Raw genomic sequence first — 54,947 nt, 5'->3', positions numbered from 1 at the left:
GTCCCGCGATTCCCTCAGGCGGCGCGCCGCCAACTGCATGCGTAACCCGGCCAGGTAACGCATGGGTGGCGCACCGACCAGCTCGGTGAAGCGTTCGGCGAAAGCCGAGCGCGACAGACCCACCTCTCGTGCCAGTACCTCGGTGGTCCAGTGACGGGACGGTTGGTCGTGCAGCAGACCCAACGCTCGGCTGACGAAGGGATTGCGAAGCCCGCCCAGCCAGTTGCGCTGTTCCGCCGGCAGGCTTGCGAAGTAGCACTGGACGGCCTCGATGAAGAGCAGCTCCGCCAGGCGTGACAGCAGCGCCGGAGAACGCACTTCGCCCGTCGCCAGCTCGCTGGCCGCCAAGCGGAAGGAGCTCTCGATCCACGGCCCCGCAACGCCCTGCGCCACATCCAGCGTCATCACGCTGGGCAGCATGCCGATGAGCGGATCGGTCGTCGTATCGCTGAGCAGGAAGCCGCACCAGACTCGCGTCGCCTCCCCTTCCCCGCCATGCACGATCCGGGCGACACCGCTCTCGACCGTGGCCTGCATGAGGCCTTCGGCACTCACGGGAGGACAATCCAGGCTGCTGCCCAGCACGTGCGGATCGTTACGCGGCAGCACCACCAGGTGCCCTGCCGTGACCGCCACCGGCACCCCGTCGCCCACGCGCAGCAGCAATTGGCCAGCGCTGACGTAATGGTAGGCAATGATCCCCTTGGGCAGCGGCGAGAACGGGTGGCAGTCTTCCGGGGCGACCCTCGCGGCGACGCACCACGGGGCAGTGAATTCCGCATCGAGGAAGATGCCCCCTGTCAGGCGGATCGTGCGCAGCACGTCAAGAGAAGCCTCCATCGGCCATTGCTCCGGTGATGGCGGCGGTTCGGACAAGAAGTCCGGCGCCTCGCCCATTATCCTCCGCCGCGCCTGCCAGTAGTTTAGCAGCATGGCGCCGGGCAAACGGCCGGCGCCATTCCCCCGACGAAACGCTGGAATGTGGAGCAACAACGACAATGCTGACCGACCGCCAAGGCAATACCCTGTCCGGTGCCAACGCAGAAGCCCTGAACCTCTACTCTCGTGCTGTCGAGGCCTTCAACCTCTACCGCGGCGACCCCGTGACACCGCTGGACCAGGCCATCGAGGCGGCCCCCGATTTCGCCATGGCGCGGATCTTCCGGGCCTATCTGTTCACGCTGGCCACCGAGCCCGAGGCCGCCGCAGCGGCCAGGGCCGACGTGACGGCCGTCGCGTCATGCCGCCTGAACGACCGGGAAGCCTCCCTCGTCGCCGCCCTCGCCCCCCTGCTGGCCGGCGAGTGGAGTGCCGGCGCGATCGCCCTGGACCGGCACAACATGCGCTACCCGCGGGATCTGCTGGCGCTGCAGGCCGGCCACCTTGTCGACTTCTACCGGGCCAACGCCCGTAACCTGCGCGATCGCATCGCCCGAGTGCTGCCCCACTGGTCGCCCGAGATTCCAGGCTACTCCATCGTGCTGGGCCTGTATGCCTTCGGGCTGGAGGAGACCGGCGCCTATGCCCAGGCCGAGGTGACCGGCCGTGACGCCCTGGCCAGGCAGCCGCTGGACTGCTGGGCGCACCATGCCGTCGCCCATGTCATGGAGATGCAGGGCCGCGCCGAGGATGGCATCGGCTGGATGCTCGCCCGTGAGCCTCACTGGGCGGGCGACGACAACTTCTTCCAGGTTCACAACTGGTGGCACCTGGCCCTGTGCCATCTCGACCTGGGCCAGACCGAGCAGGCGCTGGCACTCTACGACGGCCCCATCCGCCAAGGTACCAGCACCATGGCGCTGGATATGGTGGATGCCTCGGCCTTGCTCTGGCGTTTGCAACTGACCGGCCAGGAGGTCGGCTCGCGCTGGCAGGAACTGGCCGCCTGCTGGGACCTGCACGCCGACGGACGCCTCTATCCGTTCAACGACTGGCACGCGGTCATGGCCTATCTCGGAGCGGGCCGCCACGATCAGGTGGAGCGTCTGCTGACTGCCCTCAAGGCCGATGAGACACGCCGGGAGGCAAGCGTCTGGGCCAGGCAGATCGGCCTGCCGCTGGTGGAGGGATTCACGGCTTTCTGGCGCGGCGACTACGGCACGGCCTTGGAGCGCCTGTACCCGGCGCGCTTCATCGCCAACGGCTTCGGCGGCAGCCACGCCCAGCGTGACATCATCGACTGGACCCTGACCGAAGCCGCCCTGCGCGGCGGTTATCGCGACGTGGCCCAGGGGCTGGCGCAGGAGCGCCTCGCCATCAAGCCATTCAGCCCCCTGAACCGCGCCTTCCTGAGCCGGGCGACTGCCCTGGGTGACAAAGCGCGGCAGGTCGCCTGATCGATCGCCGGGCGCCTCGAGGGGGCGCCCGGCATCTCGCCCCGCGCCTCGACGCCTACGCCTTCTTGACGAACTCCGACTTCAGCTTCATCGGCCCGAAGCCGTCGATCTTGCAGTCGATGTCGTGGTCGCCCTCCACCAGGCGAATGCCCTTCACCTTGGTGCCCACCTTGACCACCGAGGAGGTGCCCTTGACCTTGAGGTCCTTGACCACGGTGACGCTGTCGCCATCCTGCAACTCGTTGCCGTTGGCATCGCGCACCACCTTCTCGCCGCCGGCCTCGCCGGCTTCCGCCAGGCCCGACCACTCATGGCCGCACTCGGGGCAGGCGTACATGTCGGCCATTTCGTAGGTGTACTCGGATTGGCAGGCGGGGCAGTTCGGCAAGGCGCTCATGGGCTTCTCTTGGGCGGATTTCGAAGGCGCGAAGCATGCCAGAGCGCCCCGAGTGTGTCCAACCAGGCACCTAGCCCTTCAAGCCCTTGGCATAGAACGCCATGCTCTCACTGCAGCGGAAGCCGAGACCCTGGTAGAACTCCGCCGCGGGAATCTCCCGCCCCGTGGCGAGATAGACCGCCCTGACGTCACGCGTGGCCAACTCCTGTTCCAGGGCACGGTAGAGCGCCGAGCCGATACCCTGGCCCTGCCGATGCGAGGCGACACACATCTCCCTCAGGTAGAACAGATGGCACTCCAGGTAGGGCTCGAGGTTACCCAGCACGAAACCCATGGCCTCGCCCAGGTCGTTCAGCGTCAGCATACCCATGAAGCCGGGAGATTCATGAAAATGCGCCAGTCGTGCCAGCGCACCATCGACACCCCAGGGTTCACTCCAGGGCTCCGCGGAGAACACCTGCGCGAACAGTGCCGCACAGGCTTCCAGATCCCGAGGCTCCAACCGCCTTGGCGCTATGACCGTCACCTAGCGCTTGTCCTGCGTCTGCGTCTCGAAGTCGCTGGCGTCGTGGCGCTCGTGCAGCTGCATCTCCTGGGGGCCGAAGGTGCGGTTGACCATGCGCCCGCGCTGCACCGCCGGGCGAGCGTCGATCTCCCTGGCCCAGCGCTGCACGTTCTCGTACTCCTGCACCTGCAGGAATTCGCCGGCATCGTAGACGCGATCCAGCGCCAGTTGCCCGTACCAGGCCCAGTTGGCGATATCGGCGATGGTATAGTCGTCGCCACCCAGGTAGCGGCTCTCGGCCAGGCGCCGGTCCAGCACGTCGAGCTGTCGCTTGGCCTCCATGGCGAAGCGGTCGATGGCGTACTCGATCTTGGTCGGCGCGTAGGCGTAGAAGTGGCCGAAGCCGCCGCCCAGGTAGGGTGCGCTGCCCATCTGCCAGAACAGCCAGTTCAGCGTCTCGGTTCGCCCGGCATGATCGCGGGGCAGCAACTCGCCGAACTTCTCGGCCAGGTAGAGCAGGATCGAACCCGACTCGAACACCCGGGTGGGCGGCGTGGTGCTGTGGTCCATCAGCGCCGGGATCTTGGAGTTCGGATTGACCTCGACGAAGCCACTGCCGAACTGTTCGCCCTCACCGATCCGGATCAGCCAGGCATCGTATTCGGCGCCCGTGTGGCCCAGCGCCAGCAGTTCCTCGAGCATGATGCCGGCCTTGACCCCATTGGGCGTGGCCAGCGAGTAGAGCTGCTGAGGATGCTTGCCGACCGGCAGCGCCTTGTCGTGGGTGGGGCCGGCGATGGGCCGGTTGATATTGGCGAACTGGCCACCGCTTTCCTTCTCCCATTTCCACACCTTCGGCGGCACGTACTCGTTTTCCTGGCTCATGACGACTCCTGTCGGGGGGAGGTATGGCACGGCACTCCACCAGAAGATGGAATGCCCCCATACCAGTCCGACAAAAGATAGCCTGTTAAGGTTCGAGCTTCGAGTCGGACTCGCGCCAATTGGGCGCCACCAGGCCATGGCGGCGCATGCGCCGATAGATGGTGGGTCGTGAAACGCCGAGCCGCCGCGCGGCGAGGCTGACGTTCCAGCCGCTGGCACGCAGCAGTTCATGCAGCGCCTCGCCCTCGTCCGCCGCCCCCTTCTGCGTCACCGCGATCGTCTGCGCTGCGGCGACGAGGTGCCCCTGGCACTCTTCCGGCAGGTCGTGAAGCGTGATCTCGCCACCCTCGACCGTGGCCAGGGCGAAGTCCAGTGCGTTCTTGAGCTGACGGATGTTGCCCGGCCAGGCGTGGGCCAGCAGTGCGCTCATGGCATCGGCACGCAGGCGCACCTCCCGTTCGCGCTCGGCAAGCAGTGCCTGGTAGACGCTGCGAATCACATAGTGCTTGTCGGCCCGCTCGCGCAGCGCCGGCAGCCGCAGTTGGGCGCCGTTCAGCCGATAATAGAGATCTTCACGGAAACCGCCCCGGGCAATCAGTTCGCTCATGTCGCGGTGGGTGGCAGTGATCACGCGGATATCGACGCGCAGCGCCTTCTCGGCCCCCAGCGGCATCACCTCTCGCTCGGCCAGCACGCGCAGCAGCCGGGTCTGCAGCGTCAGCGGCATGTCGCCGATCTCGTCCAGGAACAGGGTACCGCCGTCGGCCTGCTGGATCAGCCCGCGCATGCCCTTGCTGCGCCCACCGGTGAAGGCGCCGGGCAGGTAGCCGAACAGTTCGCTCTCGATCAGCGACTCGGGAATCGCCGCGCAGTTCACCGCCACGAAAGGTCCCTTGGCGCGCGTACCGCTATCGTGCAGCGCCCGGGCCAGCACCTCCTTGCCGGTACCGGTCTCGCCGGTGATCAATACGCTGACCTCCTCGTTGCGCAGCCGCCGCGCCAGCTTGAGCACGCGGTGCATGGCGGGGTCGTCCGAGGCGAGCCGGTCCAGCGCCGGCACAGGCGTAAGCGTAGAGGAAGGCGGCAAGCCATGCGGGGATTGGCGCCGGCCCCGCGGCTCGACCAGGGTGATGAAGCAGGTGGTGTCGTTGGCGCGCGCCCGAAAGGCGCGAATGCCATCGTCGCTGGCCGCCGTTATGCCCAGCAGCTCACCGAGCTCGCCGTCGAACAGCTGGGTGATCGAAGGCTGCCAGCCCGGCGACCACGGCGGCCAGCGCCGCAGGTGGGCGTCGATCAGTGCGCGGCCGGCGCCATTGGCGGCGATCACGCTGCCGTCCTCCTCGATGGCGATCAGCCCGCGGCCATTGAGATGAACGAACTCGCGCGCGGTATCGAAGCGCAGCATCAGGCAGTGGCGGTAGCGGTGCAGGAAATAGGCATCCTCGATCATGCGGGCGTAGAGCGAGACCAGCGGCAGGCCGAAGTTCTGGCTTTCCTGGGCGCGCGGCGACTGCAGCGCGGAGATGTCCAGCACCGCGATGACCTGCCCCTGCGGGTCGGTGATCGGCGCCGCCGTGCAGGTCAGGCTGATATGGGTGGCGTCGAAGTGCTCGCTCTGGTGGCAGGTAATCGCCTGGGCGTCGTGCACGCAGGTGCCGACCGCACAGGTACCCGCGTAGCGCTCGTCCCAGTCGGCGCCGAGATAGAGGCCCGCCCGGCGCAGGTCCGGCTCCCTGTCGCGCTGGCCGCGAAAATCGACGGTGATGCCCTGCCGATCGGTGAGCAGCAGTACATAGCCCAGCGGGGCGATCTGGGTGAAGAGCTGGTCGACACCCGCCCGGGCGACGTGCAGCAGCTCATCCACCGGCTCACGGTGCTCCTTGAGCGCCTGCTGGGTCAGCACCCGCACGGGACGGGGGCGGCCGGGGTCGAGCCGGTACTCGCCGACGCAGCGCTCCCAGGAGCGCCGAATCACTTCCCGGCAGCCGCCCAGGTCGGCCGGCTGGCCTTCGCTGAGCCGGATCAGGGTCTCGATGTGCTGGCGTTGCTCGTTACGCAGTAGCATCGCTGCCTCCGGTGCCATCCTGCCACGCTCCTGTGGCAGAGGCCCTTGTTGTTGTGTGGCAGTGTTGTGTAGCAGAGCTGACTTCAAGCCTATGCCGTACCGAGCAGGAGTCAATCGGCTCTGCCTGCGCCCTTGGTCGGGGTTTACAGGTGTAACGCCAGGCCAACCCTGCTACGTGACAGCTGTCATGCGCGTTACAGGTCGGCAGAACAGCGCATTGCGCTACCGCCGTTAATGTCCCGCTAGAAAACCCAATATTTTCAATTGACTGAAAGAGTTCCTTGCGCAATCTCCGCGGCTGGCACGGTTTCTGCCAGAACACAGGGCGTCCCCCAACAACAAGCGGAGAACAACGATGACGACACCCACGCCAACTCAACGTGTTCAGCAGTGGCTGCACGACTTCGAGAACGCACTGGAGCAACGCGATATCCAGCGGGTCATGGCCCTGTTCGATGACGAGTGCTACTGGCGCGACCTGGTCGCCTTCACCTGGAACCTCAAGACGCTGGAAGGCAAGGACGAGATCCAGTCGATGCTCAACGCCACCCTGGGCGAAGCGCGCCCCGCAAACTGGCAGCTCGATGGTGAGGCCACCGAGGCCAACGGCGTAACCGAAGCCTGGTTCACCTTCGAGACCGGTGTGGCCCAGGGCAAGGGCCTCTTGCGTCTCAAGGACGACAAGTGCTGGACCCTGCTGACCACCATGCAGGAACTCAAGGACTACCCCGAACCGCGCGGCGCCAGGCGGCCCATGGGAGCCGAACACGGTGCCAGCAAGACCCGAGAGACCTGGCTCGAGTCGCGCCAGCGGGAAGCACAGGAACTCGGCTACACGCGCCAGCCCTACTGCGTGATCATCGGCGGTGGCCAGGGCGGCATCGGGCTCGCCGCGCGGCTGCGTCAGCTCGACGTGCCCACCATTGTGCTCGACAAGCACCCTCGTCCCGGCGACGCCTGGCGCAACCGCTACAAGTCGCTGTGCCTGCACGACCCGGTATGGTACGACCACCTGCCCTACATCCCCTTCCCCGAGAACTGGCCGGTATTCGCGCCCAAGGACAAGATCGGCGACTGGCTGGAGATGTACACCAAGGTGATGGAACTCAACTACTGGAGCGCCACCGAATGCGAAGGCGCCAGCTTCGACGAGGCCAGCGGCGAGTGGACGGTGCGCGTCAACCGCGACGGCGAGCAGGTCACGCTCAGGCCCAAGCAGCTGATCCTGGCCACCGGCATGTCGGGCGTGCCCAACGTGCCGCACTTCCCCGGCGCCGAGACCTTCGAGGGCGAGCAGCAGCACTCCAGCCAGCACCCCGGGCCGGACGCCTATCGCGGCAAGAAAGTGGTCGTGGTGGGTTCCAACAACTCGGCCCACGACATCTGTGCCGCGCTGTGGGAGAACGATGCCGACGTGACCATGCTCCAGCGCTCCTCGACCCATGTGGTGAAATCCGACTCGCTGATGGAGCACGCCCTCGGCCCGCTCTACTCGGAGGAGGCGGTGAAGAACGGCATCACCCACGACAAGGCCGACCTGATCTTCGCCTCGATCCCCTACAAGCTGCTACCCGACTTCCAAAGGCCCGCCTTCGACCGGATCCGCGAACGCGATGCCGAGTTCTACAAGAAGCTGGAGGATGCCGGTTTCCTGCTCGACTTCGGCGACGACGACTCCGGGCTGTTCCTCAAGTACCTGCGGCGCGGCTCCGGTTACTACATCGATGTCGGTGCCTGCGACCTGGTGGCCAACGGTGACATCAAGCTGCGCAGCGGCGTGGGTATCGAGCGCATCAACTCGCGCTCGGTGACGCTCACCGACGGCTCCGAGCTGCCCGCCGACCTGATCGTCTACGCCACCGGCTACGGCTCCATGAACGGCTGGGCGGCACGCATCATCTCCCAGGAGGTGGCCGACAAGGTCGGCAAGTGCTGGGGCCTCGGCTCCGACACGACCAAGGACCCCGGCCCCTGGGAGGGCGAGCTGCGCAACATGTGGAAGCCCACCCAGCAGCAGGCGCTGTGGTTCCACGGCGGCAACCTGCACCAGTCACGCCACTACTCCCACTACCTGGCACTGCAGCTCAAGGCGCGCAAGGAAGGCATCCCGACACCGGTTTACGGCCAGCAGGAAGTGCACCACCTCGCCTGATTTCCGCCTGACACAGCGGGCCGGCGCACGCCGGCCTGCCTCACGAGACAACGAGGCCATTCCATGAACGACGACAAGCACACCATGCAGGCGGCCGTCTGGTATCGCGCCCGCGATTTGCGCGTGGAGAGGGTGGCAACACCTCGAATCGAGGACCCGCATCAGGTCAAGGTGAAGGTCGCCGCCTGCGGCATCTGCGGCAGCGACCTGCACGAGTACAGCGCCGGCCCGATCTTCATTCCGGTGGACGAACCACACCCGCTCAGCCAGCAGTGCGCGCCCATCATCATGGGCCACGAGTTCGCTGGTGAAGTGGTCGAGGTGGGCGAGCGCGTTACCCGGGTCAAGCCAGGGGATCGCGTCGCCATCGAGCCGATCCTGTCGCCCCATCGAGACGGCAGCTACCTGATGGAGCGCTACAACCTCACGCCCTTGCTGGGCTTCCACGGGCTCTCGGGGGGCGGCGGTGGCTTCTCGGAGTACACCGTGGTTGGCGAGCACATGGTTCACCGCATGCCCGATGCGCTCTCCTACGAACAGGGTGCGCTGGTGGAACCCGCCGCCGTGGGCCTGCACGCCGTGCGCCAGAGCTCGCTGAAAGCCGGCGACAGCGCCGTGGTGCTCGGCGCAGGCCCCATCGGCCTGATGGTGATCGAATCCCTCAAGGCCGCCGGCGCCGCCGAGATCTACGCCGTCGAGCTCTCCGAAGTGCGGCGGCAGAAAGCCAGCGACCTGGGCACGTCTATCCCGCCGTCATGGCGTTGATGGAACAGGGCTACTACCGCGCGGAGGATCTGATTACCGCGCGCATCGCCCTTGCGGACGTTGTCGAGAAAGGCTTCGAAACGCTACTCAACGACAAGTCGCAGGTGAAGATCATCGTGGAGCCGTAGCTCCCAGTCGAAAGCGGCGCAGCCATGATGGTTGCGCCGCTGTTTACAGCTCATCTAGTGGCGCTCACCTATTGTCGCTCGAGGCAATCAAGGTGCCTCCCGCTCCCAGGAAAAGCCCGCCGGTGGTGCGATGAAAGGCGCGCATCCTGCCGGGGCTATCGAACCAGCGGCCCAGGCCCGAGCCCAGGGTGGCGTAGAGTGTCATCAGGGTGGTGTCGATGACCAGCCAGGTCAGCGCCAGGATGACGAACTGGATCAACTGCGGCTCGCCGATGGCGATGAAGTTGGGGAACAGGGCGGCGAAGAACAGCAGGTCCTTGGGGTTGCCGATTCCCACCAGGAAACCCTGACGGAACAGGGCAGGTGCGGATTGCCGATTGGCCGGCCCCGCTGCGGGCGCCTCTTCCATCGGCGAACGGGGCACGGTCAGCCAAGCCTGCAAACCCAGATAAACAAGATAAGCACCGCCGACCAGCTTGAGCACGAAGAAGGCCGTTTCCGAGGTGGCCAGAACAGCGCCGAGGCCCAAGGCGGAGAGCGCCATCAGAACCAAAGACGCCATGCCACCGCCCAGCACGGTCGCAAAGGCCCTGTGTCGCCCGAAGCGCAAGCCATGGCTGGTGCACAACAGCGCCACCGGCCCGGGAAAGATGATCAGGGCCGTAATCACGCCCACGTAGGTTATCCAGGTCCACCACTCCACGGTCCATCTCCTTGTAGCTCACCATGTCGCCTGCTGCAGGCGGCCGAAAGCAAAGCTCGAGCTTACCGCAAAGGTTATTGCTGCGCCTGAGTCGACAGAAGCTCCCGGGACGTTCTCTGCAGGTAGGCGAGGTGGAGAAAGGGCACCAGCAGCGGGCTGGCAAAGACGCCCAAGGCAATGATGATCCCCCACTCCGGCAGCTCCCAGCCGAAGGCGACCAGGCAGAACAGCACCAGGGAAACGTTTACCAACCCGGCACCCATGCAGGCGGCTCGCCACCACCAGAGGAACCGCGCTCGCTGTGCCAGGTACGTGATTGCGGCACACCATAGCCCAACGATACCCAGGAACCCGACGAACACAAAGAGCATGATCGCCAATTCTTCCAGCCCCCAGGAAAATCCCACCGTCATTAACAGGCCCAAGCCGAAAACCAGGCAGAACATGCTGACCGGTAGTGCCAGCAAGACCATCTCGGCGCAAAGTAGGATACGGTGGAATAGTTCCCGATTCACGGCCCTTCCTGCCATGAGTTCACTCGATCCATATCATAGGTAATGCCTCAGCGCCTCGGAGCCCCTAACCCTTGGCAATCAGGAAGGTGCCGGCAGCGGCCATCAGGGTGCCTGCAGAACGGTTGGCGCCTTTCATGGCCCGCTTGGTCTGCAGGAAACGTCGTGCGCTCGAGGCGCCGGAGGCTACCAGCATCAGCCCCGCCATCAGACTGACGAAGGTGAGCCCGACCACCAGCACCATATCGTGGGAAGCCAGGGCAGTGAGGTCGATAAAGGTGGGAAGGAAGGCGATGTAGAAGAGGATCACCTTGGGGTTGGAGGCGGAGATCAGAAAGCCTTGCAGGAAATTCTTCACGGCATCCCCCCGCTGCTGCTCGGGCGCCAGCGGCTCGGCCTCGACCGGGGCGGTCCACATCTTCCAGCCCAGATAGAGCAGGTAAGCGGCACCAAGGTAGCGAATTACCGTGAAGGCCTCGCTCCAGTTCTCGGCGATGGCCGCCAGGCCGTAGAATGCCAACAGCAGGTAGAGCAGGTCGCTGAGGGTCATGCCCAGCGCCAGCGGCACGCAGACCCGCGCGCCGGAGGCCATGCCTCGTGCTAGAAGGGCAAACACCCCAGGCCCGGGGGTGACGGCGAAGACAAAAATGGCCACGACATAGAGCAACGCGCTTTCCAAGGGCATGGGTTTCCTGCCTGAGTCGAGGAGGGACGAATGCCATCATGCAACAGCGGCGACCGGCATGCCATCGTCACTCGTTTGACACCTGTCTCCGCTAGCGTCGGCCAGAACCCTCTTCGGCAGGAGCCCCTGGATGACGCGACCCAAGCGCGAACCGCTCAGTGAGGCGGAGCTCGAGTTCCTGGTCCAGCTGGCCAACGGCAACGCCCTGGCCCGTCAGCGCCGCCGCGAGCGCGAACGCCAGCGCGCTATCCGTCTACGCCGGTACGATACACGGCGGTGAAGCATCTAGGCCGGCAGTGCCTCGACAAGCGGAGCATGCCACCACTGCCTTCTGCTACGTTGAACGAAGCCCTCTTGGGGCGAAGAGACTCGCAATGCCCACTCTGGATGATCGCCATGCCTGACGGTCGTGAAGATCTCGAGCCCGAACATCGCCCCGAGGCAGTGAAGGAACGCCTTTCCCGTCCAGCACAAGCGAACTCCATTCCCGATGCGATACTGGGCGGTATCGATGGTTGCGTAACGACCTTCGCCGTCGTTTCAGGTGCATTCGGCGCCGGCTTTTCCCCTACGGTCGCCCTGGTACTCGGTTTCGCCAATCTCCTTGCCGACGGCTTCAGCATGGCCGTCAGTAACTACGAGGCTTCACAAGCGCAGCAGGAGCATATCGACAGCGTCACTCGTCGCGAATATCGCCATATTCAGCTCATCCCCGAAGGAGAGCGAGAAGAGATACGTCAGATTTTCCGTGCAAAAGGCTTCGAAGGGGAATTACTGGAAAGCGTAGTGGACACCCTGACCGACGATCGCGATATCTGGGTGGATACCATGCTCAAGGAGGAGCATTCCCTGCAGCCCGTCGGCTTGAATCCCCTGCGCGCCGCGCTGACCACCTTCTTCGCTTTCATCATCGTAGGCGCCATGCCCCTGTTACCCTATGCGTTGCCGGGCCTAGATGCTGCCACACAGTTCCTGGCAAGCCTGCTTATCGCCGGTGCGATGTTCTTCGGTATCGGCATGCTCAAGAGCCTTGTCTACCACCGTCCAATGCTGCGTTCCGGGTTTCGCACCCTGTTGATGGGCGGCGCTGCCGCCGGCCTCGCCTTCCTCAGCGGGCATCTGGCCCATGCGCTGTTCGGCCTGGGTTAGCTACCGCTCCATCTCCCCGAGCAGCTCCAACTCCGCATCGTGCATGGAGACGAGCAGCGGCTCGCCGCGTTCGTTGATACGGAACTGCCCGTAGCGGGCGGGTTCGTAGCGCTCGGCATGGCCCTCCTGGAAGAAGAAGGCGTCGGTGGCAAACCGGACCTGGCCGTTGCGCATCCGGTAGCGCAGGCGCCTCTCGTCGGTGGCGAGGGAATCGTTGCTCGCGCCCAGGCGCTGGAAATGCGCCACCCGGTCTTCGTCCAGGCGGACGACGACATGCCCATCGGCGGCATGCAGCTCGTCGCCCTGCCGGTGCCCTTCATGCAGCGCCTGCTGGATCTGGTTGCCGATCTCGAAGTTCAGCGCCATGTAGTCGCCCTGCATCAGCGAGCGCGGGTCCACCGGCGCCAGCTCCAGGAAAACTGCTTCGCCTTCGGCCAGGTGGCGCTCCTTGGCCCAGATGCTCCAGTTGACCAGCGCCAGGATCAGTACGGTGGCGATGACCACCACGACCCTGTCGAGCTTGGCTGTCGCGATCATTGGCTCAGCCCCTCCCCCGCATCGGCCCTGCCATCGTCCTTTCCTTCGATTGGCCACCCGCGGCGCAGCGCCCAGCGAACCGCCAGCAGCAGTCCACCCAGGGCAAACAGGGTCAAGGCCTTGCTCAGCAGGGTCGCCTCGAGCCAGTAGTAATAATTCGAGATGGAGAGCAGCAACAGCAGCACGCCGCTCCCCAACACCAGTCGGTGGCCAATGGCAAAGCCCAACATCACCACCACGGCGCCCTGGATCAAGCCATGGGCCTGGAGTGTGAGCAGCATCAGCCCGGCCACGGCGCCATAGGCGGCCAAGCGTTGGCCCGTCCCGACGCCGCCGACGTGGTGCAGAAGGACGTGCCGAAGCAACAACACCAGCGCGAGCATGCCCAGAGCCTCCCCCGCCCAGGGTTCCAGCCACGCCAGGCCGGTAACGTCACCGCCACGCCAGTTGAGCAGCGGCTGGCCGGAGTTGGCCAGGGCCTGGATGGCCAGCAAACCCAGCAGCAGGCCATAGCCCAGCGCCTGCAGCGTGCGCAGCCGTGACGGCCAGCGAAACTCGTTGAGCCAGAGCGCGGTCAGCGCCAGCAGCACCAGACCGCCGGCCAAGGAAGGAACAGCAATACCCTCGGCCAAGGCCAGGTAGAGCGCCAGGCTGGCGGCAAAGGCGGAAAAACTACGGTGGGTCAGGCTCGGCATCGCCAGCGCAAGGGCAACCTGCAATACCAGCAACGACCACCACAGACCGGCGTTCGCGCCTTCCAGCAGCGAGGCGACGGCCCAGGCCACCAGCAGTTGCCCCGCCAGGCTCGCGGCCAGCGCCAGGTGTTCGAGGAAATCACCCCTGGCCTTCTGCAGCGCCATGAAGGCGCCGGCGATCATGACCAGTCCCAGGGTGGCGGCGGCAGCGCTGCTGTCGAGCACGAACACCGCCCCCATGGCGAGGAAGCCGAGCAGGAACAGGGCGGCCAGCCAACCCGAGAACGCCTGCAGCGCGCGCACGAACCAGGGCGCCTCGAGGGCTGGCGAGCCTTCGCCTTCCGTCACCGTAATACCGGCTCGGCCAAGTCGCTCTTTGAGGGGCGTGATGGAACGACTCATGAAGATGTCTCCGTGTGCGTGGCCCGAGTCGTATCGATATCACGATCCCAGGGCGCCACATCGCCGCCGAGCCGTTCGGCCAAAAAGTCTATCATCGCCCGCAGCAGCAATGGCTGATAGTGGCGCGACAGGTAGACGGCATGAATCCCCAGCAGATCAGGCTCCCAGGCCGGCAATACGGGCACCAGGCGGTTCTGACGCAAGTCGTCGGCGACGAAATAGGTCGGCAGCAGTGCGATGCCGGCGCCGGCCAGCGCAGCCACTCGCACCACGCCGGCCTCATTGCTGGACAGCCTCCCCGCCACCGGCACGGTCATGCTACGGCCTTCCCGGCGCAGGGTAATCTTGCTGCGGCTCACATAGGCGTGTCCCACATTGGCGTGTTCAGCCAGTTGCTCGGGTGTTGTCGGCACACCGTACCGCTTCGCATAGTCGGGTGACGCACACAATACCGAGCGGCAGGAACACAACCTTCTCGCCACAAGCGCCTCGTCAAGCTGATTGGTAATGCGTACCGCCAGGTCCACTCGCTCCTCCACCAGGTTGACGGCCCGCTCCAGCACCAGCAACTCGACCTGCGCCTGCGGGTGACCTTCGAGAAACTCCGCCACCGCCTCCGCTAGCCAGGCCTGGGCGAACGATTGGCTGGTAGCGATGCGCAGCCGGCCTTTTGGCTCGATACCGCGCGCACCGGCCGCAAGCTGCACTTCATCAGCGAGGTCCAGCATCTGGCGGCAGCGGGTAAGTGCCTCGTGGCCGGCGTCGGTCAGCGCTATGCGGCGCGTCGTGCGGTGAAGCAGCCGCACGCCCAGCCAGCGCTCCAGGCTCTCGAGATAGCGGCTGGCCATTGCCCGCGACATATCCAGTGCCTCGGCGGCCGCGGTCACGCTGCCGCGCTCGGTCACCGCAACGAACACCTGCATGGCAGTGAAACGATCCATCTATTTGCTCGATCTGGTTGACAAACTGTCGTCAAGAATAGCGTATATCCCGCCATTACGAACCAATATCCTGTGCCGACCCAACCACTCGTTTTACTCACCTTGCAGGATAATGCGATGAAAAACTCCCTCTCTCTGAGCCGCTGGTTCATCCTCGCCATTACATCGCTGGGCTTCGTGTCCGCCAACGCCGCCGCACAGGCCGACGAGGCCGCCACGGCACCGCTGACGCTGCAGGTCTATAACGCCGATGCCGGCAGCTTCCATGTCAATGCCGTACTGGTGTCCGGCGAGAGCGACGCCGTGCTGCTGGATACCGGCTTTACCCGTGCCGATGCACTGCGCATCGCGGCCATGGTGTTGGACAGCGGGAAAAACCTGCACACCATCTACATCAGCCAGGCCGACCCGGATTACTACTTCGGCATCGACGTCCTCAAGCAGTTTTTCCCCAACGCGGAGGTGGTAGCCACCGAGCCGACGGTGAAGAAGATCGAGGCCACCCTGCCGACCAAGTTGCAGGTCTGGGGCCCGCGGATGGGTGCCAACGCACCGCAGCAGGTGCCACTACCCGAGGTGCTGCCCGGCAACACGATCATGCTCGAGGACCAGGTACTGGAAATCCGCGGCCTGGACGACAGCCTGCCGCACCGGAGCTATGTGTGGATTCCGTCGATCGAAGCGGTGGCCGGTGGCGTGAACGTATACGCCGGTCTGCATGCATGGACCGCCGATGCCCAAACAGCGGCGGAGCGCGCAGCCTGGGTAGGGAAACTGGACGACATCACCGCGCTGAATCCGGCCATCGTGGTACCGGGCTACTCGCTTCCCGGACTGCCGCAGGATGCTTCGCAGCTGGCTTACACCAAGGACTACCTGCAGCGCTTCGACACGGAATTGGCCCAAGCGGAGGACAGTGCAGCGCTCATCGAGGCGATGCAGGACGCCTATCCGCAAGCGGGCCTGGACATCGCGCTCGAGATCGGTGCCCAGGTCAACACGGGTGAGATGGAGTGGTAATTCCCATGAGCGAACAGACAACCTCTTCCCGCCCCGGCACCTCCGGGGCGGTAACCCTGCACTACATTCTCGACCCGCTGTGCGGCTGGTGCTACGCCGTTGCACCGCTGGTCCAGGTGGCTCATCAAGTGCTGCCGATGCAGCTACACGCCGGCGGCATGATGGCCGGCCCCAACCGTCGTCCCGTGACGCCACAGCTGCGCCAGATGGTGGAACCGCACGACCGGCGGATTGCCCAGCTCAGCGGCCAGCCATTTGGAGACGCCTATCGCAACGGCCTGCTCTGCGACCCAAGCGCCGTCTTCGACTCCGAGCCGCCGATTACCGCCATTCTGGCGGCCGATGAGCTCGCCGGCCGTGGGCTGGATCTGTTGGCACGCATTCAGACAGCCCACTACGTCGAGGGCCGGCGCATCGCCGACCCAGCGGTGCTACGCATCTTGGCACGTGATATCGGACTCGACGGGCCGGCCTTCGACGCGGCCTATGCCGCACAGCAGGGCGAGCCGACCCAGGCGCATATCCGCGCCAGCCGGGAACTGCTGGCCCGCGTGAATGGGGCGGGGTTTCCGACCCTGGTACTCGAGCAAGTAGGTCGCCATGAGATCGTGGACATCATGAGTTATCTCGGCCAGCCGTCGGCTTGGCGGAGCCATCTCACCGAGGTGTCACGCCACGGTTCATGACGACATCTCCACATGCAGCCGCTTGAGCCAGACCACCGCCGCGGCCCCCAGCGCCAATACCACCACGGCCAGCAGCAGGAAGCCACCCGCCTCGGCCTGCCACAGCAGGTGGCGGGCCAGGAACAGGGTGACAACGGCGATCACCGACAGGCAGCCGCCCGCCAGCATGAACAGATCCGGCCGCCAGTGGCGGTAGACGGCATAGAGCGCCGCCAGCCAGAGCGGATAGACCAGAATGGCAGGCGAGACATCGACCCGCTCATCGAAGATCAAGACGATCACCAGCAGGGTCAGGGGAATGCCGCTGCCCAGCGCCAGCAGGCGCGTGGCCCATCCGGCCGCCAGCCAGCGCCAGCGCCGCGCGCCCAGCTCCCACAGCGCCAGCGCCACCGTGTTGAGGGCGAACAGCCCCCACAGGGCGGCAGTCTCGCTGGCGAACAGCGCGCCAAAAGCCCCGCCCCAAGTGCGGAAGTAGAGCGCCAGCGCAATATTGAGCAGCCCCAGCCACAGCACCCAGAGCGCATCGAAGCGCGCCACCAGTACCCAGGGCAGCATCATCACGGCCCAGGCGAAGAACAGCTGCCACGGATCGGCACCGGTCTGGTAGACCTGGCCGAACAGAGCCAGCAGCACGCCGAGCAGCAGCGAGGCCGCCGTCAGCGCTACCCGTGCCACGGTGCTCTCCTTCGCACCCTCATCCACTCCGCCGCGCCCGGCGGCCCACCAGTACACGCCGATGGCCGCCAACAGCGCCGCCTGCACCAGCCCGAAGCGCAGCCAGCGCCCCATCTCGGTCCAGTTATAGGCAATCAGGAACAGCAGCGAACTGACGAGCGCCAGCGTGCCCAGCCACAACAGCAGCCGATCCAGGAACACCGCCCAGGCCCGCCCCGAGGGATACAGCCCCGAAAGCGCCACCGCTCGGGCCACCTGTTCACGCGGAATCGCACCGCGCTCGATCAATGCCACCAGCTCACGGCGAATTGAGGCCATGTCGTGTCCTTGAGTGACTTTCCGTCACCTGGCTTATAGCAGAGTACAGCGCATCGCCAGAGCCATCTGCTAGAGCGCCGCTATGGCCCGCCATGCCTCGGCGATGTCCTGCTGGCCGAAGACTTGTACCCCATGCTGGCGAAGCAGCGCCGCGGTGACGCCGGCACCGGCCCGTTTCTCACCCGAGAAGCTTCCGTCGTATATCTGCGTGCTACCGCAGGAGGGGCTGTACTCGGTAAGGACTGCCACCTTGATGGCATGCTCCCGGCACAGCTGGAGTGCCAGCGAGGCTCCCTGCCGAAACACCTCGGTGAGATCGGCACCGTCGCGATCGACGACCTGCGCCGAGCCGGCGAGTACCCCACCCCCGTCGCCGGCGATGATTTCGGCGGGCGCCCGGGGCGTGGGCAGGCCGGCATCGACCTCGGGACATACCGAAATCACCCGACCCTCGTCCTGCCACCGCGCGAGGATCTCCGAGGCCAGGCTCTTGGCACCGCCGTCGTAGCGCACCCGCCTGCCCAGCAGGCAGGCGCTGACCAGCACCTTTTCCATAGCCCCTCACTCCCAACCGCAAGACTCAGTGTTCAAGAAGACTATTCTCGACCCAGATAGCGCGGCTTGGCGATACCTTCGAGTTCAACGAAAGGAATGGACAGCTCGGGCTGGCCAAGGGCATAGGGGGCGATCTCGTAGACGTTGTATCTCACCACCCAGGCGCTTTCGAGCGGCGCGACGTTGCGGCTCGGGTAGAGCGGCCAGCCGGCGGCGAACTCGTCGTCCAGTTCCTGCTCTCTCAGCCAACGCTCATGGGCCCGAACCAGGGTCTGCTGGAAGGCCGGAGCCTGGCCGTCGAGCAGCATGTCGTCGAGCGAGACCACCTGCCCAAGACGCTCGTCGATGACCATGAACTCGGTCAGCGGCATGCCATGGGCCTGCCCGGCGTGGTAGACATAGCCATCGAGTTCGATGATCAACAGCTCGTCGTGCCGGGCCAAGGCCTGCGCCTCGAGCCCAACACGGCTGGCGGAGTGTGTGGCGTACTGGCGTGCTTCCCTGGCCTGGGCGAAGAAGGCATCGGCAAAGGCTTCCCAGGAGTCGCTCGACCACTCGGTCTCGCCATCGGTGATCCCCTGCCCCATGAGGAGCAACCGCGTGCGCAGATGATCACTCAATACCGGCGAACCGGGGAAGTGCAGCGCACTCACCTCCACCACAGCACACGGCTCCACCGGGCAGTCGGGCTCCACGAAACTCGTCTCGAAGGGCTCGTAATCGATCTCCTTGGCCTGCATCGGCGCCACCTCGGCCCGACAGCCGGCCAGTGCCAGCATTCCCCCAACCAGCACGGCTCCCCTAGGACATTTCATCTTCGCTTCCTTCCGGCAGGCCCCATGGGCAACGGGGTTAACGCACATTATCGCCTACTTTAGCGGATGCCATATCGAATAGCCTGCCGCGGGCGGGCCTATTCCCCGCATTACGACAGATCGGCAAGAAGCACTTCCCCCTTCCACCTCTTCCCCTTCATCGCAGAACGGCGCCGAGCGTCTCGAAGATCTGCAGGCAGCAGCACATACTGATGGACACGAATCGTCAGGCTCGGGACGACTCCGGCTCGTAGCCTCTCTCAGCTAACGGTAATGCGATGGATGCGCTGATCTCGGCCGCGGGCCGTGCGCTCTCGGCGGGCGATCCCCTCGGGGCCTTGAACCGGGTCGCCCTGCGTGACGATGCGCCGGCGCTGGCGCTGCGGGGGATCGCGATGGCCCAGCTTGGCGATTTCGCACGGGCCAGGCTGCTGTTGCAACGTGCGGCACGCGCCTTCGGTACCAGGGAAGAGATGGCTCGTGCGCGGTGCATCGTGGCCGAGGCCGAGATCGCCCTGGCGTCGCGCGTTCTCGCCTGGCCCACGAAGCGGCTCGACTCGGCGCGGGCCACGCTCGAATCGCACGGCGACCTGACGAACGCCGCCCACGCGCGGTCCCTCGAGGCTCGCCGCCTGCTCCTGCTCGGCCGCCTGGGCCAGGCGGAGCATGCCCTGGCCCAGCTTGAGCCCTCCGCCCTTCCTCCGGCCCTGGGCGCCGTTCATGCGCTGATCGTGGCGGGCATCGCCCTGCGCCGGCTGCACACCGAAGCAGCACGCGCCGCGCTGAAGCGAGCCGAACGGAGCGCTCGCCTCGCCGGCGTCCCCGCGCTGATGGCGGAAGTCGAAAGCGCCTGCCTTGCCCTGGATGCCCCTGCCGCACGCCTGGTGGAGCATGGCCGGGAGCGCCCTCTGCTGTTGCCTGAGGTCGAAGCGCTGCTGGCATCCAAGTCACTCGTCATCGATGCCTGCCGCCATGCCGTGCGCGATGGTGATGACGTGGTCTCGCTCACCACGCGCCCGGTGCTGTTCGCCCTGGCCCGCTTGCTGGGCGAAGCCTGGCCGGCCGACGTATCGCGGGATGCGCTCATCGCCCGGGTGTTTCGCACCCGCTTCGCCGATGAATCTCACCGGATCCGGCTGCGGGTCGAACTCGGCCGGCTGCGCACCGCCCTCGCCCCCTTGGCCGGAGTGCGCGCGACGCCTCGGGGCTACATGCTGGAGCCAGGGGCCGCATCGGAGGTCGTAGTGCTGGCTCGCCCCATCGAAGGCAAGCATGGCGAGGTGCTGGCCCTGCTCAGCGACGGCGAGCCGTGGTCGAGCTCGGCCCTGGCCATGGCCCTTGGCGTCAGCCAACGCAGCATGCAGCGAGCGCTCGAATTTCTCGCCGATGCGGGCAAGGTGCAGCCCTTCGGACGCGGCAGGGCACGGCGCTGGATCGCCCCTTCGGTGCCGGGTTTCACGACAACCTTGTTACTCCCAGGCCCGCTGCCTGGCGCATAGGCTGAAGAGGTCCCTACCAACGAGGTCAACGACATGAACCGTTCAGCAGCGGAAGTACTCAAGGAGTTCGGCCCCTTTCCCGGCGTCGAGCACGTGCACGGCGTCAGCTACGACGGCCGCCATGTGTGGCTTGCCACCGGCGACACGCTCAGCGCCTTCGACCCCGACACCGGCGAGCCGCAGCGCTCGATCGAGACCGCCGCCGATGCCGGCACGGCCTTCGACGGCCAGCATCTGTTCCAGGTCGCCGAGGACCGCATCCTCAAGATCGAGCCCGCCAGCGGCCACATCCTCGCCACCATTCCCGCCCCGCCGGGGGGCAACTCGGGGCTGGCCTGGGCCGAGGGTTCGCTCTGGCTGGGCCAGTATCGGGACCGCAAGATCCACCAGATCGATCCCGACAGCGGGGCGATTCTGCGCACCATCGAATCCAATCGCTTCGTCACCGGCGTCACCTGGGTCGATGGTGAGCTCTGGCATGGCACCTGGGAGGAGGAAGGCAGCGACCTGAGGCGAATCGACCCTGATTCGGGAGAAGTGCTGCAGCAGCTCGACATGCCCCAGGGAATGGGCGTTTCCGGGCTCGAATCGGATGGCGCCGGGCGTTTCTTCTGCGGCGGTGGCGCGAGCGGCAAGCTCCGGGTCGTGCGCCGACCCAGGTAAAGGTAGTGCGGCGTGACGGCTCCGGTGGCGAGCCGTCACGCCTCGTGGATAACACTCCTAAAGAGAGCGAGACCTGATTGGGAGTAAACCAGCGTAGCTCCGATGGGCCCGGCAAAAATTGCCGGGCCCTGTCGTATCGGACATTGTCGGTTGCGTCACGAGGAGGGCGGGCGAGCCTCCTGCCGACTCCCCTTGGCGATGTCGTACTGGCTGAGCACCACCACCTCGCGCGGCCACCAATTGGGATGTTCGTCGCGAACGAAGGCCATCATCCGCTCAAGAACGCTCTTTTCGGCGACCCAGCCGGAAAAAGGATCGGAGGTCATGAGATAGCAGGTGACCGTCTGGGCCGTCTCGGTCTGCCCCGTCACGTAGCAGCACAGCTTGTGATGCTCGATGACGCTGTCCTCCTCCTTGGCGTACTCCAGGAACTTCTCGCGGATGACATCGATGTCGGCACTCACGTGCAGCTTCATCTCGAAGTAGCGATACATCTTGGCGCTCTTGACGGAGAGGTTCTCGAAGGGCCGGGAGACGAAGTAGGTCACCGGCACGATCAGGCGCCGCTCATCCCAACTCCTCAACCGAATGAAGGTGTAAAAGATACCTTCCACATAGCACCACTGGCCCTCGAACATCACCAGGTCGCCGATACGGATGGGCCTTGCCAGGGACACCTGGAACGACGAGAGAATGTTACCGAGCACTGCCTGCCCCGCGATGCCCACCAGTACCGCCAGCACGCTGGCCGAGGCCAGCAGAGACATGCCCAGGGTCTCGAACAGCTGGATCTGGCTCAGCACATAGACCGAGACCGCGGTCACCGTGACCAGGATGATGACCCGACGCAGCGCATACAGCGAGGTGAGCAACTGGCGATCGTCCTTGGGCTTGGTGTCGTCGATCTCCCCCACGATGCGCCGCGTCACCTTGAGCAAAATGGTATCCACCAGGCGTAGCGCGATCGTACCCGCACCCCAGGCAATCAGGAGGATCAGCAGCACATGAATGAAGGTGGTCGCCACGGCCGTGAAGGAGACCACGTAATTGAGCAGTCCCCGGGCGACAAACGCCATGACCAGCAGCGCCATGGGCCCCTGGATGCGGCTGGCGAAGATGCTGGGCACCCCCTTGGGAAACCTGCGCGCCAGCAAGCCGACCAGGCCATAGACACCCCATCCCACCATGCCGATGACCAGCAGGAACACCGGGATAGCAAGCCACTCCCAGAGCTGAAGCTTCCAGAGCGGGGTCTTGAAGCGCTCCGGAATGTGCCGCTCCAGCAGTGATGGGCCGTAGGCCTCATAGAGTTGGGGTATGTACGAGACACTGTCCTGGGTGATCAGCCACACCGGGTCCTGATCTCCGTCCTCCACCCGGTAGCGAGCCAGGCGAATATCGTAGGCCTGGTTGTCGATCGTGAGAGAAGCCAGCTCGAGGCTTCGGCGCGGCTCGCCCGTCTGGGGATGCTGGCCAGATGGATCCTCGATGGCAGCATCCTCCCGTCCGGACAGGTCGGAAACATCGATCCACTCGCCTCGCCTGAGAACCTGATCCAACTGCCTGGCCAGTTGGGGTCCGCGCTCCTGCTGCTCCGCCTCGTCCAGCTCGGAAAGGTTGAGAATATGTGCCGCCGCGGCAAATTTTCGCTCTTCCGTGAGCTTCTGAAAGCTGCGAATCGCTTCACGCGGCGTCTGCCGCTTGACTTCATCGGGAGCCTCGTCGAGCCCCGCGTTCAGCGAATCGACGGAATACCATTCCTGCTGCTCTTCGCTATCGCTATCGCTCCCGTTGTCGCTATCCTCTGCCGGGGCCTGCGCCAGGCACAGGCCGGAAAAGAGTAGCGCTACCATGAGCATCAGCGGCATCAGCCACGAGCCGTTTACTTTCATGCCTGTCTTCCCTATTGCAGCGGACCTGCTGCCGGCTCCCTTCGACAGCTCCGTTCAGGTCTTACGGACCTGGCCCATAACGCCCCCGGATCACGGGCTGCTCGCAGTACAGCGCACAGGTTACCGCTTCGTCCAGTCCGGGGTCTGACGCTGCCGCCGTGCCCCCTGCCCCGAGGCAGCCCCGCCTGGCCGACGGCGGCAGAAAATAAAAAATATAACCTTTGACCCACACAACCAAAGCATGACACCGTGGGTGTCAGTTGGTAGGCAAGCAGCATGGTTTCAGTAGCGTTCGGATTCGTTCGGCAGCCCTGTGATTTCTCCTTGTTTTACCCGCTACTCATCTGGGTAACACCAGGAACATGGCAAGGCGCAATAGCGCGAAAGGAATTCGATTATGACGACTGGAACAGTCAAGTGGTTCAATGACTCCAAGGGCTTCGGCTTCATTACCCCGGCCGATGGCAGCGACGATGTCTTTGCCCACTTTTCCGAGATCCAATCGGAAGGCTTCAAGTCCCTGCAGGAAGGTCAAAACGTCACGTTTGACGTGACCCAGGGCAAGAAGGGCCTCCAGGCCTCGAACATCAAGCTCGCCTGACCTTAACGGTCGCGAGTTCTCGAACCTCCCCGGTTCGACAGCAAGGCCCGCCTAGGCGGGCCTTGTTGCGTCGTGGGTTGGGCGCGCGAAATCGGGAATGCGGAAGCGGCGGCGATAGGCGCTCGGGGCGAGGCCGGTGGTGCGCTTGAACAGGCGCCGGAAGAAGGCCGAGTCCTCGTAGCCGACCCGCCAGCTGATCTCCTCGACCGAGGCCTCGGTGCGCTCGAGCCGGCGCTTGGCGTCCTCGATGCGCAGGCGCTGGACGTAGGCGATCGGCGTCAGGCCGGTAGCACTGGCGAAGCGCCGCTTGAAGGTGCGCTCGGCCAGCGACGAGCGCTCGATCATCGCCTCCACCGGGCGGGCGAGCGCGAAATGTTCACCCAACCACTGCTGCGCGCGCTGGATCTCGCCATCGCCATGATCCGTCTTGGCGGCAAACACCAGGTAGGGCGTGAGACCATCCTGGTGCCACTGCAACGCAAAGGCCCGAGCGACCTCCTGCGCCATGGTGGCCCCGGCGTAGCGCGCGATGAGATAGAGCGCCAGGTCGTGCCAGCTCATCGAAGCCCCCGAACTCACCAGCTCCTCGTGCTGGCCGGCAATCACCAGCACGCGCTCGGGATGGGTCGACACGGCGGGATAGTCGCTCATGAACGCCTCCGCATAGCCGAAATGCACCGTCGCCTCCTGGCCGTCGAACAGCCCGGTCTCGGCCAGCAGGAACACGCCCGAGCATGCCGAGCAGAGCACCGCGCCCCTTGCGTGCATGTCGCCGAGCCACCCGGCCAGACGGGGGTAGCGCCCCTTCTCCCAGCCCTGGGGCGGGAGCAACACCGAGGGCACGATCACGATGTCGCTCGTCTCGATGCTGTCGATGGCGCGCTGCACCTCGATCGGCACGCCGCTGGCGAGCCGCATCGGACCCATCGCCTCTCCCACGATCTCGACATGAAACGGGGCCACCGCGCCGGGCGGCACCATGCCCATCAGCGAAATGGCATTCAGCACGTCGTAGAGCCCGGTGAGGGTGGATACCACGGCATCAGGCAGCGCCACGAGGCTGACGTGACGAGGGCTCGCTTCGGCAGGGCTGGTCATGGCGCGTGGCGCCTCGCGGGAAGGGAATAGTCAGTGTGGCACAAACAGACCGATTCCGGGCGATTTAGGCTCTTCAGCGGGCCGGGCCACCCGGTGATGATGAGCGGGACGCTACCCCCTCAACAACAAGACAGGAACTGCACTTGATGAACGCCCCTGCCATCGATCCAACCAAACTCGAAGCCTTGGTCAACCTGGCCGTCAGCGACATCTCCGCCGCCTACGGCGGGGTGATGATCAGCCTGGGCAGCAAGCTCGGCCTTTACCAGGCCATGGCGGGCGCCGGCCCGCTCAGCGCCGAGGAGCTCGCCAGCCGCACCGGCTGCGCCGAACGCTACGTGCGCGAGTGGCTGAACGCCCAGGCCGCCGGCGGCTACGTGGGCTACCACGCCACCAGCGACCGCTACGAACTCTCCCCCGAGCAGGCCATGGTACTGGCCGACGAGGAGAGCCCCGTCTTCATCCCCCACGCCTGGCAGGTGCCGGCCTCCATGTGGTTCGACGAAGAGCGCACCCTGGAGGCGTTTCGTACCGGCAAGGGCGTGGCCTGGGGCGACCACGACAGCCGCCTGCAGTGCGGCGTGGCGGCCTTCTACCGCAACGGCTATCGCGCCAGCCTGGTACCGGAGTGGCTGCCCGCCCTGGAGGGCGTGGTCGGCCGGCTCGACGCCGGTATCGCCGTGGCCGACGTGGGCTGCGGCCACGGCCACTCGACCGTGCTGATGGCCAAGGCTTTCCCCAACTCCCGCTTCCACGGCATCGATGCCCACCCGGCCTCGATCGAGGCGGCTCGGCGCAACGCCGACGAGGCAGGCGTGGCCGACCGCGTCAGCTTCGAGATCGCCCGGGCGGTGGATTACGCCGATCGTCAGTATGGCCTCATCTGCTTCTTCGACTGCCTGCACGACATGGGCGACCCCGTTGCCGCCGCCCGCTACGCCGAGCAGGTGCTGGCCCCTGGGGGCACGGTGATGCTGGTCGAGCCCTACGCCCAGGACAGGGTTGAGAACAACCTCTCCGTCGTCTCGCGCATGTACTACGCCGCCTCCACCACCATCTGCTGCGCCCACGCCATCTCGGAAGGCGGCCAGCTCGTGCTCGGCGCCCAGGCCGGCGAAGCCCGCCTGGCCGATGTGTTCCGCCAGGCCGGCTTCACCCACTTCCGCCGTGCCGCCGAAACGCCGTTCAACCTCATACTCGAAGCGCGGCGGTGACGTGACGGGCCCGCCCAGGCGGGCCCGGCAACCCACAAGGCACCAGCGGCTTCGGGGACTGGTCATCAGGCCAGCGCCTCGAAGCGCTGGATCTCTTCCGCAGGCAAACGACGGGTCTCACGAGCGACGTTGGCCTGCATGCTGACCCGGGCCACTTCGCGCAGGGCCTCATCGACGGCCTTGTGCTGGTGGGTACGGAACCACTCCAGCACCTCGGCCAGGTGCCAGAGTGCGGCGCGCCCTTCGTGCAGCGGCAGCGGAAAGGTCGCCAGGTGAGACTGCAGCAGCTTGCGCATATTCTGGCGGCTGAACGCAAATAACTCCGCGATATCCGTCACCCCTACCAAGTCGGGGCCGGCTTCGATCAGACGCGCCTCTGGTACGGCACGCTTCACATCCGCCATGGCGCTGATGATCGCCTCATGGGCCGAGACCGCTTCACGTGAAAACTCCAGAGCCAGGCGACCTTTCTGCCCCAGCCCGACCAGCGCATCGTCACAGCCCGTCTCAAAGAGGCGGGTTTCCAGCGTCTCCATGTCGAGCGCATCAGGGACGGCGAATTTGAGAGTGAAGTCGTAATGGGTCATGGTTTGTCGTCCTCCCTGGGAGGTGTATCACGATAGGTTGTCAGGTGACAACCTTATGCCGACCTGACAAAACGATGACAGCCACGACTGGCGTAAGAAATCGCCGAAATATCTGTAAGCCATATCTCAACCCCTCGCTCAGTCATGACCCGCCGCTCCAGGCGAATAATAATGAGTTTCAACATGGAGAAAGACCGAGGGATTGGGATGCACTCACCGAAGACTGACAAATACCTGTTTGCCACCCTGCTGCTGGCCGGCGGTTCGCCGGCCAGCGGCGAACCGCCGGCGCACTACCTGGAGCGCGCGGGTGCTGTGCTGATGGAAGCCCGGGGCGATACGCAGCACTACGAGAAGGCGCTGGCGATCTACGACGAGGGGCTGGCGCGCCACCCCGACCACACCGAACTGCGCACCAACCGCGTCAGCCTGCTTGCCAGTCTGGGCCGTTATGAAGCAGCCAAGCGCGACCTGGATGCGCTCGACGAAGAGGGATTGCACAAGGAGGGACTGCTGCTGCGCTGCATGCTGCACGAGCGCCTGGAGGGAGCCACGGACGATGCCGTGGCGTGCTATGCCAAGGTGGAGGCCGCCTACGTCATGGCCGGCGAGCCAGCTGACACGCCGAACGCCAACCACATCCTCGCGGCGCGCCTGGCCGGCTCGCCCGAAGCCGAGGCGCTGCTGCTGGAATGGCAGGATAGTGAGGAAGCCGGGCAGAACCCGATGTCGGGAGAGATGCTGGAGATGGAGCGTGAAGCGTTGATCCGGGTGTTTTTGCCGTAAGCTGCACGGTACAGGGTCACACCAAGCCAACGAGGCATTGAATGGCGAAGATCGAAAGCCCGTGCGTCTCGATATGCCAACTGAACGGGGATCTCTGCATCGGCTGCGGCCGCACGATGGAAGAGATACGCCACTGGAAAGCGATGAAACGGCCGGAGAAGATGAAAACGGTGAAGCGCGCCGATGAGCGCTTGAAGAAACTCACGCGCGATTGAGGCAGGTGAAGGTGGCACGGAAGAAAGTGGAACGGAAGAGAGTGAAGCGAAGAGCGTTACGGAGAGAGTGATCAGGATGGACGACTTGATCGAACGGGCGGCGCTGTTCAGCCGCGCCGCCCACCAGGCCGTGGGGCAGCGGCGCAAGTACACCGACGAGCCCTACTGGCGGCACCCGGCGGCCGTGGCAGAGAGGGTGTCGGCCGTGGAGTCGGCGACAGCGGAGATGATCGCCGCCGCCCACCTGCACGACGTGCTCGAGGATACCGCCGTGACGGCGCTGGACATCGAGGCGTGCTTCGGCGAGCGGGTGGCCGTTCTGGTCCTGGAGCTGACGGATCAATTCGTCGACCCGGAAATCGGCAACCGCGCTCACCGCAAGGCGCTGGAGCGCGACAGGCTGGCGCAGATCTCCCCCGAGGCGCAGACCATCAAGTACGCCGACCTGATCGACAACACCGGCAGCATCGTCGCGCGGGCCCCCGGCTTCGCCCGGGTCTACCTGGCCGAGAAACGCCAATTGCTGGAAGTGATGACAAGGGGTGACCAGGCGCTGAAGCGCCAGGCATGGAACGTATTAGTTGAAGGCGAGGCAAGGATTCGCGGCGCTGCGCGATAGCTAGCGGCAGCCGCCCGAGCCCATCGTTACCGCACAAGAGTAATCGAAAAAAATTACCGATCGGTAATTTTTCTGTAAATCGAACCTTGATTCCCACGAAAATTACCGATCGGTAATTTCCTTATTGCGAATCAGACAATCCCTGCCTAGAATTACCGAACGGTAATTACAAGCGGATTTGCCATGCCGACTTACGAGTTCACTGCTTCGCCTTCCTTTACCGTTCCTATTCGTCACAGCGAAGACCTCGGCAAGCTGGTGCGCCAGCGGCGCGCCGAACAGGGGCTGTTGCAGATCGACCTGGCCGGCCTCGCCGGCACCGGCAATCGCTTCATCGTCGACCTGGAGCGCGGCAAGCCGACACTGCAATTGCAGAAGGTGCTGGATGTACTCGACCTGATGGGGCTCGAGGTGGTGGTGCGGCGCAAGGGTGGCAACCGCCATGGCGAGTGACGATACCCTGGAGCTTTACCACGGCGACAGGCATGTCGGCCGGCTGCATGACGCACAACCGCTGCGCTTCGAGTATGCCTCCGCTTGGTTGGAGCACCCTGAAGCGGTGAGCCTTTCTCCTTCCCTACCCCTCTCGCAGCAGGTGCAAGTAGGCGATGCGGTGCTGGCCTATTTCGAAAACCTGCTGCCGGAAGGCGACCTGCGCCGTCACCTCGAGCTTCGCCACCACACCACGACCGTTTTCGGCCTGCTGAAGGCCATCGGCGGAGACACGGCCAGCGTCTTCACTCTGCTGCCGCCAGGAGAAACACCCGCTCCGCCGCACTATCGGCCCATCAGTTGGGAAGCGCTGGCGGAACACCTACGGCACAGAGAACGAGGGCCTCTGCTCTCGCAGCAGAGCGAAGAGGCGCGGATCTCGCTGGCCGGCGCCCAGGACAAGTTGCTGCTAATGGTGCAGGCAGACGGAAGCCCCGCCATCCCGGAAGGGTCGGCCCCTTCCAGCCATATCCTCAAGCCGGATATCCAGGGCTTGAGAGGTGTATGGGCCAGCGCCATCAACGAAACCTTCTGCATGCAGCTGGCCGCCGAACTCGGGCTCGACGTCGCCGAAGCCAGCTACCAGCCCGATACCCACGCCTGCCTCGTGCGCCGGTACGACCGGGCGCCCGACGAACAGGGCCGGCTGCGTCGCCTGCACCAGCTCGACTTCTGCCAGCTTGCCGGTACCCCCTCGCTGATCAAGTACGAAAGCGACGGCGGCCCCGGCCTGGCGCGCTGTCGTGAACTCATGCAGCAGGTGGGAGCACCGGCAAAGGACCTGCAGCGCCTGATCGCCTGGTGCTTCTTCAACCTGCTGATCGGCAACAACGACAGCCATGCCAAGAACCTTGCCATCCTCTACACCGAGGAAGGCCCCCGGCTGGCGCCGTTCTATGATCTGATGAGCACCACGCTCTATAGCGGCCTCGCACGCCGCTTCGCGTTTCGCATCAATGGTGAGGATCACCCCGGCAGCATCGAACGCTCACACCTGGAAGCGCTGGCACGCTCGATGCGCTTCCAGCCGCGCTACTTCGTCAAGCAAGGTCTCGAACTCGCCGAACGCATGCCGGCAGCCATCGACGCTACCCTCACCACCCTGAGCGCCGAGGCCCAGCAAGGCACTGAGCAAACGCTGCTGGAGAGGCTGCAGCAGCGCCTGTTGAGCAACTGCCGCAAGCTGCCGGAGCGGTGGGTCGTTGGGAGGTGACCCCACCAACGCAAGCACCTGCCACACCTTCCTTGATCAGACATAGCCAGGCCATGGCGAGCATCCGCTTCGGTATGGCGGGTGGCTAGCGCGCCTTCAGCAACGCATCGACCAGCTCGGCCAGGCTCGCCTCACAGCGTGCCTGCGGCGCCCGTGCCTCGTCCCCCGGGCGATACTTGCCTGAGCGAATCAGGCAGGCCTGCAGGCCAAGCTCCATGGCGGCGACCACGTCGCACTCCACATCATCGCCCACCATCAGCGCCTCGTCGGGCGTCATGCCGATCTCGTCGAGCACGGCATGAAAGAAGTCGCTCGCGGGTTTTCCCAGCACCTTTGCCTCGATGCCGGCGGCGTATTCCAGGGCGCGCACGAAGGGCCCCGCGTCCAGGTGCAGTGTGCCCGCCTGGCGAAAGTAGCGGTTGGCGCCCACGGCAAGCAGCGGCGCCCCCTCCAGCAGCAGCCGGAAGGCCTCGTCGAGGTGGGCATAGTCCAGGCGCTGCTCGGCATCGCCCAGCACCACCGCATTGGGCTCATCGCAGGGCAGGCCGGCAAACTCGGGCTCGAGCCGCTCATGGATCAGCAGGTAGGGACGAAGGCCACTGCGCTCGAGATAGCGACGGATGGCCCCCGGTGCGGTGAACACCTGCTCGGGCGCCGGGGCGAAGCCCAGTCGCTGCAGCTCGTCGCACACCGCGGCCGAGGTCTTGCGCGAGGTATTGGTCAGGAAGCGCAGCGCCAGGCCGCTGGACTGCAGCCGCGCCACCGCCTCCACGGCGCCGGGCAGGGCCTCGCCGTCCTCGCTCAGCACGCCACTGATGTCGAGCAAGACCGCCTTCAGCATCGGCGTCTCTCCTCGTCGCGTCTCAGCAGAATTGACTACATTGAGGCTAGGCTTCTGTCCGTAAACTGCCTACGCTCGCTGCCTTTTCAGACACAGCCTAGTCCGCGCAGCGCTGTCCATCCATGCCTGGCGGCCCCGTTCCGGTCAGTCTCGCGGGAGCGGAAGGGACTCGGTAGCCAGCGGCTCGCTGCCTGGCGGGTGTCCAGCGCAGGCCCAGAAGCCGAATTCGAAAATAATCCCATTCACCACGCTATTTACGGGCAAAGATTCCGCCTTATAATCAAAATATAGATCGATAATCTTAATTTTCAGCAGGTAGCAGATTTTCTGGGAAGTGCTGTTAAACTCCGCCCATGACAGGCTCTGCCCCGCGGCGGAGCCTTCCATTTTCCATCGGCAGGGAGACCTTCATGGCCCGCAAAATCATCGTTCTTGGTGCCGGCATGGTCGGCGTTTCCGTGGCCTGGCATCTGGTGCGTCGCGGCCATGACGTCACGCTGGTGGACCGCCGCGAGCCGGGGCTCGAGACCTCCTTCGGCAATGCCGGCATCATCCAGCGCGAGGCGGTGCGCCCCTACGCCTTCCCCCGCGATATCGCCACCCTGCTGCGGGTGGTGCCCAACCGCCAGGTGGACATCCGCTACCGCCCCACCGGCATGCTGAGCGCGGCGGGCCCGCTGCTGGACTACTGGCTGAACTCGAGCGGCAAGCGCTACGAGCGCATCGTGAACGAGTGGGCATCGCTGATCATGCGCTGCCAGGATGCCCACGCCCCGATGATCGAGGCCGCCGGCGCCGAGGCGCTGGTGCGCAAGGGCGGCTGGCTGGAGCTGTACCGCACCCAAAAGGAGTTGGAGGAGCGCCAGAAAGAAGCCCAGGAAAACCACGAGCGCTTCGGGGTGGAGTACGAGGTGCTGGACGCCGAGGCGCTCTACGCCAAGGAGCCGCATCTGGGCAAGGGGCTGATCGGGGCGATCCACTGGACGCAGCCCTGGATGGTCTCGGACCCGGGCGGCCTGGTGCAGGCCTATGCCCGCAACTTTACCGAACAGGGCGGCCAGGTGATGAAGGCCAGCGTCGAGGACGTGCGCCAGGTCGAGGGCGGCTGGCGAGTCGATACCAGCGAAGGCCCCCTGGAGGCAGAGGAAGTGGTGGTGGCCCTGGGCCCCTGGGCCGGAGAACTGCTGAGAAGGCTGGGCATGAAAGTGCCGCTGTTCGTGAAGCGCGGCTACCACATGCACTACTCCGCCGAAGGCGAAGCCAAGCTCAACCACTGGGTGATGGACGCCGAGAAGGGCTTCCTGCTCGAACCCATGCGCGCCGGCATTCGCCTGACCACCGGTGCCGAGCTGGCCGACCTGGAATCGCCGCCCCAGTACAAGCAGCTGGCCGCCGCCGAAAAGGTGGCACGCAAGCTGTTCCCGCTGGGCAAGCGCCGCGACAGCCAGCCCTGGAAAGGCGCCCGCCCCTGCCTGCCCGACATGAAGCCAGTGATCGGGCCCGCCCCCGGCAAGGCGGGGCTATGGCTCGCCTTCGGCCACGGCCATCAGGGCTTTACCCTCGGCCCGGCCACCGGCGAACTGCTCGCCCAGATGATGGATGGCGAAGCGCCCGCGGTGGATATGGCACCGTTCCGGGTTGATCGCTTCTGAAGCTGAGGTCACTATTCCACTACGAACGCGGGCGCCCTAGGGCGCCCGCTTTTTGTGGAGATTCACGTAACGGTTGTCTCGATGCAGGGATACCTACTCCCTAATCCCATCGCAGCGGCTGCTTACCATATCGACGACCACGAGGAGAAATGACATTTTCATCCAACAAGCTCACCGTATACTCGCCTTCATTTCCGCTTTTTTGCAGCAATTCATTAATGGCATTGTATGTCAAGATCTGCGGGAAGATTGGCGCTCGCTTAAGCTCGCCATTGCTTGACAGTGACGAGTAAGACCTTAAGGCATGGGATGAATGAGACCAAAGCTGAAAAACCTGATACAGTCAACAGTTATGTCGTCGGGGAGCACAGCAACAGGATGATCACTTTTGCGGACCTTTTCTGTGGGGGAGGGCTAGGCGGCCGAGGCGCTGTTACAGCTGGGGCCAAGCCCATTTTGGCAGTGGATGCCTGGGATATTGCTGCTGCCACGTACAAGAGCAACTTTCCCTGTGCTGAAGTGCTATGCGCTCCTATAGAGGAGCTCGACCCGCGAGCACTAGCCAAAAAACACCGGCCGGATGTGCTATTGACTTCTCCTGAGTGCACATCGCATTCCATTGCACGTGGAGCCAAGCCAGGTTGCGAACAGAGTAAGGAAACGGCCATTGGAATCATTCCATGGATTGAAGCAATGGAACCTCGCTGGCTAATTGTCGAAAACGTCAATCGCATGAAAAAATGGGGACGTCACAATGAGCTCGTGGAGACCATAGAGTCATATGGCTATAAAGTAAATGACCTTTTCCTAAATGCGGCAGACTTTGGAGTAGCTCAATCCAGAAAGCGAATGTTCCTGGTTTGCGACCGGCAGGGATCGAAAATCACCCGGGAAGATTTGATCTCATCGCATAAAAAAAATACTATGACCGCTCGCTCAGTTATTGATTGGTCTGGAAAGTACAATAGCCGTCCTCTTTACTCTGAAAGCAGAGCTAAGGCGACTATTGAGCGCGCAGAAAGAGCAATTTACGCCCTCGGCCGCGGAAAAGATTTTATTATTGTGTACTACGGTTCGGACTATGGTGGCGGCTGGCAATCAATAGACACTCCTTTACGCACAGTAACCACTCTTGATCGCTTCGGACTGGTGACGTGGACGAATGATGTACCATATCTACGCATGCTGCAACCACCAGAATTGCTAAAGGCAATGGGAGCTGGGACACAGCACCGACTGCCTTACGGAAACCGACGAGACAAAATAAAGCTATGTGGCAATGGGGTTTGTTCCTCTGTCATGGAGGCAATATTCAAAATGATAATCAGGGTAGAGAGCAAAGAAGTGAGGGCGGCTTCCTAAATGAAACTATCTGACATGGATCTTATCGTGGACCATATATACGGTGGCTCACGGAAGGGAAATGCATCAGACGATCCTCTACCGCAGCTGATTGGAGTGGATAATGGAGCTGGGTTTCGTCACCTGGGAAAACGCCCAGGCATAAATACGTTAAAATTACTGGCCCTGAAAGCTAATTTCAACGATCCTGATTGGCCGGACCATCTGGATACTGAAAGCGGTCTCTTCACTTACTATGGAGACAATAAGACCGTCCGGGGGATTCATGATACACCCAGACAAGGGAATCAGATGCTCCGAAATTTATTCGATGCCCGTCACTCTTCTACCTCTTTCGGTCATTTCCCTGTTATTTTGCTCTTTGGGGGAACAGGGCAATATCGCGATGTACGCTTTCTTGGGCTAGCTGTGCCAGGTGCCCAAAACTTAGGGCCGGACGACGATTTGGTTGCTATTTGGCGGGCAAAAGGGCCTGATAATGTTAGGTTCCAAAATTACAAGTCTGTCTTCACCATACTCAACGTGCCTGTAGTAACTAGAGAGTGGCTGAATGATGTCAAGGCCGGAAATGCGGCGTCTTCCCATCATGCACCCAAGCCCTGGCTTGAGTGGTTGTCAGGACGAAAATATTCACCGCTGTATGCACCTCACAGCATCGATATACGCAGCAAAGAACAGCAACTTCCCCAAGCCGAAGAGGATCGAAAAATTCTATCTCTAGTCCACAACAAATACAGAGAGAATCCATTTGGATTCGAAGCGGCAGCAGTAGAAATCGCCCGACTGTTCATGCCTGACATTGGTACGTGTGAGATCACCCGACCATGGCGTGACGGTGGCCGGGATGCTGTCGGCGCATACCGAATAGGAACTGGCCGAAGCGCTATCGAAGTCGAATTTGCGCTGGAAGCTAAATGTTACACTCCCTGGGGAAAGGGAGTTGGAGTTAAAGAACTTTCCAGACTTTTGTCACGATTGCGACACAGACAGTTCGGGATTCTTGTCACCACTTCACACCTTGCCCCTCAGGCTTATACTGAGCTAAAGGAAGACAAACACCCGGTTGTTGTTATTTCCGGCGGCGATATTGCTAGCACTCTAAAGAAGCAAGTCGGGCCATTTGAGCTTATCGACAAGTGGCTTAATAGTCTTTAAACTAAAAATCGCCTCCTTGCTTTTTCAGGACCGCAACAACGCAACCGACAGCACTTTCCAGAGACTCTTTTATTTCATGCTCCCAAATTCGCACAACCTTCCACCCTTCAGATCTTAGAACCTCATTGTTTCGCTGGTCCCGTGCGACGTTACCATTGATTTTATCAAGCCAAAATTGAGCCCGGGTTTTCGGCTGTACAAAATGATCAGGGCATTTGTGCCAGAAGCAACCGTCGATAAAAACTACAGTCCTCAGTGAAATGAAAACCAAGTCTGGCTTGCCCGGCAATCGGTTCCTTATCCGATATCTATAGCCAAGCCCCCACAGGGCCTTCCGAAGAGCTACTTCCGGCTTGGTATTCTTACCTTTAATCTGCGACATGCAGTAAGAACGTTGCTCGGGGGTCAATACATCTCCGACCATAATTTATTCCGGAGAAAATTCCTGGTCAATCTTTTCCCAAATGGAATCAAATTCATAATCCGGGGTACCGATCCTCCCGTAATAGTTGGAGAATAACTGAAGAACCTCTTCCCGATATGGATTGTCCAGTGAGCAAACAACCTCATAATGATCTGAATTAACCTTAGGAAGGTTCAGCAGCTGCTGAAAATCTACAATACAGTTCGGGAGAAAAAAAGTTCCTGGCAGGAACCTGAAACGATTACCTTTATTGTTCTTCACAAGATTTTTAACTGCCCCACTCGCATTAGATAATTCTTGCTTATTCCTCTTCGTCTGCTGGCTCTGTTCAAGAGCATTAAATTCCCTGGCCTTTTCCTTCCAGGTTTTGTATAACTCATGTTCAGTTAATGGAACAACCCTCGCTAGCAGAACATTTTCTGCTTTATCTTGCTCAAAATCGCAGGCCGGCGTGAGGACCATCCATAACGCGTCATCTTCTTTTCTGCGGTATATATCTGCTGGGCTACAGTTATCTGGATCAGCTGGGAACAAATACATTTCAAGTGGATCAATCATGCTGGTGTCGTTTCCAAGCAGCTCCTTAACGCTTCTCTGGGAAAGATTCTTAGCAAGATTTCGGGCTGTCAGGAGCGCAATATCTGATGTTACAGTATCATCCGCCACCTGTTTAAGAAGCTCTTCGAGATTATCCCAAATATAAGCCCTGCTTTGCTCTTCAATATATTGTGCTAAGTGCGGCAAACCAGTTTTCAGTATTGCATTAACTTCAGACCTTACCTCTTCTGGAGGGGCACCCTTATCAACCACTTTTACAATATGGCTCTTCAGGTGGCTGACTTTTGCTGGGAATCCGGTGTAGAAAATTACAGGGACAAAACGGGATGATTTCAGAGTAGCCAGTAGTTGCTCACCACGTTGGTCAGAGTGATCAAGATGGTCGGACGGATCAGGATCATTACTGTCCTCATGCACATCAAGAAAAATCAGATCAAACCTATTGCTCCCAATTAGTGCCATGCCTTCATCGAAGGTCGTTGCAGCGGTAAACTCAAAGGTATTTTCTCCCATTCGGCTCGACAGTATTCCTTTAAGCCCCTCGTGCATCTCAGGATCGTCATCAACTGAAAGCACTTTCCATTCAGAACGCACCATTATCTAAACCCTTTTCTTCAATATGATTCTAAAAACTGCCCCGCCGGATTTTCCTGTATCCAGAAGCTCTACACTGCCATTATAGTAATCATGAACAATCTCCCCAACCAAACAGAGCCCTAGACCATGTCCTTCTGTTTTTCTGGAAAAATAAGGTTCAAATATTTGATCTTTGTACTTAGGATCAACTCCAGGTCCTGTATCAGAAAAAATAATTTCAAGCGAACCAGAAGATTTCCTATCCACCATCACCCGAATGTTACGCTCCGCTTCCGATACCGATTTTAGCCAGTATAAACTATTGGTAATAAGGTTGGTAAATATTTCGGAAAGCTCTGTTGTATCAATACTAACGAGAGTTTCTGACTCCGGAAGATCAACATTAACTGAAGCGTCTTTTATCTCTTTATCATACAACTGGAAAATATCTCTAATCAGTTCTTCAATATAATATTTCTTTGGCCTTCCACGTTTTCGACCTCCAAAAGGTTCTGCCCGTCTGAAAACATCTCTCAGAATCGAAGACTGCCCCACGATTTTTCCATAGCTTTTCTCGAAGTCCTTAAATCGGGGGAAATCAGGGTAGTCTTCCAGAAGGTCTTCCGCCATCTCCCTGCCCAAACCTGCTTCTGTCTGAATTTTTGCCAGTGGCTGACGTCCTTCGTGAAGAATTTTGTCGACTATGCCACCCAAAGTAGCCAGCGCATGGTATTGAGACAAAACTCCTTGCAATTTCTTGATCTGATTCTTCCAATCAACCTGGGCTTTATTAATTAGATCCAAAGTTTCTTTTTTTCCTGCATCCCCACGATTTAAAGCATCAGCAATTTTGTTGAAGTCGGGTGGGTCAAACAATCCCTTTTGCTCGTCTGAATCTCTATTTTCGGGTTTTTTTCGCTTTGCTGCATATCTCAGATTTTCCGTTTCGTTTAGCACAAACTTCATAATACTCTGGAGGTCGGCATATGCCGCATTATTATCAAGCCCTTCTCTGTTGCTACGATCATGTAAACCAGGGTTCATGTCGGCAGTAATAGTGATATACCCGGTAATCTGGTTGTTTGAAAGCCGTTTTGTCGGAGCCTGAACACGCCGTATGTCCAATCTGAGCCAATCATTGTCAGGTTCGCCATACGGTAGTACCCTGAAGCCATCCCGGTAGATATTAATCCCGGCTATTGCATCTAGGTCTTTTCTGATACTCCTGATACCGCCCCCAACTTTCTGGTTCACATTTTCCAGTTCGTCGCGATCCCAAATGCGCAACTCAAAAGTGAAGGGGCCACACTCCACCCCTTTTTGATTAGGCGAAGCTTTCTTGAGCTCCGGCTTTTGCTTGGCCGGATACAACACCCATTCGTTGTCAGAAAAAACTTTGTAGAAATATCCAACAAAATCATATGGATGGCTTTCCTCTTCAATCTGGACTATAAACGAATACTCGCCATCGGCCTTTACTTCACCTTTGACGACATAATGCGGGTACTTTATTATATTTGGAGGTGTAATCCTGGAATTAAACTCACTACGCTCATCCGGAAGATTAAGAAAGATGTTAAAGTCACTCCTTGAGTAGAAGGGAGACAGCAGTCTAGACAGCCCGCGCTGCAAATTCTCCAGGTCATGCTTCTCCCATGTGTGCTTCAGTCTGTTCATTCTTAATACTGTTCCATGGCAAGGAACTTGGTATTTCTTTTCCGAAAATTCTTTCAGCCGCCAATTAGGAACTATTTCGGTAGCCGTTTGATTGTCCGCCAGAAAAAGTATTTCGTCGAGAAATCGTTCGTCATCATCAAACTGCGTCCAGTCGAAAACTGCATACGATTCAGTATCAACTTGGTCGCTGGTCCGTGTAAACAGTTCCAGTTCCTGCGCGATCCTTGCCGTAGCAAACCGGCCAATGCCTTTTTCCCCAAGCACTCGCCTGCGTCCGCTCTTACTCTCCTTGTTATGCTTCTTGGTTGATGTGGCGATGATCATCCAGGAATTACGGATAGTGTCCATGTCCATTCCATGACCATCATCTATCACTTCAATAGCCCCTCCGCCCTCTTTCAGGTCACCGGAAAAAGAGATCAGGACGTTTTCAGCATCAGCGTCGTATGCATTCTTGACAAGTTCTATTAGCGCAACCGTCTCGCTGCTAATCAGTTCTTCGCCCAAAGTCTTGAGTATCCGGGCTTTTGGTCGTAGAGAAAATGACTCATCAACATTATAAGTGTTCTTTTGTGTTTCCCTTTCTGGATCATTCATCGCGTCTCACCTGATAATAAACATTTTAAGCCTATTGAAATTGCTTAGGGCCGCGTCATTCCACTCAAAAAAATTCATTAGCCGCTGACAATGGCAGCCATGCAAGCATGGGAGTTGCGAATTTAGGAAAATAGGTAGATTATATAAAGAACAACAACCTATACCGGAAATATTTTATAGCAATTCCGCCAAACTCTTATTCCAAAGTAGCCTTACGAGGCTTTTTATCTGGATCATCAGCAGATAAACCACTCACAATAGGATTATGCCATGAGTACCATTTGGCGTTACGCAACGGAACAAGTACTGACCACTTGTCTTGAGCGCTTCCAGAAGCGTGCCGCTGCAATGTGGTTAGGAAGAGAAAAAGAAGCAATCTTCGCCTTAACCAGGGTGCTCGATTGCGCCGCAGTCTCCCACCACTGGAGAGAAACAGGCAAGTATTTACCGGTAAATACTGAGCCGGAGCTTAATCATACAATGTTCATGATGGGATGTGCATCTGCTCTCCGTCCTTTCCTTTCAATCACTAAAGGTCAAAGCGGTGGCGTACCATATGGGCCGAGCCATCCAGATACAACCCGTTTCGCATACTCTTATTTGGATGTTTGCGGCAGACTTACATTTTTGCGACGAATGGCATCTCTTGAACGCTATGGGCTGGCCACTACCGAGCAACTCAATCCTGAACACTTCCGAATAACTGTGTCCGCGGGCGCCCCTGAACAAGCTTTAAAGTTCTCAAGAAAGCTGCTTGCGCTGGAACCAGAATCACCACCCAATACACGAAAACTCAAGCACTGGAAAAAATTGCATGCACGGATGAGAAGATATGTGCAATCAACGGACGGCTGGTTTATTCGCTATGACAATGACTGGCAAATTGTTGAAGCCTACCGCGAAAAAGCAAGGCTTCTCGGTCAAGGATACTTGGAAGCCGAGGCCTTCCCTGATGACGTAATCATCGGCGACCGCACTTTTGGTGCCTGGAAGGAGGCGTGCAACCAAGCAGTGGGAAGAATTTTGGCTCATATGGATTTTGCGGCTTTCCTTCATAGGAAAAATCCTACCATCACCCTAGATAACGTGCTTACGATTTTCGCCAAGCGCGATGATGTTGAAGCCATATGGCGAGAAGCCGGGTTACCGAGCATCCAAGTTCCTCCAACAATGCATGCGCTGACTCTGGAGTATGATGATCTGTATGACTGGGAGCGGGCATTTGAGGTTCCCACAGTATTCTACATCGGCCTAGGGAAGCATTTCGTATTGCTCCCTTGCTTTGGAGCACTAACAAATCCATACTTCGCCCTGTTTCGCCACCTCCGCGAATTTTATAGATCGGACTGGGATCGTGCAGTCGATCAGCGTGAGGCCATTTTCCGCGCCGATCTTGCTACAGTTTTCCCACCTGCGAGATTTACCATTCCTGAACATGGCTTACAACTTCGTCGACCAAACGGATCCGTAATTACAGATATCGATGCCCTGATCCTAGATAATAAAACGGGTGACTTGGCTCTGATCCAACTTAAATGGCATGACATATTCGGCTTTTCTTTACGCGAAAGGGAGAGCAGACGCAGAAATATAGCAAAAGCCAATGAATGGGTGGAAAGGGTCAGTGAATGGGTTAGTGGTCGGTCCTCAAAAGAGTTACTTTCAGCACTGGGGATAAAAGCTAGGACTTCTGCTCGACCACCACTTTTGTACGTGATTGCCAGATATGGAGCTCGTTTTACCGGCAATCATACCCATGATGCTCGGGCGTACTGGATGGGATGGCCAGAGGTCAAATCTGCTTCTCAATTTTTTACGACCGATGATGACTCACCTCTGCTACAAATTCCAAGCTGGGTGGAAATGTGCCAGAAAAAATTTGAAAAATACGAAATGAAAAATTGGAGTTTTAAATTTCCGAACCTTCAAATCCAGCTTGAACTTCCAATAAATCCGGATACTGGTGATTGATGCCTTATCCCCTAGAGGTTTCGCCACGCTACCGCCCGGGGATGACATCGTTTCCCTGCGACAGCCCTGTCTGCGTTGTACCTACCTGTTCTATCGGCAGTCGTCTCGGCGACCTTAACCCGAGTAAACAAAACCCTGTAACGGATTGCAAAGAAAAAAGGCCTACCCTTTGTAGACCCTTGATCTCGGTCAGCGTAGCCGTGGCAGGCGTTTCGCCTAGGCGTGCCTCACTCCCACTCGATCGTCGCGGGCGGCTTGCTGCTGACGTCGTAGGTCACGCGGGAGACGCCGCGGATCTCGTTGATAATGCGGTTGGAGACCTTTTCAAGCAAGTCGTATGGGAGATGTGCCCAGCGAGCGGTCATGAAGTCGATGGTTTCCACGGCGCGCAGGGCGATGACCCATTCGTAGCGGCGGCCGTCGCCGACCACGCCGACGGACTTCACCGGCAGGAACACGGCAAAGGCCTGGCTGGTCTTGTGGTACCAGTCGGCGTTGTGCAGTTCCTCGATGAAGATGGCGTCGGCTTCGCGCAGGATGTCGGCGTACTCCTTCTTCACTTCGCCGAGGATTCGCACGCCCAGGCCCGGCCCCGGGAAGGGGTGGCGGTACACCATGTCGTAGGGCAGGCCGAGTTCCAGGCCGAGCTTGCGCACTTCGTCCTTGAACAGTTCGCGCAGCGGTTCGACCAGCTGCAGCTTCATGGTCTCCGGCAGGCCGCCGACGTTGTGGTGCGACTTGATCACGTGGGCCTTGCCGGTCTTGCTGGCGGCGGATTCGATCACGTCGGGGTAGATGGTGCCCTGGGCCAGGAAGTCGACGCCTTCGATCTTGCTGGCCTCGTCATCGAACACGTCGATGAAGGTGTTGCCGATGATCTTGCGCTTGGCTTCCGGGTCGTTCTCCCCTTCCAGCTTGGAAAGGAACAGCTCCTCGGCGTCCACGCGGATCACCTTCACGCCCATGTGCTGGGCGAAGGTTTCCATTACCTGGTCGCCTTCGTTCTTGCGCAGCAGGCCGTTGTCGACGAACACGCAGGTGAGCTGGTCGCCGATGGCGCGGTGCAAGAGCGCGGCCACCACCGAGGAGTCCACGCCGCCGGAGAGGCCGAGCAGCACGTGGCGGTCGCCGACCTGGTCGCGCACGCGGGCGATCTGGTCTTCGATGATGCGCGCCGGGGTCCACAGCTTCTCGGCGCCACAGATGCCGACCACGAAGTGCTCGAGGATGCGCATGCCTTGCAGGGTGTGGGTCACCTCGGGGTGGAACTGCACGGCGTAGAAGCGCTTCTCCGGCCAGGTCATGGCGGCCACGGGGCAGCTCGGGGTCGAGGCGGTCACGGTGAAGGGCTCCGGCGCGCGGGCCACCTTGTCGCCGTGGCTCATCCACACGTCGAGCAGCGCCTTGCCGTCGTGGTCGACGTGGTCCTTGATGTCGCGGAACAGCTCGTCGCTGCCGTCGACCTTGACCTGGGCGTAGCCGAACTCCTGCTTGTTGGAGCCTTCCACCTCGCCGCCGAGCTGCACCGCCATGGTCTGCATGCCGTAGCAGATGCCCAGCACCGGCAGGCCCATCTCGAACACGCACTCGGGCGCGCGGGGCGAGCCGGCCGCCACGGTGGATTCCGGGCCGCCGGAGAGGATGATGCCGTTGGGCTGGTACTCGCGGATCTCCTCCTCGGTGATGTCGAAGGCGCGCACTTCGGAGTACACGCCGATCTCGCGCACGCGGCGGGCGATCAGTTGGGTGTACTGGGAGCCGAAGTCGAGGATGAGGATCTTGTGGGCGTGAATGTCGGTCATCGGGTCGTCTCTACTGGCAACGTATGGCGGCGGGCCAAGGGCAAGGCGTCTGAAAAACGAGCGGCGGAGTTAGCCCCCGCCGCGTTTGTCTCTTACGAGCTGGCGGTTAGCCCGCCCGATAGTTGGGCGCTTCTTTGGTGATCTGCACGTCGTGAACGTGCGATTCGGCGAAGCCGGCGCCGGTGATCTGCACGAACTCCGGCTTGGTGCGCATCTCCTGGATGCTGGTGCAGCCGGTGTAGCCCATGGAGGCGCGCAGGCCGCCCATCAGCTGGTGGACGATGGCGCTCATCACGCCCTTGTAGGGCACGCGGCCTTCGATGCCTTCCGGTACCAGCTTCTCGGCGCCGGCGTCCTTGTCCTGGAAGTAGCGGTCGGCGCTGCCCTGGCTCTGGGCCATGGCGCCCATCGAGCCCATGCCGCGGTAGGCCTTGTAGGTACGGCCCTGGAACAGCTCGACCTCGCCCGGGGCCTCCTCGGTGCCGGCCAGCAGGCCACCCACCATCACCGAACTGGCGCCGGCGGCGATGGCCTTGGCCAGGTCGCCGGAGAAGCGCACGCCGCCGTCGGCGATCAGCGGAATGTCGAACTCCTCGAGCGCCTCGGCGACGTTGGAAACGGCGGTGATCTGCGGTACGCCGACCCCTGCCACCACGCGGGTGGTGCAGATGGAACCGGGGCCGATGCCGACCTTCACGCCGTCGGCGCCGGCCTCGGCCAGGGCGCGGGCGGCGGCGGCGGTGGCGATGTTGCCGCCGATCACCTGGATCTGCGGGAAGTGCTCCTTGACCCAGGCGACGCGGTCGATCACGCCCTTGGAGTGGCCGTGGGCGGTGTCGACGATGATCACGTCCACCCCGGCCTCGGCCAGCGCGGCCACGCGGTCGGGCGTCTCGGGGCCGGTGCCCACCGCGGCGCCGACCAGCAGGCGGCCGTCGGCGTCCTTGGCGGCGTTGGGGAAGGTGCGTGCCTTCTCGATGTCCTTGAAGGTGACCAGGCCGCGCAGGTGGAAGGCGTCGTTGACCACCAGCATCTTCTCGACCCGATGCTCCTGCATCTTGCTCTTGATCACGTCCAGCTCGGTGCCCTCGGGCACGGTGACCAGCCGCTCGCGCGGGGTCATGATGTCGGTCACGCGGTCGCCGTGGTTGGGCTGGAAGCGCATGTCGCGCTCGGTCACGATCCCCACCAGGGTCTCGCCCTCCACCACCGGGAAGCCGGAGAAGCCGTACTCCTGGGCCATCGCCAGCAGGTCCTCGAGCTTGGCCTTGGGCCCCACGGTCACCGGGTCCTTGACGATCACGCTCTCGTGCTTCTTGACCTTGCGCACCTCGGCGGCCTGGGCCGAGATGGCCATGTTCTTGTGGATGATGCCGATGCCGCCTTCCTGGGCCATGGCGATGGCCAGGCGGGCTTCGGTGACGGTGTCCATGGCGGCGGAGACGAGGGGGATGTTGAGGTAGAGGTCGCGGGTCAGGCGGGTTCGCAGGCTGACGTCCTTGGGCAGGACTTCCGAGTAGCCGGGTACGAGTAATACGTCGTCGAACGTAAGAGCTTCTTGGGCCATACGTAGCATAGTCGGCAACACCCAGTGCTGGTGGGGGAGTGGGGAAAGTAATCGACCATTATAGCGCTCCGGCAAAGGCCCGGGCAATGCGAAGGCCGGCTCGCCGGCGGGTCAGCGGCGTTCGAATTCGCGCCGCCAGCGCTGCATGAAGGCGGCGCGGCGCTGCGGGTCGACGAAGGCCAGCAGCGAGGCATTGAGCGGGATGGGATAGAGCCGATCGCCGACCTGATCGCGCAGCCGCTGCGCGGTATAGGGGCCGATCACGTCGGGGCGCACGCTGAACAGCGGCGTCTCGCCGGCGATCACGCGCTGGCCTTCGCGGCTGAGCAGGAAATCGAGGAATTGCCGGGCCGCGGCGGGGTGCGGCGCATCGCGGTGAATGAACGCCATGCGCATCATCACCAGCGCGTAGTCCTGGGGCACCTGGACGATCACCTCGGGATGCTCCTGGGCCCACACCATGGCGTAGGAGCCCAGCAGGTTGTAGCCCAGCCAGTAGCGGCCTTCGCTGATGCCTTCGAGCATGTCGCGCGTGTTGCCTTCGAGCACGGCCTCGGCGTTGCCCATGGCGGCGACCAGGTCCCAGAACCGGGTGCTATAGCGGGCATCCTGCTGGAAAAGCGAATAGCCGATGCCGCTCTCGGCGGGCGAATAGGTTGTCACGCGCCCGCGCAGGCGCTCGCGCTCCTCGGTCAGCAGGGCATGCAGGTCGGCATGGGTGGCCGGCGGCGTCATGTGGCGAGCCAGGTCGAGGCGGTAGGCGATGACGATCGGCTCGAAGGTGAAGCCGAACACCTCCTCGCGCCACTTGGCCCATTCCGGCCAGGCCCGTGCCTCGGCCGACTCCAGGCGGCTGGCGTAGCCTTCGTTGGTGCGTGCCATCTGCCACGGCATGGCCGAGCTGATCACCACGTCGGGCGGGTCGTCGGCCACGATACGCGAATCGACCTCCAGCGTGGAGCTGTCGCGGTAGTCGAGTTCGATGCCCGGGTGGGCCTGCTCGAACGCCCTCAACAGCGGTGCCGCCACGTCATGATCCAGCGCCGCCTCGATCACCAGCACTTCGGACCAGGCCGGCAGCGCCAGGCTCAGCCACCAGCCGCCCAGCAGCAGGCGCCAGCTCACGCGACGCTCGCCCCAGGCAGGCGGCGGAAGCGCAGCGTGATGCGCAGGCCGTGCGGGGTGCGGTTCTCCACCCGCCACTCGGCTCCGTGGCGGCGGGCGATGGAGTCGACGATCGCCAGCCCCAGGCCGGAGCCCTCGGTGTCCTGGCGCCCGCCCCGCTCGAAGGGCTGGTGCAGCCGCGCCAGCCGCGAGGGCTCGACACCGGGGCCGTCGTCTTCGATGTAGAGTTCCACGCTCTCCTCCTCGTCGTTCAGGCCCAGGGTGATTTCGCTGCCCGGCGGGGTGTAGCGCAGCGCGTTGTCGATCAGGTTGCCGAGCAGCTCGCGCAGCGCCCAGGGCTCCCCCGGCACGAGCACGGGCCGGGCGGGCAACGGGGCGAGGCCCAGGTCGTGCGCGCCGGCCAGGTCGCGGTCGGCCCACTCCAGCAGCGTCTCGCGCAGCAGGGCGCCCAGGTCGACGGGGGCAAGGCGGCTGGCGTCGGCGACATGGCGCAGCCGGGCCAGGCTCAGCAGCTGGTTGGCCAACCGGCTGGTTCTCGCCGCCCCGTCGTGCACCTCGCCCAGGGCGCGGCGCCAGGCGTTGGGGTCCTCGCTCTTGAGGGCCAGCTCGCTGGCGCTCTGCAGGCCGGCCAGCGGGGTCTTGAGCTGGTGGCTGGCGTCCGCCGTGTAGCGAAGCAGGGCATCGCGGCTGTTGCGCTGGCGGGCAAAGAGGTTGTCGAGGGTTTCGGCCAGCTCCTGCAGCTCCCTGGGCACCCGCGCGTCCAGCGGGCGCATGTCGTCGGCGGCGCGGCGACGCAACTGGTGGCGCAGCCGCCGCATCGGTGCCAGCGCCACGCGCATGGCCAGGAACATCAGCAGGCCCGCCACCAGCACCATGGCCAGGAAACGGGTCACGGCATGCTCGAAGAGCTCGCCGCTCAGCGAGCGACGGCCGGCCAGGGTGTGCCCGACCCAGATCTGCACCGGGTCCTGGGTCTCCCACCCCGCCGAATCGAATTCGCGGCCATGCAGCCGCCACGGCTGCCCGCGATGGTCGGCGTCGTGCCAGGAGGGCCGCTCCGCGGCGGCGTCGCGCCAGCGCTTCTCGATGGCCAGGTCCAGGTTGGCCGAGAGAGGCTCGCCCCGGGCATCGAGCACGGCGTAGAAGACCCGCTCCTGATGGCGGGTGGCAATGATCTGCAGCGCCGCCAGGGGAATCTCGACCAGCGGCTGGCCGTCCTGCCACTGCACCGCCTCGGCGATCGTCAGCGCGGCGGCTTCCAGCTGGCTGTCGTAGGCGCGCTCGGCGGCACGGGTCGCGCTCAGGTAGGCCTCGACCAGCAACAGCAGGCCGAGGCTGGCCACGGTGGCCAGCAGCCACAGGGCCAGGCGCGTCTTGAGCGTGCCATCGACGACGATCACGCCTCCGCTTCCTCCAGCCGGTAGCCCAGCCCGCGGAAAGTGCGGATGCGCAGCCCGCTGCCCTGCAGCCGCTTGCGCAGCCGGCTGATGTAGACCTCCAGCGCGTTCGGCCCCACCTCGCCGAAGCCGAACAGCCGGCGTTCGAGCATCTCGCGCGGTGCGATGTTGCCGGCATGCAGCAGGAGCCCTTCGATCAGCGCCAGCTCACGGCGCGGCAGCTCCAGGGCCGTGTCGTTGAGGTAGGCCAGGCCGGCGACGGAGTCGAAGCACAGCGCCCCGAGCCGCAACCGGTTGTCGATTCGCTGCTGGCTGCGCCTGAGCAGGGCCCGCACCCGCGCCTCGAGCTCGACGAGCGAGAACGGCTTGGCCAGGTAGTCGTCGGCGCCGAGGTCGAGCCCGCGCACGCGGTCGTCGATGCCGTCGCGCGCGGTGAGGATCAGCACCGGGGTGGTGTCGCCGCGCTCGCGCAGTTCGCCGAGCAGCGCCAGCCCGTCGCCATCCGGCAGCCCCAGGTCGAGCAGCACCAGGTCGAAGCGATCGTGGCGCAGCGCGGCGCTGGCGTCGGCATGGCGCGTGAAGGCCTCGACGGTGTTGCCCAGCGGCGTCAGGGCCTGCTCCAGCGAGCGGGCGATTAGAGGATCATCCTCGACGACGAGCAGACGCATACGACCAAAGTCTCATGAAGCGACAGCGAGGTGACAGGTTGATGAAAGGTTGAGCGCCTAGCATGGCCGTTCTGTCATCCACGGCGATGGCGGGCGGGGACATTCCTCTCCGCGTTTTCACAACAAGAGAACAGGAGTTCGCCATGAAGATCAACACAGCGTTTCGCTGCGGTTCCGGCCTGGCCCTGCTGGGTGGCCTGCTGATGGCCGGCAGCGTCCAGGCCCAGTCCGAAGCCACCGAGTGCATCGCCCCGGCCAAGCCGGGCGGCGGTTACGACCTGACCTGCCGCCTCGCCGCCAACGGCCTGCAGGAGAGCGGCATGATCGAGCGGCCGATGGCCGTCAGCTACATGCCCGGTGGCATCGGCGCCGTGGCCTACAACCACGTCAACGGCGTGCGCGAAGACGACCCCAACCTGATCGTCGCCGCCAGTACCGGCGCCGCGGTCAACCTGGCGCTCGGCAAGTTCGGCGAGTACGACGCGACCGAAGTGCGCTGGCTGGGGGCGATCGGCGTGGATTACGGCGCCATCGTGGTTAGCGAGGACGCCCCTTGGCAGGACCTCGACGAGCTGATGGACGACCTGCGCGAGAATCCGCAGGAGATCGCCATCGGTGCGGGCGGCAGCATCGGCAGCCAGGACTGGATGAAGGCCGCCCTGGCCGCCAAGGCCGCCGAGGTGAAGCCCCAGGACTTGCGTTACGTGTCCTTCGAGGGGGGTGGCGAGGCCATGGCGGCTCTGCTGGGCGACCATATCCAGGTCTTCACCGGCGATCTCTCCGAGCTTCGCTCGCAGCTCGAGAGCGGCAAGGTCCGGGTTCTGGCCGCGCTGGCCGAGGAGCGGGTGGAAGGGCCCTATGCCGACATTCCCACCGCCGTCGAGCAGGGCTACGACGTGAAGTGGCCCATCTGGCGCGGTTACTACATGGGCCCCGAGGTGGACGATGCGGCGTACGAGAGCTGGGTCGAGCGCCTGCGGGACATGGAGGAAAGCGACGAGTTCGCCCAGCTGCGCGAGGACCAGGGGCTATTCCCGATGGCGCTCTACGGCGAGGAGTTCGACGCCTACGTGCAGGAGCAGGTCGCCGAGTTCAAGGCGCTGTCCGACGAGGTGGGACTGAGCCAATGACATTCCACAAGGGTCAGGTCGCCGACCGCATCATGGGGATGGTCCTGATCGGCCTGGCGGCGTTCGTCGCCGTCCAGGCCCTGAGGCTCAATGTCCCCTTCAGCTACGATCCCGTCGGGCCCAGGGCCTTCCCGCTGGGCCTGGCGCTGCTGCTCTCCATGCTCGCCCTGGTGCTGGTGGTACGCCCGGGCGAAAGCGGGGAATGGCCCCACCGGGCGATGGCGCTGCGCCTGCTTGCGGTACTCGCCATCCTCCTGGTCTACGCGCTGTTCTTCACCCGCCTGGGCTTCGTGGTCACCACGCTGCTGGCCGTCGTCGCGCTGGCGCGCCTGTTCGCGGCCGCCTGGGCCAAGGCCCTGGTCACCGGGGTGACGATGGCGCTGGGTAGCTATTTCCTCTTCACACGCGGCCTGGGCATCTCGCTGCCCGTCGGTGAGTGGCTGGGCGCGCTGCTGTAACGGAGGCACCATGTTCGATTTCCTCGTGCAGGGGTTCGGCGTCGCGCTGACGCCCCTCAACCTTGGCCTCGCCTTCCTGGGGGCCGTACTCGGCACGCTGTTCGGTGCCCTGCCGGGCATCGGGCCGATCAACGGCATCGCCATCCTGATGCCACTGGCCTATACCCTGGGGCTGCCGGCGGAGTCGGCGCTGATCCTTCTTGCCGGGATCTATACCGGCGCCGAATACGGCGGGCGCATGTCGAGCATCCTGCTCAACGTGCCCGGCGACGCCGGTGCCGTGATGAGTACCCTCGATGGCCACCCGCTGGCCAAGAAGGGCCTGGCCGGCCCGGCCCTGGGCATTTCGGCGGTGAGCTCGTTCGTCGGTGCGACCATCGCCATCATCGGGCTGACCCTGTTCGCCCCACTGCTGGCCGAGGTCGCGGTGATGTTCGGTCCCGCCGAGTTCTTCGCCCTGATGGTCTTCGCCTTCGCCTCGATGGCGGTGATGATGGGCAAGGACCCGGTCAAGACCGCGATCGGCGCCGTGCTGGGCGTGTTGATCGGCACCGTGGGCGTGGACTCCAGCACCGGGGTGCTGCGCTATACCTTCGGCCTCGCCGAACTCTACGACGGCATCGATTTCGTGGTCATGATCATCGGCCTGTTCGCGATCAGCGAGATCCTGCTGATGCTGGAGCACGCCAGCCGCAAGAATGGCGAAGACGGCGTGCCTCGGCTCGGCCGGGTCTTCGTCACGCTCAAGGAGGTCCTCAGCTGCAAGGGGGCGATGGGCCGCTCGGGCCTGATCGGCTTCATCATCGGGGTGCTGCCAGGTACCGGCGCGTCGGTGGCGGGTGCGGTCTCCTATACCACCGAGAAACGCCTCTCCGACAAGCACGGCACCTTCGGCCAGGGCGACATGCGCGGCCTGGCCGCACCGGAGGCGGCCAACAACGCCGCCGCGGCGGGCTCCTTCGTGCCGATGCTGACCCTGGGGATCCCCGGCTCGGGGACCACGGCGGTGCTGCTGGGAGCGCTGATGCTCTACAACATCGCGCCCGGGCCGACGATGTTCGTGGATCACCCCGAGGTCACCGGCGGCCTGATCGCCTCGCTCTACATCGGCAACCTCATGCTGCTGGCACTCAACCTGCCGCTGGCCGGCGTGTTCGCCAGGGTCTTGACGATACCTCGCTGGGTACTGGTGCCGGGAATCGCCATTCTCTCTTTCGTGGGGGTCTACCAGCTGCATTCCGATCTCACCGCCATCTACCTGATGCTGATCATCGGCGTGTTCGGCTACCTGCTGCGCAAGCTGGGTTTCTCGCTGGCGCCGGTGATCCTCGGCTACGTGCTGGGCGGGCTGATGGAGCAGAACCTGCGCCGTGCGCTGTCGATCAGCGGGGGCGAGATCGAGGTCCTGTGGCGCTCGGGCATCTCGCTGGGCTTGTGGATCGCCGCCGCGGCGCTGCTGATAGTTCCCTGGCTGCTGCCCAAGCTGTTCAAGGCGCGCCTGGGACGCGCGTGAACCTCGCCGGGGCCTGGCCCCGGCGATACTCCCTCTCGCTTGCTGTCCTGGCCGGGGGCGGCCCTGGGCCGGGCCCTCCCATCTTGGCCGGCCCCCAACTACGCTTCGAAACAGTCCGAAACCAACTTTGACTTACAGCACCAGGTGCATGATCTAGCTTGTTGAAGTGCATGACGGGTTCACGCATAGAAACGGCAGGTTCACTCACGGAAGGAGTGGCGAGATGAATTGGGATCAGATCGAAGGCAAGTGGAAGGAAGTCAGAGGCAAGGCGCGCAGCAGCTGGGGTGAACTGACCGATGACGAACTGGACCAGATCGGTGGCAAGAAGGACCAGCTGGTGGGCAAGCTCCAGCAGCGCTATGGCCTGGAACGCGAGGAAGCGGAACGCCAGGCCGACGATTGGGCACGTAGCCTGTAATTAGTAATGCAGCGCCCGAGAAGTGAGGGCCCGATGCAGTGTGGGCCCGATGCAGTGCGGGCCAATGAAGTGAAGGCCCGATGAAGCGAGAGACAAGCAAGATCCGGAACCAAGGAGAGGAGAACGATCATGCAAAAGCGCCTATTGACCATCGCAATTGCCGCGGTAACCGGAAGCCTGGCCTTTGGCACCCAGGCGGTAGCGCAGGAAGACGACGCCAAGGCGGCCCAGGGCCTCTACTCCACCGATGACATCATCGGCGCCGAGGTCTACCACGTCGACGACAGCGACGAGGAAGTGGGCAGCGTCGAGAACCTGCTGCTGGACGACGAAGGCAAGGTCAGCGCCGTGGTGGTGAACGCGGGCGGCCTGTGGGGGATCGGCGGCGACGAGGTAGTGGTCGACGTCGAGCATTTCAGCATGGAAACCGAGCGCGACGACGATGAGGTCACCCACCGCATCATGGTCGACGCCAGCGAGGACGAGCTCGAGGACTTCCCCGAATATGACGGGGAGTGGTTCGACGAGGAGCGTAACCGCCGCCTCGATGAGGGCGGTGCCAGCGAAGGTGCCTGGACCACCGGGGCCGCCTCCGACCGCGACGAGGGCGATAGCGACATCGAAGACGATTTCGAATAAGCGTCAGACGTGAAGTGTCCCTCCCCATGACGCTCTTGCGCCGGGCCCCGCCCGGCGCTTTTTTTCGTCATCCCGCCGCGTGCTGGCACGATGCCGCCATGCTAGCCTTGGGGCTCCCGTCGAGGCCCAGGAAGCGCCGTTTCATGTCCCAGCCCACCGATAGCGCCCTCTCCGTCAGCGAAGTGAACCGCCGCGCCCGCCAGCTGCTCGAATCGGGCATCGGCGAGGTGTGGGTGGAAGGCGAGCTCTCCGGGGTGTCGCGGCCGGCCTCGGGGCATGTCTACTTCACCCTCAAGGACAGCTCGGCGCAGCTGCGCGGCGCGCTGTTCCGCAACCGCGCCCGCTTCGTCGCCGCGCCCATGCGTGACGGCGACCGGGTAAGGGTGCGCGGGCGGGTGTCGCTGTTCGAGCCGCGCGGCGACTACCAGTTGATCGCCGAGGCGGTGCAGCCGGCCGGCGAGGGCGAGCTGCTGCTCGCGCTGGAGCGGCTCAAGCAGCGGCTCTCGGCCGAAGGGGTGTTCGCCAATGCGCGCCCCCTGCCCTGCCCGCCCCGCCACCTGCTGGTGCTCACCTCGCCCACCGGGGCGGCGATTCGCGATGTGCTGGCGGTGCTCAAGGCGCGCTGGCCGCTGGCCCGGGTCACGCTGATCGCCGTGCCCGTGCAGGGTCGCGAGGCGGCGCCGGCGCTGATCGCCGCGCTGGGGCTGCTCAACCGCCAGCAGGCGCTGGACCCGAGCCGCGACGTGGTCCTGATCACCCGCGGCGGCGGCAGCCTGGAAGACCTGTGGGCCTTCAACGACGAACACCTGGCGCGGGCGATCTTCCATTCCCGGCTGCCGGTGATGTCGGCGGTGGGCCACGAGGTCGACGTGACCCTCTCGGACCTGGCCGCCGACCGGCGCGCGCCCACGCCCTCCGCCGCCGCCGAGATGCTGGTACCGGATGGGCGCGACCTGCGGCTGCGCCTGGCCGACCTCGAGCGCCGGCTCTCCCGCTGCACCCTGGCGCGACTCGAGCGCGAGGGGCAGCGGCTCGACCACCTGCGCGCGCGGCTGCGCCACCCCGGCGAGGTGCTGGCCCAGAAGCGCCGGACACTGGGCGAGCTCGAGAGCCGCCTGGGCCGCGCCGTGCGCCTGCGCCTCGTCGCGGAGCGCCAGCAGTTGGGCCACCTGCAGCGGCGGCTGAGTGCCTGCCACCCGCGCCGCCGGGTCGAGCAGGCCGGCGAGCGGCTGGCGAGCGCCCGGGCCCGGCTCGGGCAGGCCATGCAGCGCGACCTGGCGCACCGCCGCGAGCACCTGGCCGGCCTGGCGCGGCAGTTGCAGGCGGTGAGCCCGCTGGCGGTGCTGGGGCGGGGCTACGCCATCCTGCAGGACGACGAAGGCCAGGTGATTCGGCGTGCGGCCGACACCCAGCCCGGCCAGGCGTTGACTGCCCGCCTCGGCGGAGGTCGGTTGAAGGTGGAGGTCAAGCGCCGGCTGAAATGAAGAGAGCGCCCGTGAAGGGCGCTCTCGAGTATGGCCGGGCCGGCATCACTCCGGCTTGAAGGTGCTCGGCTCCAGCTCGTGGCGGCTCAGCAGCTTGTAGAAGTCGGTGCGGTTGCGCCCTGCGATGCGTGCCGCCTGGGTCACGTTGCCCTCGGTGATCTTGAGCACCTTGACCAGGTAGCTGCGCTCGAAGCTGGCGCGGGCGTCGTTGAAGGTCGGCAGCGCGCAGTCCTCCGCCGCCAGCGCCTGGGCCACCAGGGCCTCGGGGATCATCGGTGAACGGGTCAGCGCCACGCACTGCTCCACCACGTTGACCAGCTGGCGCACGTTGCCGGGCCAGGCGCTGGTGGCCAGCAGGTTGAGCGCTTCCGGCGAGAACCCCTTGACGAACGGCTTGTGCCGCGCCGCCGCCTGGGCGACCAGGTGGCGCGCCAGCAGCGGCACGTCCTCGGCGCGGTCCTTCAGCGCCGGCAGCTTCAGGTTGACCACGTTGAGGCGGTAGAAGAAGTCCTCGCGGAACTCGCCCTGGTGCATCGCCTGGCTGAGGTCGCGGTGGGTGGCGGAAAGGATGCGCACGTTGACCGGGATCGACTGGGTCGAGCCCAGCGGGCGGATCTGGCGCTCCTGCAGCGCGCGCAGCAGCTTGACCTGCAGCGGCAGCGGCATGTCGCCGATCTCGTCGAGGAACAGGGTGCCGCCCTCGGCGGCCTGGAACAGGCCCTTGTGATCGCTTACCGCCCCGGTGAAGGCGCCCTTGGCGTGGCCGAACAGCTCGCTCTCCAGCAGCTGCTCGGGCAGCGCGCCGCAGTTGATCGCGACGAAGGGGTTGTTGGCGCGCGGGCTGGCGTCGTGGATGGCGCGCGCCAGCAGCTCCTTGCCCGAGCCGGAGGGGCCGGTGATCAGCACGCTGACGTCCGACGAGGCGACCATGCGCGCCTGCTCCAGCACGCGCTCCATCTCGGGGCTGCGGGTGATGATGCTGGCGCGCCAGGCCTCGCTGTCGTCGCCGTTACTGGAAGGCAGGTGGGTCAATGCCTCGTCGATGGCGCTGAACAGCTCGTCGCGATCCACCGGCTTGGTGAGGAAGCTGAACACCCCCTGCTGGGTGGCGTTCACGGCGTCGGGGATGGAGCCGTGGGCGGTCAGGATGATCACCGGCAGCCCCGGCACCTCGCGCTGGATCGCCTGGAACAGGGCGAGGCCGTCCATCTCGTCCATGCGCAGGTCGGAGAGCACGATGTCGGGGCGCTCGGCCGCGAGCTTGCGCAGTGCCTCGGCGCCGCTCTCGGCCGTGGTCACCCGGTAGCCGCGGCTTTCCAGCCGCATGCCGAGAAGACGCAACAGGCTGACGTCGTCGTCGACCAGCAGAACGTGGGCACTGCCTGACTTCGCACCCGACGTGCGCGCCGCCGGCCTGCGAGCCTCATTCTTGCGTGTATCGGTCAATCGAGCCGCTTCCATCACGTCTATCTCCCGTGTTGCCTGGTCGCCCCTCAGGGCGATTGTTGTCGCAGGTTCATGTTCTGCTCGATGGCGGTCAACGCCTCGAGCTTCTTGGAGAGTTCGGCATTCTCGGTCTGCAGGGAAGCCACCTCGGCACGGGCTTCCGTGGTCTTGCTGGCCAGCGAGCGCCGTCCTTCCAGCTCGTTGCGCCAGTAGCGCAGCAGCGGCTGCAGGTCGGCCGGGGCGGCGTGGGTGTGCTCCTGGTAGAGCTCCGCCGCCTGCCGCCACTCCCGCTCGTTGCCCCAGGCCAGGGCCACGGCCCGTGCCAGCTCGCGCTCGGCCTCGCTCCGCTCGTAGGCCGCATCCAGCTCATTCAGCGCCTCCCGGCGCCACTCTCCGTCGCCACGCTGTGACGCCAGGCCGTACGCCACCCAGCTGGGCAGCAGGCAGGCCTCGTTCTCGAACGTCGGCTCCGCGGCACGGCAGGCGGCCGCCGAGGGCGCCTCCGCTTCCGTGCCGGTCCCGCCCTGCTCGGGCAGGTACTGGCAACCGGCCATCAACAGGGCCAGCCCGCCGGCACCGAGAATCTTGCTTGCACAGCAGTTCTTGTTCACCTGCATCGCTCATCGCTCCTTGCGTTGATGCCCACTGCAACGGGCTCTATATTATTGTTTTCCTTGGT

General features: G+C 63.2%; 56 protein-coding genes (2 of these 56 only partly in view). 27 read left to right on the top strand and 29 right to left on the bottom strand.

The features are described 5' to 3' along the window. Positions 1-840: the 5' portion of an AraC family transcriptional regulator gene (locus DIS04_RS06850; protein WP_111413033.1), read on the bottom strand. The gene continues 141 nt to the left of window position 1, outside the view; the window shows 840 of its 981 coding nt (coding positions 1-840); it begins with the start codon at positions 838-840; its stop codon lies beyond the left edge, outside the window. Positions 841-998: 158 nt separating this feature from the next. On the opposite strand from DIS04_RS06850, the gene DIS04_RS06845 reads away from it, so the two are divergent. Continuing rightward, positions 999-2,336, top strand: a complete 1,338-nt coding sequence (locus tag DIS04_RS06845) for a tetratricopeptide repeat protein (protein WP_111413032.1) — start codon at positions 999-1,001, stop codon at positions 2,334-2,336. A gap of 55 nt (positions 2,337-2,391) precedes the next feature. Here the strand turns inward: DIS04_RS06845 and DIS04_RS06840 are convergent, their stop codons facing one another. The 4 genes from DIS04_RS06840 to DIS04_RS06825 form a co-directional block, all read right to left on the bottom strand. Next, positions 2,392-2,733 (bottom strand): zinc ribbon domain-containing protein YjdM, encoded by a 342-nt coding sequence (locus DIS04_RS06840; RefSeq protein WP_111413031.1) that lies wholly within the window; start codon positions 2,731-2,733, stop codon positions 2,392-2,394. 70 nt (positions 2,734-2,803) lie between these two features. Beyond that, a complete protein-coding gene (locus DIS04_RS06835) occupies positions 2,804-3,259 on the bottom strand; it encodes a GNAT family N-acetyltransferase (protein ID WP_111413030.1) in 456 nt (151 codons plus the stop codon). Then, positions 3,260-4,123 carry a glutathione-dependent disulfide-bond oxidoreductase gene (gene yghU, locus DIS04_RS06830; RefSeq protein WP_111413029.1) on the bottom strand — a complete coding sequence of 288 codons (864 nt, stop codon included), beginning with the start codon at positions 4,121-4,123 and terminating at the stop codon, positions 3,260-3,262. It lies immediately after the preceding gene. A gap of 85 nt (positions 4,124-4,208) precedes the next feature. Beyond that, positions 4,209-6,188 carry a sigma-54-dependent Fis family transcriptional regulator gene (locus tag DIS04_RS06825; protein WP_111413308.1) on the bottom strand — a complete coding sequence of 660 codons (1,980 nt, stop codon included), beginning with the start codon at positions 6,186-6,188 and terminating at the stop codon, positions 4,209-4,211. Positions 6,189-6,543: 355 nt separating this feature from the next. Here DIS04_RS06825 and DIS04_RS06820 point away from each other — a divergent pair, with 355 nt between their 5' ends. The 3 genes from DIS04_RS06820 to DIS04_RS20835 all read left to right on the top strand — a co-directional run bounded on the left by DIS04_RS06820 (position 6,544) and on the right by DIS04_RS20835 (position 9,233). Beyond that, positions 6,544-8,340: an NAD(P)/FAD-dependent oxidoreductase gene (locus DIS04_RS06820; protein WP_111413028.1), complete on the top strand. Its 1,797-nt coding sequence runs from the start codon at positions 6,544-6,546 to the stop codon at positions 8,338-8,340. Positions 8,341-8,403: 63 nt separating this feature from the next. Beyond that, a complete protein-coding gene (locus DIS04_RS06815; RefSeq protein WP_281270177.1) occupies positions 8,404-9,105 on the top strand; it encodes an alcohol dehydrogenase catalytic domain-containing protein in 702 nt (233 codons plus the stop codon). Then, positions 9,096-9,233: a hypothetical protein gene (locus DIS04_RS20835; protein WP_281270176.1), complete on the top strand. Its 138-nt coding sequence runs from the start codon at positions 9,096-9,098 to the stop codon at positions 9,231-9,233. The genes DIS04_RS06815 and DIS04_RS20835 overlap by 10 nt, the downstream gene beginning before the upstream one ends. Positions 9,234-9,297: 64 nt before the next feature. Here the strand turns inward: DIS04_RS20835 and DIS04_RS06810 are convergent, their stop codons facing one another. The 3 genes from DIS04_RS06810 to DIS04_RS06800 all read right to left on the bottom strand — a co-directional run bounded on the left by DIS04_RS06810 (position 9,298) and on the right by DIS04_RS06800 (position 11,133). Continuing rightward, positions 9,298-9,936, bottom strand: coding sequence for a LysE family translocator (locus tag DIS04_RS06810; protein WP_111413027.1), 639 nt, complete (start codon positions 9,934-9,936; stop codon positions 9,298-9,300). A 74-nt stretch (positions 9,937-10,010) separates the two neighbouring features. Then, the gene (locus DIS04_RS06805) at positions 10,011-10,451 is read right to left on the bottom strand and encodes a hypothetical protein (RefSeq protein ID WP_162623024.1); all 441 of its coding nucleotides are present in this window, start codon (positions 10,449-10,451) and stop codon (positions 10,011-10,013) included. 64 nt (positions 10,452-10,515) lie between these two features. Further along, positions 10,516-11,133: a LysE family translocator gene (locus DIS04_RS06800; RefSeq protein WP_111413025.1), complete on the bottom strand. Its 618-nt coding sequence runs from the start codon at positions 11,131-11,133 to the stop codon at positions 10,516-10,518. A gap of 130 nt (positions 11,134-11,263) precedes the next feature. Between DIS04_RS06800 and DIS04_RS20425 the strand changes: the two genes are divergently transcribed. After that, on the top strand, positions 11,264-11,413 hold the full coding sequence (locus DIS04_RS20425) for a hypothetical protein (RefSeq protein WP_162623023.1): 150 nt from the start codon (positions 11,264-11,266) through the stop codon (positions 11,411-11,413). 116 nt (positions 11,414-11,529) lie between these two features. Beyond that, positions 11,530-12,282 carry a VIT1/CCC1 transporter family protein gene (locus tag DIS04_RS06795; RefSeq protein WP_111413307.1) on the top strand — a complete coding sequence of 251 codons (753 nt, stop codon included), beginning with the start codon at positions 11,530-11,532 and terminating at the stop codon, positions 12,280-12,282. On the opposite strand, the gene DIS04_RS06790 is transcribed toward DIS04_RS06795, so the two are convergent. From DIS04_RS06790 to DIS04_RS06780, 3 genes are read right to left on the bottom strand one after another with little or no spacing between them, the layout of a single operon-like run. Continuing rightward, the gene (locus DIS04_RS06790; protein ID WP_111413024.1) at positions 12,283-12,819 is read right to left on the bottom strand and encodes a GDYXXLXY domain-containing protein; all 537 of its coding nucleotides are present in this window, start codon (positions 12,817-12,819) and stop codon (positions 12,283-12,285) included. It lies immediately after the preceding gene. Beyond that, positions 12,816-13,916, bottom strand: a complete 1,101-nt coding sequence (locus DIS04_RS06785) for a DUF4401 domain-containing protein (protein ID WP_111413023.1) — start codon at positions 13,914-13,916, stop codon at positions 12,816-12,818. Before DIS04_RS06785 ends, DIS04_RS06790 begins: the two co-directional genes overlap by 4 nt. After that, positions 13,913-14,857, bottom strand: a complete 945-nt coding sequence (locus DIS04_RS06780; RefSeq protein WP_111413022.1) for a LysR family transcriptional regulator — start codon at positions 14,855-14,857, stop codon at positions 13,913-13,915. Before DIS04_RS06780 ends, DIS04_RS06785 begins: the two co-directional genes overlap by 4 nt. A 117-nt stretch (positions 14,858-14,974) precedes the next feature. Between DIS04_RS06780 and DIS04_RS06775 the strand changes: the two genes are divergently transcribed. Together DIS04_RS06775 and DIS04_RS06770 are read left to right on the top strand one after the other, a co-directional pair. Continuing rightward, a complete protein-coding gene (locus tag DIS04_RS06775) occupies positions 14,975-15,877 on the top strand; it encodes an MBL fold metallo-hydrolase (RefSeq protein WP_111413021.1) in 903 nt (300 codons plus the stop codon). 5 nt (positions 15,878-15,882) lie between these two features. Next, positions 15,883-16,563 carry a DsbA family protein gene (locus tag DIS04_RS06770; protein WP_111413020.1) on the top strand — a complete coding sequence of 227 codons (681 nt, stop codon included), beginning with the start codon at positions 15,883-15,885 and terminating at the stop codon, positions 16,561-16,563. On the opposite strand, the gene DIS04_RS06765 is transcribed toward DIS04_RS06770, so the two are convergent. The 3 genes from DIS04_RS06765 to DIS04_RS06755 all read right to left on the bottom strand — a co-directional run bounded on the left by DIS04_RS06765 (position 16,558) and on the right by DIS04_RS06755 (position 18,926). Beyond that, the gene (locus tag DIS04_RS06765; RefSeq protein ID WP_111413019.1) at positions 16,558-17,556 is read right to left on the bottom strand and encodes a DUF2157 domain-containing protein; all 999 of its coding nucleotides are present in this window, start codon (positions 17,554-17,556) and stop codon (positions 16,558-16,560) included. The genes DIS04_RS06770 and DIS04_RS06765 overlap by 6 nt on opposite strands. Before the next feature lie 69 nt (positions 17,557-17,625). Next, entirely contained in the window at positions 17,626-18,111 is a 486-nt protein-coding gene (locus DIS04_RS06760) for a 2-thiouracil desulfurase family protein (RefSeq protein ID WP_111413018.1), read from the bottom strand. Between the two features lie 41 nt (positions 18,112-18,152). After that, positions 18,153-18,926, bottom strand: coding sequence for an RsiV family protein (locus tag DIS04_RS06755; RefSeq protein WP_111413017.1), 774 nt, complete (start codon positions 18,924-18,926; stop codon positions 18,153-18,155). Positions 18,927-19,204: 278 nt separating this feature from the next. On the opposite strand from DIS04_RS06755, the gene DIS04_RS06750 reads away from it, so the two are divergent. After that, positions 19,205-20,425, top strand: coding sequence for a helix-turn-helix domain-containing protein (locus tag DIS04_RS06750; protein WP_111413016.1), 1,221 nt, complete (start codon positions 19,205-19,207; stop codon positions 20,423-20,425). A gap of 33 nt (positions 20,426-20,458) precedes the next feature. Beyond that, entirely contained in the window at positions 20,459-21,088 is a 630-nt protein-coding gene (locus tag DIS04_RS06745; protein WP_111413015.1) for a Vgb family protein, read from the top strand. A 155-nt stretch (positions 21,089-21,243) separates the two neighbouring features. On the opposite strand, the gene DIS04_RS06740 is transcribed toward DIS04_RS06745, so the two are convergent. Continuing rightward, a complete protein-coding gene (locus DIS04_RS06740) occupies positions 21,244-22,980 on the bottom strand; it encodes a mechanosensitive ion channel family protein (RefSeq protein ID WP_111413014.1) in 1,737 nt (578 codons plus the stop codon). Between the two features lie 397 nt (positions 22,981-23,377). Here DIS04_RS06740 and DIS04_RS06735 point away from each other — a divergent pair, with 397 nt between their 5' ends. Continuing rightward, positions 23,378-23,581 carry a cold-shock protein gene (locus DIS04_RS06735; RefSeq protein WP_111413013.1) on the top strand — a complete coding sequence of 68 codons (204 nt, stop codon included), beginning with the start codon at positions 23,378-23,380 and terminating at the stop codon, positions 23,579-23,581. A gap of 51 nt (positions 23,582-23,632) precedes the next feature. Here the strand turns inward: DIS04_RS06735 and DIS04_RS06730 are convergent, their stop codons facing one another. Further along, positions 23,633-24,679 carry a GlxA family transcriptional regulator gene (locus DIS04_RS06730; RefSeq protein ID WP_111413012.1) on the bottom strand — a complete coding sequence of 349 codons (1,047 nt, stop codon included), beginning with the start codon at positions 24,677-24,679 and terminating at the stop codon, positions 23,633-23,635. A 146-nt stretch (positions 24,680-24,825) separates the two neighbouring features. Here DIS04_RS06730 and DIS04_RS06725 point away from each other — a divergent pair, with 146 nt between their 5' ends. Beyond that, positions 24,826-25,893, top strand: coding sequence for a class I SAM-dependent methyltransferase (locus DIS04_RS06725; protein ID WP_111413011.1), 1,068 nt, complete (start codon positions 24,826-24,828; stop codon positions 25,891-25,893). A 65-nt stretch (positions 25,894-25,958) separates the two neighbouring features. Here the strand turns inward: DIS04_RS06725 and DIS04_RS06720 are convergent, their stop codons facing one another. Then, complete coding sequence (locus tag DIS04_RS06720) at positions 25,959-26,480, bottom strand: helix-turn-helix transcriptional regulator (RefSeq protein WP_111413010.1); 522 nt, start codon at positions 26,478-26,480, stop codon at positions 25,959-25,961. Positions 26,481-26,687: 207 nt separating this feature from the next. Between DIS04_RS06720 and DIS04_RS06715 the strand changes: the two genes are divergently transcribed. The 5 genes from DIS04_RS06715 to DIS04_RS06695 all read left to right on the top strand — a co-directional run bounded on the left by DIS04_RS06715 (position 26,688) and on the right by DIS04_RS06695 (position 29,805). After that, positions 26,688-27,266: a tetratricopeptide repeat protein gene (locus DIS04_RS06715; RefSeq protein WP_111413009.1), complete on the top strand. Its 579-nt coding sequence runs from the start codon at positions 26,688-26,690 to the stop codon at positions 27,264-27,266. A gap of 41 nt (positions 27,267-27,307) precedes the next feature. Then, positions 27,308-27,481: a DUF1289 domain-containing protein gene (locus tag DIS04_RS06710; protein WP_111413008.1), complete on the top strand. Its 174-nt coding sequence runs from the start codon at positions 27,308-27,310 to the stop codon at positions 27,479-27,481. Between the two features lie 76 nt (positions 27,482-27,557). Continuing rightward, entirely contained in the window at positions 27,558-28,100 is a 543-nt protein-coding gene (locus DIS04_RS06705; protein WP_111413007.1) for an HD domain-containing protein, read from the top strand. 183 nt (positions 28,101-28,283) lie between these two features. Further along, the gene (locus DIS04_RS06700; protein WP_111413006.1) at positions 28,284-28,553 is read left to right on the top strand and encodes a helix-turn-helix transcriptional regulator; all 270 of its coding nucleotides are present in this window, start codon (positions 28,284-28,286) and stop codon (positions 28,551-28,553) included. Further along, positions 28,543-29,805 carry a type II toxin-antitoxin system HipA family toxin gene (locus DIS04_RS06695; RefSeq protein ID WP_111413005.1) on the top strand — a complete coding sequence of 421 codons (1,263 nt, stop codon included), beginning with the start codon at positions 28,543-28,545 and terminating at the stop codon, positions 29,803-29,805. Before DIS04_RS06700 ends, DIS04_RS06695 begins: the two co-directional genes overlap by 11 nt. Before the next feature lie 85 nt (positions 29,806-29,890). Here the strand turns inward: DIS04_RS06695 and DIS04_RS06690 are convergent, their stop codons facing one another. Then, positions 29,891-30,646, bottom strand: a complete 756-nt coding sequence (locus DIS04_RS06690; protein WP_111413004.1) for a TIGR01458 family HAD-type hydrolase — start codon at positions 30,644-30,646, stop codon at positions 29,891-29,893. Positions 30,647-31,056: 410 nt separating this feature from the next. Between DIS04_RS06690 and DIS04_RS06680 the strand changes: the two genes are divergently transcribed. The 3 genes from DIS04_RS06680 (at position 31,057) to DIS04_RS06670 (ending at position 34,815) form a co-directional block, all read left to right on the top strand. After that, entirely contained in the window at positions 31,057-32,298 is a 1,242-nt protein-coding gene (locus DIS04_RS06680) for an NAD(P)/FAD-dependent oxidoreductase (protein WP_111413002.1), read from the top strand. 309 nt (positions 32,299-32,607) lie between these two features. Then, positions 32,608-33,660, top strand: coding sequence for a DNA cytosine methyltransferase (locus DIS04_RS06675; RefSeq protein ID WP_245904507.1), 1,053 nt, complete (start codon positions 32,608-32,610; stop codon positions 33,658-33,660). A 15-nt stretch (positions 33,661-33,675) separates the two neighbouring features. Beyond that, a complete protein-coding gene (locus DIS04_RS06670) occupies positions 33,676-34,815 on the top strand; it encodes a restriction endonuclease (protein ID WP_218938132.1) in 1,140 nt (379 codons plus the stop codon). A gap of 1 nt (position 34,816) precedes the next feature. Here the strand turns inward: DIS04_RS06670 and DIS04_RS06665 are convergent, their stop codons facing one another. Genes DIS04_RS06665 through DIS04_RS06655 form a run of 3 tightly spaced genes read right to left on the bottom strand, consistent with a single transcriptional unit; the run spans position 34,817 to position 38,647 of the window. Continuing rightward, the gene (locus DIS04_RS06665) at positions 34,817-35,239 is read right to left on the bottom strand and encodes a DNA mismatch endonuclease Vsr (protein WP_111412999.1); all 423 of its coding nucleotides are present in this window, start codon (positions 35,237-35,239) and stop codon (positions 34,817-34,819) included. A 3-nt stretch (positions 35,240-35,242) separates the two neighbouring features. Next, positions 35,243-36,394 carry a response regulator gene (locus DIS04_RS06660; protein ID WP_111412998.1) on the bottom strand — a complete coding sequence of 384 codons (1,152 nt, stop codon included), beginning with the start codon at positions 36,392-36,394 and terminating at the stop codon, positions 35,243-35,245. Positions 36,395-36,397: 3 nt separating this feature from the next. Then, complete coding sequence (locus tag DIS04_RS06655) at positions 36,398-38,647, bottom strand: ATP-binding protein (RefSeq protein ID WP_111412997.1); 2,250 nt, start codon at positions 38,645-38,647, stop codon at positions 36,398-36,400. Positions 38,648-38,917: 270 nt separating this feature from the next. On the opposite strand from DIS04_RS06655, the gene DIS04_RS20420 reads away from it, so the two are divergent. Continuing rightward, positions 38,918-40,618: a hypothetical protein gene (locus DIS04_RS20420; RefSeq protein ID WP_162623022.1), complete on the top strand. Its 1,701-nt coding sequence runs from the start codon at positions 38,918-38,920 to the stop codon at positions 40,616-40,618. A 227-nt stretch (positions 40,619-40,845) separates the two neighbouring features. Here the strand turns inward: DIS04_RS20420 and guaA are convergent, their stop codons facing one another. The 5 genes from guaA to DIS04_RS20615 all read right to left on the bottom strand — a co-directional run bounded on the left by guaA (position 40,846) and on the right by DIS04_RS20615 (position 47,177). Next, positions 40,846-42,420, bottom strand: a complete 1,575-nt coding sequence (guaA, locus tag DIS04_RS06650; protein WP_111412996.1) for a glutamine-hydrolyzing GMP synthase — start codon at positions 42,418-42,420, stop codon at positions 40,846-40,848. Positions 42,421-42,526: 106 nt separating this feature from the next. After that, positions 42,527-43,996 carry an IMP dehydrogenase gene (gene guaB / locus DIS04_RS06645; RefSeq protein WP_111412995.1) on the bottom strand — a complete coding sequence of 490 codons (1,470 nt, stop codon included), beginning with the start codon at positions 43,994-43,996 and terminating at the stop codon, positions 42,527-42,529. Positions 43,997-44,098: 102 nt separating this feature from the next. Beyond that, positions 44,099-45,112, bottom strand: a complete 1,014-nt coding sequence (locus DIS04_RS20625) for an ABC transporter substrate-binding protein (protein ID WP_218938131.1) — start codon at positions 45,110-45,112, stop codon at positions 44,099-44,101. Next, positions 45,109-46,512, bottom strand: coding sequence for a sensor histidine kinase (locus tag DIS04_RS20620; protein ID WP_218938130.1), 1,404 nt, complete (start codon positions 46,510-46,512; stop codon positions 45,109-45,111). The genes DIS04_RS20625 and DIS04_RS20620 overlap by 4 nt, the downstream gene beginning before the upstream one ends. Then, the gene (locus tag DIS04_RS20615) at positions 46,509-47,177 is read right to left on the bottom strand and encodes a response regulator (RefSeq protein WP_111412994.1); all 669 of its coding nucleotides are present in this window, start codon (positions 47,175-47,177) and stop codon (positions 46,509-46,511) included. The genes DIS04_RS20620 and DIS04_RS20615 overlap by 4 nt, the downstream gene beginning before the upstream one ends. Before the next feature lie 143 nt (positions 47,178-47,320). Here DIS04_RS20615 and DIS04_RS06630 point away from each other — a divergent pair, with 143 nt between their 5' ends. The 6 genes from DIS04_RS06630 (at position 47,321) to xseA (ending at position 52,822) form a co-directional block, all read left to right on the top strand. Next, positions 47,321-48,307: a Bug family tripartite tricarboxylate transporter substrate binding protein gene (locus DIS04_RS06630; protein WP_111412993.1), complete on the top strand. Its 987-nt coding sequence runs from the start codon at positions 47,321-47,323 to the stop codon at positions 48,305-48,307. Beyond that, positions 48,304-48,765 carry a tripartite tricarboxylate transporter TctB family protein gene (locus DIS04_RS06625; protein WP_111412992.1) on the top strand — a complete coding sequence of 154 codons (462 nt, stop codon included), beginning with the start codon at positions 48,304-48,306 and terminating at the stop codon, positions 48,763-48,765. Before DIS04_RS06630 ends, DIS04_RS06625 begins: the two co-directional genes overlap by 4 nt. Before the next feature lie 10 nt (positions 48,766-48,775). Continuing rightward, positions 48,776-50,278 carry a tripartite tricarboxylate transporter permease gene (locus DIS04_RS06620; protein ID WP_111412991.1) on the top strand — a complete coding sequence of 501 codons (1,503 nt, stop codon included), beginning with the start codon at positions 48,776-48,778 and terminating at the stop codon, positions 50,276-50,278. Between the two features lie 223 nt (positions 50,279-50,501). Then, entirely contained in the window at positions 50,502-50,699 is a 198-nt protein-coding gene (locus DIS04_RS06615; protein ID WP_111412990.1) for a CsbD family protein, read from the top strand. 129 nt (positions 50,700-50,828) lie between these two features. After that, positions 50,829-51,338: a PRC-barrel domain-containing protein gene (locus DIS04_RS06610; protein WP_111412989.1), complete on the top strand. Its 510-nt coding sequence runs from the start codon at positions 50,829-50,831 to the stop codon at positions 51,336-51,338. A gap of 143 nt (positions 51,339-51,481) precedes the next feature. Then, positions 51,482-52,822: an exodeoxyribonuclease VII large subunit gene (gene xseA / locus DIS04_RS06605; protein WP_111412988.1), complete on the top strand. Its 1,341-nt coding sequence runs from the start codon at positions 51,482-51,484 to the stop codon at positions 52,820-52,822. Between the two features lie 45 nt (positions 52,823-52,867). Here the strand turns inward: xseA and glrR are convergent, their stop codons facing one another. The 3 genes from glrR to DIS04_RS06590 form a co-directional block, all read right to left on the bottom strand. Continuing rightward, entirely contained in the window at positions 52,868-54,148 is a 1,281-nt protein-coding gene (glrR, locus tag DIS04_RS06600; protein WP_245904527.1) for a two-component system response regulator GlrR, read from the bottom strand. Between the two features lie 167 nt (positions 54,149-54,315). Then, positions 54,316-54,885, bottom strand: a complete 570-nt coding sequence (locus tag DIS04_RS06595) for a hypothetical protein (protein ID WP_245904506.1) — start codon at positions 54,883-54,885, stop codon at positions 54,316-54,318. Next, positions 54,876-54,947: the 3' end of a sensor histidine kinase gene (locus DIS04_RS06590; protein ID WP_111412987.1), read on the bottom strand. Its footprint extends 1,434 nt past the window's final position; only the last 72 of its 1,506 coding nucleotides appear in the window; the start codon falls outside the window, past its right edge; its stop codon occupies positions 54,876-54,878. Before DIS04_RS06590 ends, DIS04_RS06595 begins: the two co-directional genes overlap by 10 nt.

Source organism: Billgrantia lactosivorans, assembly GCF_003254665.1.
Taxonomy (GTDB): Bacteria; Pseudomonadota; Gammaproteobacteria; order Pseudomonadales; family Halomonadaceae; genus Halomonas; species Halomonas lactosivorans.
The sequence above is the reverse complement of the archived record's forward strand: the minus strand, read 5'-3'. Positions and strand labels throughout refer to the sequence as shown.

Excerpts from the sequence above, each read along its gene's own strand:
- DIS04_RS06845 (WP_111413032.1), top strand. The coding sequence starts at position 999 with ATGCTGACCGACCGCCAAGGCAATACCCTGTCCGGTGCCAACGCAGAA.
- DIS04_RS06840 (WP_111413031.1), bottom strand. The coding sequence starts at position 2,733 with ATGAGCGCCTTGCCGAACTGCCCCGCCTGCCAATCCGAGTACACCTAC.
- yghU (WP_111413029.1), bottom strand. The coding sequence starts at position 4,123 with ATGAGCCAGGAAAACGAGTACGTGCCGCCGAAGGTGTGGAAATGGGAG.
- DIS04_RS06825 (WP_111413308.1), bottom strand. The coding sequence starts at position 6,188 with ATGCTACTGCGTAACGAGCAACGCCAGCACATCGAGACCCTGATCCGG.
- DIS04_RS06820 (WP_111413028.1), top strand. The coding sequence starts at position 6,544 with ATGACGACACCCACGCCAACTCAACGTGTTCAGCAGTGGCTGCACGAC.
- DIS04_RS06815 (WP_281270177.1), top strand. The coding sequence starts at position 8,404 with ATGAACGACGACAAGCACACCATGCAGGCGGCCGTCTGGTATCGCGCC.
- DIS04_RS20835 (WP_281270176.1), top strand. The coding sequence starts at position 9,096 with ATGGCGTTGATGGAACAGGGCTACTACCGCGCGGAGGATCTGATTACC.
- DIS04_RS06800 (WP_111413025.1), bottom strand. The coding sequence starts at position 11,133 with ATGCCCTTGGAAAGCGCGTTGCTCTATGTCGTGGCCATTTTTGTCTTC.
- DIS04_RS20425 (WP_162623023.1), top strand. The coding sequence starts at position 11,264 with ATGACGCGACCCAAGCGCGAACCGCTCAGTGAGGCGGAGCTCGAGTTC.
- DIS04_RS06795 (WP_111413307.1), top strand. The coding sequence starts at position 11,530 with ATGCCTGACGGTCGTGAAGATCTCGAGCCCGAACATCGCCCCGAGGCA.
- DIS04_RS06790 (WP_111413024.1), bottom strand. The coding sequence starts at position 12,819 with ATGATCGCGACAGCCAAGCTCGACAGGGTCGTGGTGGTCATCGCCACC.
- DIS04_RS06785 (WP_111413023.1), bottom strand. The coding sequence starts at position 13,916 with ATGAGTCGTTCCATCACGCCCCTCAAAGAGCGACTTGGCCGAGCCGGT.
- DIS04_RS06780 (WP_111413022.1), bottom strand. The coding sequence starts at position 14,857 with ATGGATCGTTTCACTGCCATGCAGGTGTTCGTTGCGGTGACCGAGCGC.
- DIS04_RS06775 (WP_111413021.1), top strand. The coding sequence starts at position 14,975 with ATGAAAAACTCCCTCTCTCTGAGCCGCTGGTTCATCCTCGCCATTACA.
- DIS04_RS06770 (WP_111413020.1), top strand. The coding sequence starts at position 15,883 with ATGAGCGAACAGACAACCTCTTCCCGCCCCGGCACCTCCGGGGCGGTA.
- DIS04_RS06765 (WP_111413019.1), bottom strand. The coding sequence starts at position 17,556 with ATGGCCTCAATTCGCCGTGAGCTGGTGGCATTGATCGAGCGCGGTGCG.
- DIS04_RS06760 (WP_111413018.1), bottom strand. The coding sequence starts at position 18,111 with ATGGAAAAGGTGCTGGTCAGCGCCTGCCTGCTGGGCAGGCGGGTGCGC.
- DIS04_RS06755 (WP_111413017.1), bottom strand. The coding sequence starts at position 18,926 with ATGAAATGTCCTAGGGGAGCCGTGCTGGTTGGGGGAATGCTGGCACTG.
- DIS04_RS06750 (WP_111413016.1), top strand. The coding sequence starts at position 19,205 with ATGGATGCGCTGATCTCGGCCGCGGGCCGTGCGCTCTCGGCGGGCGAT.
- DIS04_RS06745 (WP_111413015.1), top strand. The coding sequence starts at position 20,459 with ATGAACCGTTCAGCAGCGGAAGTACTCAAGGAGTTCGGCCCCTTTCCC.
- DIS04_RS06740 (WP_111413014.1), bottom strand. The coding sequence starts at position 22,980 with ATGAAAGTAAACGGCTCGTGGCTGATGCCGCTGATGCTCATGGTAGCG.
- DIS04_RS06735 (WP_111413013.1), top strand. The coding sequence starts at position 23,378 with ATGACGACTGGAACAGTCAAGTGGTTCAATGACTCCAAGGGCTTCGGC.
- DIS04_RS06730 (WP_111413012.1), bottom strand. The coding sequence starts at position 24,679 with ATGACCAGCCCTGCCGAAGCGAGCCCTCGTCACGTCAGCCTCGTGGCG.
- DIS04_RS06725 (WP_111413011.1), top strand. The coding sequence starts at position 24,826 with ATGAACGCCCCTGCCATCGATCCAACCAAACTCGAAGCCTTGGTCAAC.
- DIS04_RS06720 (WP_111413010.1), bottom strand. The coding sequence starts at position 26,480 with ATGACCCATTACGACTTCACTCTCAAATTCGCCGTCCCTGATGCGCTC.
- DIS04_RS06715 (WP_111413009.1), top strand. The coding sequence starts at position 26,688 with ATGCACTCACCGAAGACTGACAAATACCTGTTTGCCACCCTGCTGCTG.
- DIS04_RS06710 (WP_111413008.1), top strand. The coding sequence starts at position 27,308 with ATGGCGAAGATCGAAAGCCCGTGCGTCTCGATATGCCAACTGAACGGG.
- DIS04_RS06705 (WP_111413007.1), top strand. The coding sequence starts at position 27,558 with ATGGACGACTTGATCGAACGGGCGGCGCTGTTCAGCCGCGCCGCCCAC.
- DIS04_RS06700 (WP_111413006.1), top strand. The coding sequence starts at position 28,284 with ATGCCGACTTACGAGTTCACTGCTTCGCCTTCCTTTACCGTTCCTATT.
- DIS04_RS06695 (WP_111413005.1), top strand. The coding sequence starts at position 28,543 with ATGGCGAGTGACGATACCCTGGAGCTTTACCACGGCGACAGGCATGTC.
- DIS04_RS06690 (WP_111413004.1), bottom strand. The coding sequence starts at position 30,646 with ATGCTGAAGGCGGTCTTGCTCGACATCAGTGGCGTGCTGAGCGAGGAC.
- DIS04_RS06680 (WP_111413002.1), top strand. The coding sequence starts at position 31,057 with ATGGCCCGCAAAATCATCGTTCTTGGTGCCGGCATGGTCGGCGTTTCC.
- DIS04_RS06675 (WP_245904507.1), top strand. The coding sequence starts at position 32,608 with ATGAATGAGACCAAAGCTGAAAAACCTGATACAGTCAACAGTTATGTC.
- DIS04_RS06670 (WP_218938132.1), top strand. The coding sequence starts at position 33,676 with ATGGATCTTATCGTGGACCATATATACGGTGGCTCACGGAAGGGAAAT.
- DIS04_RS06665 (WP_111412999.1), bottom strand. The coding sequence starts at position 35,239 with ATGGTCGGAGATGTATTGACCCCCGAGCAACGTTCTTACTGCATGTCG.
- DIS04_RS06660 (WP_111412998.1), bottom strand. The coding sequence starts at position 36,394 with ATGGTGCGTTCTGAATGGAAAGTGCTTTCAGTTGATGACGATCCTGAG.
- DIS04_RS06655 (WP_111412997.1), bottom strand. The coding sequence starts at position 38,647 with ATGAATGATCCAGAAAGGGAAACACAAAAGAACACTTATAATGTTGAT.
- DIS04_RS20420 (WP_162623022.1), top strand. The coding sequence starts at position 38,918 with ATGAGTACCATTTGGCGTTACGCAACGGAACAAGTACTGACCACTTGT.
- guaA (WP_111412996.1), bottom strand. The coding sequence starts at position 42,420 with ATGACCGACATTCACGCCCACAAGATCCTCATCCTCGACTTCGGCTCC.
- guaB (WP_111412995.1), bottom strand. The coding sequence starts at position 43,996 with ATGCTACGTATGGCCCAAGAAGCTCTTACGTTCGACGACGTATTACTC.
- DIS04_RS20615 (WP_111412994.1), bottom strand. The coding sequence starts at position 47,177 with ATGCGTCTGCTCGTCGTCGAGGATGATCCTCTAATCGCCCGCTCGCTG.
- DIS04_RS06630 (WP_111412993.1), top strand. The coding sequence starts at position 47,321 with ATGAAGATCAACACAGCGTTTCGCTGCGGTTCCGGCCTGGCCCTGCTG.
- DIS04_RS06625 (WP_111412992.1), top strand. The coding sequence starts at position 48,304 with ATGACATTCCACAAGGGTCAGGTCGCCGACCGCATCATGGGGATGGTC.
- DIS04_RS06620 (WP_111412991.1), top strand. The coding sequence starts at position 48,776 with ATGTTCGATTTCCTCGTGCAGGGGTTCGGCGTCGCGCTGACGCCCCTC.
- DIS04_RS06615 (WP_111412990.1), top strand. The coding sequence starts at position 50,502 with ATGAATTGGGATCAGATCGAAGGCAAGTGGAAGGAAGTCAGAGGCAAG.
- DIS04_RS06610 (WP_111412989.1), top strand. The coding sequence starts at position 50,829 with ATGCAAAAGCGCCTATTGACCATCGCAATTGCCGCGGTAACCGGAAGC.
- xseA (WP_111412988.1), top strand. The coding sequence starts at position 51,482 with ATGTCCCAGCCCACCGATAGCGCCCTCTCCGTCAGCGAAGTGAACCGC.
- glrR (WP_245904527.1), bottom strand. The coding sequence starts at position 54,148 with ATGCGGCTGGAAAGCCGCGGCTACCGGGTGACCACGGCCGAGAGCGGC.
- DIS04_RS06595 (WP_245904506.1), bottom strand. The coding sequence starts at position 54,885 with ATGCAGGTGAACAAGAACTGCTGTGCAAGCAAGATTCTCGGTGCCGGC.